General features: G+C 60.1%; 47 protein-coding genes and 10 pseudogenes (2 of these 57 cut by a window edge). 19 read left to right on the top strand and 38 right to left on the bottom strand.

Going from position 1 to position 57,098, the window contains the following annotated elements; genetic code table 11:
* The 3 genes in view from ACFSOZ_RS04010 to ACFSOZ_RS04000 are tightly spaced (each overlapping or abutting the next) and all read right to left on the bottom strand, a layout consistent with a single transcriptional unit that may run on beyond the window.
* On the bottom strand, positions 1 to 936 hold the 5' portion of the coding sequence (locus tag ACFSOZ_RS04010) for a tyrosine-type recombinase/integrase (protein ID WP_378925857.1). The gene continues 60 nt to the left of window position 1, outside the view; the window shows 936 of its 996 coding nt (coding positions 1-936); its start codon is at positions 934 to 936; its stop codon lies off the left edge, out of view.
* Positions 929 to 1,879: a tyrosine-type recombinase/integrase gene (locus tag ACFSOZ_RS04005; RefSeq protein ID WP_378925860.1), complete on the bottom strand. Its 951-nt coding sequence runs from the start codon at positions 1,877 to 1,879 to the stop codon at positions 929 to 931. The genes ACFSOZ_RS04010 and ACFSOZ_RS04005 overlap by 8 nt, the downstream gene beginning before the upstream one ends.
* Positions 1,876 to 3,108 carry a tyrosine-type recombinase/integrase gene (locus tag ACFSOZ_RS04000; RefSeq protein WP_172235141.1) on the bottom strand — a complete coding sequence of 411 codons (1,233 nt, stop codon included), beginning with the start codon at positions 3,106 to 3,108 and terminating at the stop codon, positions 1,876 to 1,878. The genes ACFSOZ_RS04005 and ACFSOZ_RS04000 overlap by 4 nt, the downstream gene beginning before the upstream one ends.
* Before the next feature lie 44 nt (positions 3,109 to 3,152).
* Between ACFSOZ_RS04000 and tnpC the strand changes: the two are divergent.
* The 6 genes and pseudogenes from tnpC to ACFSOZ_RS03970 form a co-directional block, all read left to right on the top strand.
* A pseudogene (gene tnpC / locus ACFSOZ_RS03995) lies at positions 3,153 to 4,028 on the top strand (IS66 family transposase); the annotation flags it as partial.
* A gap of 24 nt (positions 4,029 to 4,052) precedes the next feature.
* Complete coding sequence (locus tag ACFSOZ_RS03990) at positions 4,053 to 4,337, top strand: transposase domain-containing protein (protein ID WP_417568609.1); 285 nt, start codon at positions 4,053 to 4,055, stop codon at positions 4,335 to 4,337.
* Positions 4,338 to 4,652: 315 nt separating this feature from the next.
* A complete protein-coding gene (gene ltrA / locus ACFSOZ_RS03985; RefSeq protein WP_095090362.1) occupies positions 4,653 to 6,128 on the top strand; it encodes a group II intron reverse transcriptase/maturase in 1,476 nt (491 codons plus the stop codon).
* 16 nt (positions 6,129 to 6,144) lie between these two features.
* Complete coding sequence (locus tag ACFSOZ_RS03980) at positions 6,145 to 7,200, top strand: IS110 family RNA-guided transposase (RefSeq protein ID WP_378976656.1); 1,056 nt, start codon at positions 6,145 to 6,147, stop codon at positions 7,198 to 7,200.
* A gap of 250 nt (positions 7,201 to 7,450) precedes the next feature.
* Entirely contained in the window at positions 7,451 to 8,530 is a 1,080-nt protein-coding gene (locus ACFSOZ_RS03975) for an IS5 family transposase (RefSeq protein WP_379093720.1), read from the top strand.
* A 326-nt stretch (positions 8,531 to 8,856) separates the two neighbouring features.
* Positions 8,857 to 9,435, top strand: a complete 579-nt coding sequence (locus ACFSOZ_RS03970; protein ID WP_378926041.1) for a UPF0149 family protein — start codon at positions 8,857 to 8,859, stop codon at positions 9,433 to 9,435.
* Between the two features lie 90 nt (positions 9,436 to 9,525).
* Here the strand turns inward: ACFSOZ_RS03970 and ACFSOZ_RS03965 are convergent, their stop codons facing one another.
* The 9 genes from ACFSOZ_RS03965 to tssA form a co-directional block, all read right to left on the bottom strand.
* Positions 9,526 to 9,648: a hypothetical protein gene (locus ACFSOZ_RS03965; RefSeq protein ID WP_280952832.1), complete on the bottom strand. Its 123-nt coding sequence runs from the start codon at positions 9,646 to 9,648 to the stop codon at positions 9,526 to 9,528.
* Positions 9,649 to 9,839: 191 nt separating this feature from the next.
* Positions 9,840 to 11,786, bottom strand: coding sequence for a type VI secretion system Vgr family protein (locus tag ACFSOZ_RS03960; RefSeq protein ID WP_245331258.1), 1,947 nt, complete (start codon positions 11,784 to 11,786; stop codon positions 9,840 to 9,842).
* 119 nt (positions 11,787 to 11,905) lie between these two features.
* Entirely contained in the window at positions 11,906 to 12,979 is a 1,074-nt protein-coding gene (tssG, locus tag ACFSOZ_RS03955; protein ID WP_095090505.1) for a type VI secretion system baseplate subunit TssG, read from the bottom strand.
* Positions 12,943 to 14,829 (bottom strand): type VI secretion system baseplate subunit TssF, encoded by a 1,887-nt coding sequence (gene tssF / locus ACFSOZ_RS03950; protein ID WP_095090148.1) that lies wholly within the window; start codon positions 14,827 to 14,829, stop codon positions 12,943 to 12,945. The genes tssG and tssF overlap by 37 nt, the downstream gene beginning before the upstream one ends.
* On the bottom strand, positions 14,829 to 15,332 hold the full coding sequence (gene tssE, locus ACFSOZ_RS03945) for a type VI secretion system baseplate subunit TssE (protein ID WP_378926036.1): 504 nt from the start codon (positions 15,330 to 15,332) through the stop codon (positions 14,829 to 14,831). The genes tssF and tssE overlap by 1 nt, the downstream gene beginning before the upstream one ends.
* A gap of 54 nt (positions 15,333 to 15,386) precedes the next feature.
* On the bottom strand, positions 15,387 to 15,923 hold the full coding sequence (locus tag ACFSOZ_RS03940; RefSeq protein WP_095090145.1) for a type VI secretion system tube protein Hcp: 537 nt from the start codon (positions 15,921 to 15,923) through the stop codon (positions 15,387 to 15,389).
* A gap of 131 nt (positions 15,924 to 16,054) precedes the next feature.
* The gene (gene tssC / locus ACFSOZ_RS03935) at positions 16,055 to 17,557 is read right to left on the bottom strand and encodes a type VI secretion system contractile sheath large subunit (protein WP_095090143.1); all 1,503 of its coding nucleotides are present in this window, start codon (positions 17,555 to 17,557) and stop codon (positions 16,055 to 16,057) included.
* Positions 17,558 to 17,565: 8 nt separating this feature from the next.
* Positions 17,566 to 18,099, bottom strand: a complete 534-nt coding sequence (tssB, locus tag ACFSOZ_RS03930; protein ID WP_095090504.1) for a type VI secretion system contractile sheath small subunit — start codon at positions 18,097 to 18,099, stop codon at positions 17,566 to 17,568.
* Between the two features lie 39 nt (positions 18,100 to 18,138).
* Complete coding sequence (tssA, locus tag ACFSOZ_RS03925; RefSeq protein ID WP_095090142.1) at positions 18,139 to 19,128, bottom strand: type VI secretion system protein TssA; 990 nt, start codon at positions 19,126 to 19,128, stop codon at positions 18,139 to 18,141.
* 701 nt (positions 19,129 to 19,829) lie between these two features.
* On the opposite strand from tssA, the gene xopAG reads away from it, so the two are divergent.
* The 9 genes and pseudogenes from xopAG to ACFSOZ_RS03880 all read left to right on the top strand — a co-directional run bounded on the left by xopAG (position 19,830) and on the right by ACFSOZ_RS03880 (position 32,497).
* Positions 19,830 to 21,404: a XopAG/AvrGf1 family type III secretion system effector gene (xopAG, locus tag ACFSOZ_RS03920; RefSeq protein WP_378926033.1), complete on the top strand. Its 1,575-nt coding sequence runs from the start codon at positions 19,830 to 19,832 to the stop codon at positions 21,402 to 21,404.
* Positions 21,405 to 21,641: 237 nt separating this feature from the next.
* Positions 21,642 to 22,340, top strand: a pseudogene (locus ACFSOZ_RS03915) (IS5 family transposase); the annotation flags it as partial.
* A gap of 380 nt (positions 22,341 to 22,720) precedes the next feature.
* Positions 22,721 to 23,866: pseudogene (locus ACFSOZ_RS03910) on the top strand (recombinase family protein); the annotation flags it as partial.
* Positions 23,867 to 24,377: 511 nt separating this feature from the next.
* Positions 24,378 to 24,515, top strand: a pseudogene (locus ACFSOZ_RS03905) (IS5/IS1182 family transposase); the annotation flags it as partial.
* Between the two features lie 458 nt (positions 24,516 to 24,973).
* Complete coding sequence (gene tssK, locus ACFSOZ_RS03900; RefSeq protein WP_095090140.1) at positions 24,974 to 26,311, top strand: type VI secretion system baseplate subunit TssK; 1,338 nt, start codon at positions 24,974 to 24,976, stop codon at positions 26,309 to 26,311.
* Positions 26,312 to 26,337: 26 nt separating this feature from the next.
* On the top strand, positions 26,338 to 26,628 hold the full coding sequence (locus ACFSOZ_RS03895) for a type VI secretion system-associated FHA domain protein (protein WP_378920624.1): 291 nt from the start codon (positions 26,338 to 26,340) through the stop codon (positions 26,626 to 26,628).
* Positions 26,618 to 27,904, top strand: coding sequence for a type IVB secretion system protein IcmH/DotU (gene icmH, locus ACFSOZ_RS03890; RefSeq protein ID WP_378920626.1), 1,287 nt, complete (start codon positions 26,618 to 26,620; stop codon positions 27,902 to 27,904). Before ACFSOZ_RS03895 ends, icmH begins: the two co-directional genes overlap by 11 nt.
* Before the next feature lie 57 nt (positions 27,905 to 27,961).
* Positions 27,962 to 30,775, top strand: coding sequence for a type VI secretion system membrane subunit TssM (tssM, locus tag ACFSOZ_RS03885; protein WP_378920628.1), 2,814 nt, complete (start codon positions 27,962 to 27,964; stop codon positions 30,773 to 30,775).
* 108 nt (positions 30,776 to 30,883) lie between these two features.
* Complete coding sequence (locus tag ACFSOZ_RS03880) at positions 30,884 to 32,497, top strand: hypothetical protein (RefSeq protein WP_379093717.1); 1,614 nt, start codon at positions 30,884 to 30,886, stop codon at positions 32,495 to 32,497.
* Positions 32,498 to 32,568: 71 nt separating this feature from the next.
* Here the strand turns inward: ACFSOZ_RS03880 and ACFSOZ_RS03875 are convergent, their stop codons facing one another.
* On the bottom strand, positions 32,569 to 33,549 hold the full coding sequence (locus tag ACFSOZ_RS03875; protein WP_095090136.1) for a LysR family transcriptional regulator: 981 nt from the start codon (positions 33,547 to 33,549) through the stop codon (positions 32,569 to 32,571).
* 1,488 nt (positions 33,550 to 35,037) lie between these two features.
* Between ACFSOZ_RS03875 and ACFSOZ_RS03870 the strand changes: the two are divergent.
* Positions 35,038 to 35,249, top strand: a pseudogene (locus ACFSOZ_RS03870) (SMC-Scp complex subunit ScpB); the annotation flags it as partial.
* Positions 35,250 to 35,254: 5 nt separating this feature from the next.
* Here ACFSOZ_RS03870 and ACFSOZ_RS03865 read toward each other — a convergent pair.
* The 3 genes and pseudogenes from ACFSOZ_RS03865 to ACFSOZ_RS03855 form a co-directional block, all read right to left on the bottom strand.
* Positions 35,255 to 35,713 carry a hypothetical protein gene (locus ACFSOZ_RS03865; protein ID WP_206073790.1) on the bottom strand — a complete coding sequence of 153 codons (459 nt, stop codon included), beginning with the start codon at positions 35,711 to 35,713 and terminating at the stop codon, positions 35,255 to 35,257.
* A 296-nt stretch (positions 35,714 to 36,009) separates the two neighbouring features.
* Positions 36,010 to 36,621, bottom strand: coding sequence for a PAN domain-containing protein (locus ACFSOZ_RS03860; RefSeq protein ID WP_378920633.1), 612 nt, complete (start codon positions 36,619 to 36,621; stop codon positions 36,010 to 36,012).
* Between the two features lie 143 nt (positions 36,622 to 36,764).
* Positions 36,765 to 37,175: pseudogene (locus tag ACFSOZ_RS03855) on the bottom strand (S1 family peptidase); the annotation flags it as partial.
* 113 nt (positions 37,176 to 37,288) lie between these two features.
* On the opposite strand from ACFSOZ_RS03855, the pseudogene ACFSOZ_RS03850 reads away from it, so the two are divergent.
* Together ACFSOZ_RS03850 and ACFSOZ_RS03845 are read left to right on the top strand one after the other, a co-directional pair.
* Positions 37,289 to 37,504: pseudogene (locus ACFSOZ_RS03850) on the top strand (hypothetical protein); the annotation flags it as partial.
* A 64-nt stretch (positions 37,505 to 37,568) separates the two neighbouring features.
* Positions 37,569 to 37,907 carry a glycine cleavage T C-terminal barrel domain-containing protein gene (locus ACFSOZ_RS03845; protein ID WP_245331254.1) on the top strand — a complete coding sequence of 113 codons (339 nt, stop codon included), beginning with the start codon at positions 37,569 to 37,571 and terminating at the stop codon, positions 37,905 to 37,907.
* Between the two features lie 655 nt (positions 37,908 to 38,562).
* Here the strand turns inward: ACFSOZ_RS03845 and ACFSOZ_RS03840 are convergent.
* The 20 genes and pseudogenes from ACFSOZ_RS03840 to ACFSOZ_RS03745 all read right to left on the bottom strand — a co-directional run.
* On the bottom strand, positions 38,563 to 39,570 hold the full coding sequence (locus ACFSOZ_RS03840; protein ID WP_378920660.1) for a HoxN/HupN/NixA family nickel/cobalt transporter: 1,008 nt from the start codon (positions 39,568 to 39,570) through the stop codon (positions 38,563 to 38,565).
* Positions 39,571 to 39,744: 174 nt separating this feature from the next.
* Positions 39,745 to 40,866, bottom strand: coding sequence for a hydrogenase nickel incorporation protein HypB (hypB, locus tag ACFSOZ_RS03835; RefSeq protein WP_378920637.1), 1,122 nt, complete (start codon positions 40,864 to 40,866; stop codon positions 39,745 to 39,747).
* Positions 40,866 to 41,204: a hydrogenase maturation nickel metallochaperone HypA/HybF gene (locus tag ACFSOZ_RS03830; RefSeq protein WP_095090130.1), complete on the bottom strand. Its 339-nt coding sequence runs from the start codon at positions 41,202 to 41,204 to the stop codon at positions 40,866 to 40,868. The genes hypB and ACFSOZ_RS03830 overlap by 1 nt, the downstream gene beginning before the upstream one ends.
* Positions 41,204 to 42,271, bottom strand: a complete 1,068-nt coding sequence (hypE, locus tag ACFSOZ_RS03825; RefSeq protein WP_095090128.1) for a hydrogenase expression/formation protein HypE — start codon at positions 42,269 to 42,271, stop codon at positions 41,204 to 41,206. Before hypE ends, ACFSOZ_RS03830 begins: the two co-directional genes overlap by 1 nt.
* Positions 42,268 to 43,425 (bottom strand): hydrogenase formation protein HypD, encoded by a 1,158-nt coding sequence (gene hypD, locus ACFSOZ_RS03820; RefSeq protein WP_378920640.1) that lies wholly within the window; start codon positions 43,423 to 43,425, stop codon positions 42,268 to 42,270. Before hypD ends, hypE begins: the two co-directional genes overlap by 4 nt.
* Complete coding sequence (locus tag ACFSOZ_RS03815; RefSeq protein WP_379093714.1) at positions 43,422 to 44,114, bottom strand: D-sedoheptulose-7-phosphate isomerase; 693 nt, start codon at positions 44,112 to 44,114, stop codon at positions 43,422 to 43,424. The genes hypD and ACFSOZ_RS03815 overlap by 4 nt, the downstream gene beginning before the upstream one ends.
* A gap of 96 nt (positions 44,115 to 44,210) precedes the next feature.
* Positions 44,211 to 44,492, bottom strand: coding sequence for a HypC/HybG/HupF family hydrogenase formation chaperone (locus tag ACFSOZ_RS03810; protein WP_095090125.1), 282 nt, complete (start codon positions 44,490 to 44,492; stop codon positions 44,211 to 44,213).
* Positions 44,493 to 44,494: 2 nt separating this feature from the next.
* The gene (gene hypF / locus ACFSOZ_RS03805) at positions 44,495 to 46,921 is read right to left on the bottom strand and encodes a carbamoyltransferase HypF (RefSeq protein WP_095090123.1); all 2,427 of its coding nucleotides are present in this window, start codon (positions 46,919 to 46,921) and stop codon (positions 44,495 to 44,497) included.
* Positions 46,918 to 48,111: an NHL repeat-containing protein gene (locus tag ACFSOZ_RS03800; protein WP_378920643.1), complete on the bottom strand. Its 1,194-nt coding sequence runs from the start codon at positions 48,109 to 48,111 to the stop codon at positions 46,918 to 46,920. Before ACFSOZ_RS03800 ends, hypF begins: the two co-directional genes overlap by 4 nt.
* Entirely contained in the window at positions 48,111 to 48,983 is an 873-nt protein-coding gene (locus ACFSOZ_RS03795) for a NifU family protein (RefSeq protein ID WP_378920645.1), read from the bottom strand. Before ACFSOZ_RS03795 ends, ACFSOZ_RS03800 begins: the two co-directional genes overlap by 1 nt.
* 1 nt (position 48,984) lies before the next feature.
* Positions 48,985 to 49,209 (bottom strand): hypothetical protein, encoded by a 225-nt coding sequence (locus ACFSOZ_RS03790; RefSeq protein WP_095090114.1) that lies wholly within the window; start codon positions 49,207 to 49,209, stop codon positions 48,985 to 48,987.
* A gap of 9 nt (positions 49,210 to 49,218) precedes the next feature.
* A complete protein-coding gene (locus ACFSOZ_RS03785) occupies positions 49,219 to 49,431 on the bottom strand; it encodes a hypothetical protein (protein WP_095090111.1) in 213 nt (70 codons plus the stop codon).
* Positions 49,432 to 49,468: 37 nt separating this feature from the next.
* Entirely contained in the window at positions 49,469 to 50,479 is a 1,011-nt protein-coding gene (locus ACFSOZ_RS03780) for a tetratricopeptide repeat protein (protein WP_095090109.1), read from the bottom strand.
* Positions 50,480 to 50,581: 102 nt separating this feature from the next.
* Positions 50,582 to 50,908, bottom strand: a complete 327-nt coding sequence (locus ACFSOZ_RS03775) for a hypothetical protein (protein ID WP_378920649.1) — start codon at positions 50,906 to 50,908, stop codon at positions 50,582 to 50,584.
* Entirely contained in the window at positions 50,893 to 51,414 is a 522-nt protein-coding gene (locus ACFSOZ_RS03770) for a hydrogenase maturation protease (protein WP_245331252.1), read from the bottom strand. Before ACFSOZ_RS03770 ends, ACFSOZ_RS03775 begins: the two co-directional genes overlap by 16 nt.
* A complete protein-coding gene (locus ACFSOZ_RS03765) occupies positions 51,393 to 51,716 on the bottom strand; it encodes a hypothetical protein (protein WP_095090105.1) in 324 nt (107 codons plus the stop codon). Before ACFSOZ_RS03765 ends, ACFSOZ_RS03770 begins: the two co-directional genes overlap by 22 nt.
* An 18-nt stretch (positions 51,717 to 51,734) precedes the next feature.
* A complete protein-coding gene (locus ACFSOZ_RS03760; RefSeq protein ID WP_095090103.1) occupies positions 51,735 to 52,049 on the bottom strand; it encodes a hypothetical protein in 315 nt (104 codons plus the stop codon).
* 98 nt (positions 52,050 to 52,147) lie between these two features.
* A complete protein-coding gene (locus ACFSOZ_RS03755) occupies positions 52,148 to 53,746 on the bottom strand; it encodes a nickel-dependent hydrogenase large subunit (RefSeq protein ID WP_095090101.1) in 1,599 nt (532 codons plus the stop codon).
* A 58-nt stretch (positions 53,747 to 53,804) separates the two neighbouring features.
* Complete coding sequence (locus ACFSOZ_RS03750) at positions 53,805 to 54,767, bottom strand: NADH-quinone oxidoreductase subunit B family protein (RefSeq protein ID WP_378920652.1); 963 nt, start codon at positions 54,765 to 54,767, stop codon at positions 53,805 to 53,807.
* A 383-nt stretch (positions 54,768 to 55,150) separates the two neighbouring features.
* Positions 55,151 to 55,354 (bottom strand): annotated as a pseudogene (locus ACFSOZ_RS03745) (IS256 family transposase); the annotation flags it as partial.
* Here ACFSOZ_RS03745 and ACFSOZ_RS03740 point away from each other — a divergent pair.
* Positions 55,325 to 55,761: pseudogene (locus tag ACFSOZ_RS03740) on the top strand (transposase); the annotation flags it as partial. The pseudogenes ACFSOZ_RS03745 and ACFSOZ_RS03740 overlap by 30 nt on opposite strands.
* Here the strand turns inward: ACFSOZ_RS03740 and ACFSOZ_RS38675 are convergent.
* Together ACFSOZ_RS38675 and ACFSOZ_RS03725 are read right to left on the bottom strand one after the other, a co-directional pair.
* Positions 55,760 to 56,429 (bottom strand): annotated as a pseudogene (locus tag ACFSOZ_RS38675) (transposase); the annotation flags it as partial. The pseudogenes ACFSOZ_RS03740 and ACFSOZ_RS38675 overlap by 2 nt on opposite strands.
* A gap of 214 nt (positions 56,430 to 56,643) precedes the next feature.
* Positions 56,644 to 57,098: the 3' end of a sigma-54 dependent transcriptional regulator gene (locus ACFSOZ_RS03725; RefSeq protein ID WP_379093711.1), read on the bottom strand. The gene runs 859 nt beyond the window's last position; only the last 455 of its 1,314 coding nucleotides appear in the window; its start codon lies beyond the right edge, outside the window; it ends in the stop codon at positions 56,644 to 56,646.

The raw sequence follows: 57,098 nt of genomic DNA, 5'->3' as shown, positions 1-57,098 counted from the left end.
CGGAGCGGCGGCGCTGCAGAGTGCCATCGCTTTCGCTTTCATCTCGAGATCGATCTCGGCGTAGATGTTGGTGGTCTCAAGGCTTACATGTCCGAGCCATGCACGGATGGTGTTAAGGTCGACACCCGCCTGCAGCAGATGGCAGGCGCATGTATGGCGGATCACGTGGGGTGTGATCGGCCTTGCAGCGAGCGATGGCACCTGTGCCGCACATCGCTCGACAAGCCGATAAACTCCGAACCGCGTATATCGTTTGCGATGGCGGCTGAGGAAGACGGGCTCGCAGGTTTCCCGTCCCTGAATGAGCTCGCCGAGCGTATCCTCTGTGCGCGCCCACAGTGGGCATTGGCGGATTTTGTTGCCTTTGCCGTGAAGAGTGACGAGCGCATGATTATCGCCGCGCCGACTGATCTGAAGATCGCCGACCTCTAATCTCGTGGCTTCCGAGACCCGCGCTCCCGTGTTGTAGAGGAAGAGCAACAGGGCATGCTCGGCCCGGCCGCGTAGGGTTTGGCGGTCGGGAACCGTTACAAGCGCTTCCATTTCGTCCCTGCTCATCCACGAGACCGGCTGCGGCGCGGCCTTCTTTGTCGTGATGGCACGGATCTGCGCGCACCAGGCAAGATGAGCTGGGTCACGGCTGGCGACAAAGCGCGCGAAGGATCGGATCGCCGTCAGACGTTGGTTTCGGGTCTGTACCGAGCAACTGCGGCTCTCCTCAAGATGAGCAAGGAACTGCAGTATGAGTGCCGGAGTAATATCTTCGACATTCAGACGATCCGCTGATTTGCGGATCTTTGTACTGATAAATGGCAGCAGCAGCGTGAAGCTGTCGCGATAGCTCATTTGCGTATTGCGGGCGAGACGGCGTTCAGTGACGATGTAATCAGCCAGAAAGCGCCGAAGCCAAGGGCCGAGTGTACGAAGATCACGCATGGTGTCCTCCGTTGACGTAGCGGTCGAAGCAGGCCGATGCTTCGTGTAACAGTTCCGGTGTCATCGACAGGTAGACGCTTGTGCCGTCCAGGTCGGCGTGACCGAGATATGTCGAGAGTGCTGGTAGCAGCCGTTGCACATCTGCGCCGTCGCGATACCAGGACGTCAGCCGATGGACGGCTGCAGTATGCCTCAGGGCGTGGAGACACGGGGCGCGTCGGCCATCATCCTTATGGTCGATTCCGACATGCTTGAGTAGCCGTTTGAATGCATGATCGACATTGTGTTTCCTTACCTGCGTTCCGTCGCGGTTTGCGAGAAAGGCGGACGCCATTCCTTCTGGCAGGGGGCGATCGGCACGGAGTTCGGCATAACGTCTAAGGGCACCGGCAAGTTGAGGCGCTACAGGAACGAGACGGCTCTTGTAGAATTTGGTGTTCCTCACCGTCAGGATGGCGTCCGCAAGCTCGACATCCTTCATGGTCAGATGGAGCGCTTCGCTGGTTCGCAGCCCCGCGCCATACAGGATCAAGAGCAACATATGGAAGGTCTCGGCGTCGAGCCGGATACTGCGCTTGCGGCTAATGCCAATGCTTCCAAACAGACGCTGCAGTTCCTCACGGGAGTAGATGTAAGAGGGCGCTGATTGCGGCTCCCGCGGCTCTTCGTCCGCCGGCGGCAACGGCGAGGCGACAGCATAACCGCGACTGATCGCATAACGGTAAAAACCGGCGAGAGTGCCATATTTGTTCGCGCGCCAACGCGTGAGCGGACCGGTTCCAGCGAGAAAGCGGCGCGCATCGCTTTCGGTAACCGCATCGCAGCACGCGTGCTCGGGGAAGTTCTTGCAAAATTGGTACAATGTCCTTGCGCTGGTGATAAATCGCGCGCCATGGGCGCGCCGCCATACGACATAGTGGTCGACCGCTTCACGAAGAATCATAGGAGGCCTCCCAGATCGATCTCCGCAACCTCGCGAAGAACATTGAGATTGACCTTGGCGTAGATCGCGGTGGCCCTCGTGCTTCGATGACCGAGATAGTCTCCGACCGCCTTCATCGATAAACCTTGATCCAGGAGATGTTGGGCCGCGGCATGGCGTAACGCATGTGGGCCGCGGCGCTTGCCTGTGATTCCGAGATCATTGAGACGAGTAAAGACGATCCCCTTAATTACCCCGCGGGTAAGCGGCCTAATCGGGGCTTTCATCGTCAGGAACAGTGTCCGTTCAGGGTGCGCGGGTCGAACCTCGCGCAAGTAACGCAGGATCGCTTGCCCCACATCTGGTGACAGCGGATAGAGATGGGTGCGTCCGGGCTTGGGGCAGCGTACCCGCAACATCTCCTGCTGCCAGTCCAAGTCTCCCAGCTGCAGGCCGCTGACTTCTCCGGCACGCAGACCGTAGGTGATCAGCAGCATCAGGATAGCGCGGGCGCGTATCTCGTGGGGATGGTTTCCTTCTGTGGTAGCGAGTAGACGGGTGACCTCGTCTCGGTTCAATCCCTTCGGAATTGTCTCGCCCGGATAGCGCCGTGGCGGCATGATCCCGTCGGCCAATCCCGGTCTGCACCAAGCCTGCTGCTCGGCGAACCGGATGAACCTACGAAGTTGTTGAGCATAGAGATGGGCGGTTGAACGATTAAAACCGCGCGCATGATAACGCGCGATAAACTGATCGAAGTAGGATATCCCTGCCGACGATAGATCGACGCCTGTTTCATCCAGCCAAACGAAAAAGCTGTCGACCGTTCGACAACAATCATCGATCGTCTTCTTCGCCCATCCGCGTTCGGAGGCCATGCGCGTGGCAAAGATAGCAACCTCGCGCGTATGGGAGTGGAACATAGCCCGCGGCTCAAACCAGCCCATAAAGCGCATCCACCGCTCAGCGTGCCCGAAGAAGCGCCGACCTGCGCGAGATCGTGACTTGCGTTCCGCGGGTGAGGACCACCGCCGGAGCGCGTTCTCGATCTTGGACAAGTTCGAACTGTCGTTGTCGTGCAAATCGAGAATGCGCACCAAATCCCACTGGTGGTATGCGATCTTCCGCAATGTCTCGATCTTAATGCCGAGACGCTCGCAATGCGAAAGATACTGAAGCCGCTCCTTCTGCAATGGGGCGGAACGATAGCGCGCGATCGTGCGCGGTTGTCCAAATAGAATTTCAAACATGATCCGAGTCTCCTTGTTGTTGGAGCCCTGATCATGCCACCGGCTTGGCTTCAGAAAATTATGTTGCGGAGATTACTTCAAATTGTCTGAAATCTGGGAGGAAATGGAGCCTCCGCAGCATAATCCTCTGCGCAACATCTTACCGTCAGGCACAGATGATGGCCGCCAAAGGCGTCGATGTCGAACGATCCACCCTTGCGCGCAGCGCCGGCTACGCCGCCGCCTTGCTCGATCCGATCTACAATCGCATCCGCGAGATCGGCCGTACCCGCACCAAGATTAACACCGACGACACGCGGCTTCCGATCCTGGCGCCCGGCACCGGCAAGACGCACAAAGGCGCGCTCTGGGTTTACGTTGCCGACGACCGCAACTCGGGTTCGCAGGAACCGCCTATCGCCTGGTATCGCGCCACCATGGGACGCGCCGGCGAGAGCGTGATGACCGAGCTCGCCGGATTTGCCGGCACGCTCCAGGCCGACGGTTTCAGCGGCTATAACCAGATCTACAAGGGCGGCGCCATTCGAGAAGCTGCCTGTCTGGCCCATCTGCGTCGCAAGATATTCGACGTTCACGACAGCCAGCCGACCGAACTCAGCACGACGGCGATGGCCGGTATCCAGGCGATCTACCGGATCGAGGAAGAGATACGGGGGCTCCCGCCCGCCGAGCGATTGGCCGCACGACGAAGCCGGACCCGACCCCTGGTCCGGGCGCTGCGACGACAGCTCATGAAGCAGGGCAACGGTTTGTCGCGCCATGCCGATATCGCGAAGGCCTTCGCCTATGGCGCCAGGCGATAGCGCGCGTTCAACCGCTTCCTCCACGATGGCCAGCTCGAGCCCGACAACCTGATCGCGGAGCGGGCGATTCGTGGATTTACGGTCGGCAGGCGCAATTGGCTTTTCTCGGGCAGCCTCGCCGCGGCAGAGCGGTCAGCGGTCGTGCTCAGCATCATCGAGACCTGCAAGCTCTGCGGCGTCGATGCCGAAGCCTACATGGCCGATGTCACCGAGCGCATCCAGAACGACTGGCCAGCCTCGTGCTGGGACGAACTGATGCCATGTTGGGGTGGACGGCTCCCAACGGCATCGCAATGTGCCAGAATGAGTTCGTTGAAAGCTCAATCGAGGGAGACCGTCCGTGGAAGAGATTATCAGAATTGGCATGGATACGTCAGTGCGCCGGGAGACTGGCAAGGAGTAGGAGGTGAAAGTCCACCACGATGAAGGGCTAGCAACCCATATCGGCCCCAAGCCGTGCGCAGGCAACCGTGAGGATGTCGGCGAAGCGTCGGTAGGGGAGCGTGCAGGCCAGCCATTGAGCCGCGAAAGTCCAAAATCCCGGGTGCCGACGGCGTTGACGTTCCGGAAGGCAATACGATTGAGCGCGTTACGCGAGCGCTCAGCCGACCCGGCGTGGTCTGAGACCCTGGCATGCACGGAAGCTCCTTGTACGGGAACCGGGAGATCTCTGGATTGGCCACCCAACCCGTCCTGCGGGTGGATGGTCCGCAGTGGGAAGGCGAGGAGTCGTAGCCGCTGATGAACGATCCAGAGAAGTCTGACTTCGGCATAGTAGCTGTGAAGCCGACGAACAAAGCCGGGCGACCGGTGGCGGAGTTGGTGGAGCGAAGGCCGGGGACCAAGGGGAACGCGGAACAGCAACGCATGCACCGGACACAGGGCCGGGATCGCATGTCCCAGTCGCTGGATCGCGTACGGAAAGCCGCAAGGCTGAGGAAGAAGGACAGGTTCACCGCGCTCTTCCACCATATCACTGTCGACGCACTCCGGACGGCGTTCTACGCGCTCAGGCGCAAGGCCGCCCCCGGGGTGGATGGCATGACATGGCAGGACTACGAGGCAGAGCTTGAGCCCCGGCTCATCGATCTGCACGCCCGGGTCCAACGGGGAGCGTACCGCCCGCAACCGTCACGCCGGACGTTTATACCGAAGGCAGATGGGAAGCAGCGGCCGCTGGCAATCGCAGCTCTGGAAGACAAGATTGTCCAAGGGGCGACCGTCATGGTGCTCAACGCCATCTATGAAGGCGACTTCTGCGGCTTCTCCTACGGGTTTCGACCGGGGAGAGGGCCGCACGATGCGCTGGATGCGCTGTGCGTCGCGATCGACCATCGGAAAGTGAGCTGGATAATTGACGCCGACATCCAAAACTTTTTCGGGGCGGTCAGTCAGAAATGGCTGGTTCGCTTCCTGGAGCATCGGGTCGGCGATAAGCGCATCATCCGCCTGATCCAGGAATGGTTGAAGGCAGGTATTCTCGAAGACGGGGTCGTGACCGTAGACGACAAGGGGACGGGTCAAGGCTCGGTGATCTCACCGCTCCTCGGCAATATCTACCTGCACTACGTACTCGATCTGTGGGCGAAACGCTGGCGACAGCACGACGCCGCCGGCGACATGGTCATCGTGCGCTATGCCGATGACCTGGTGGTCGGCTTCGAGCGCGAGGACGACGCCCGTCGATTCCTCGATGCGATGCGCGCGAGGCTTGAGGAGTTCGAACTGTCGCTCCATCCGGACAAGACCCGCCTGATTGAGTTTGGTCGCTTCGCGGCGGCTAATCGCAAGCGGCGCGGCCTCGGGAAGCCGGAGACCTTTATGTTTCTCGGGTTCACGTTCATCTGCGGCAAATCGCGCAGCGGGCGCTTCCAGCTTCAACGGAAGACCCGCGGCGACCGCATGCGGACGAAGCTCAGGAACATAAAGGAGGAGCTGTGGCGTCGGATGCACTGGCCCATACCCGAACAGGGGAAATGGCTAAGGCAGATCGTGAGCGGGCATTTCGCCTACTTCGCGGTGCCGACAAACGCGCGCGCTTTAGCCGCGTTTCGGCACCATGTGGAAGAACTCTGGAGGCGCACGCTTCGGCGGCGTAGCCAGAAGGACGGATTCACATGGGGCCGGACCACAAAAGTGACAGAACACTGGCTCCCGAAGCCACGCATCCTTCATCCATGGCCCGACGTGCGCTTCGCCGTCACACACCCAAGGTAGGAGCCCGGTGCCTTAATTGGGCTCGCCGGGATCTGAGCGGGGGGCGCCCGGTAACGGGCGTCCCTACCGCGAAAAGAGCGTTTTCCAATTGCATGGCGTGAACGCAGGCGAGCAACCAGTCCTTCGCAAGAAGCTTTCGCGTAGGGAGATGGTGAAATTCTTCGAGAAAACGCCGCCGACTACTATCGCACTCGAAGCCTGTGGAGGCTCTCATCATTGGGCGAGGCTGTTAAGTTCGTTCGGTCATGAGGTGAAATTGATAGCGCCTCAGTTGGCGAAACCTTATGTGAAACGCGGCAAGAACGACGCGGCGGACGCGGAAGCTTTGTGTGAGGCGATGAGCCGACCGACGATGCGCTTCGTGCCGGTGAAGACCGCGGACCAGCAGGCGGCGTTGATGCTGGTCGGTGTGCGAGAGAGACTCATTCGCAATCGAACGCAGCTCGCCAATGCCATACGCGGGTTTGCCATGGAGTTCGGCATCGTCGCGGCCAAGGGCATGTGCCGAATCGAACCGTTGCTGGAGCGGATTGCGGCGGATCAATCCCTGCCTGAATTGGCCCGCGAGCTTTTTGCCATGCATGGCGTTGAGTATCGCGACTTGCTTACCGAAACGAAAGCCGTCGAGGAAAAACTGACCGCGTTGCATCGCTCCGATGAATGCAGCAGGCGCCTGGCCGAAATTCCGGGTGTCGGGCCGGTCGGCGCATCGCTTTTGATGATGAAGACCCCAGATCCCCGAACGTTCAAGTCGGGTCGCGATTTTGCCGCTTGGATAGGCCTCACGCCCAAAGACCATTCGACTGCAGGCAAGGTCAGACTGGGGGTGATCACACGTGCTGGCGACGAAATGCTGAGGAGCATATTGGTGGTTGGCGCGACTGCTCTTCTTCAGCACGTCAGAGCAGGTCGAAGCAGGCATGCTTCCCGATGGCTCACCGAACTACTGCAAAGGAAGAAACCGAAGCTGGTTGCGGTGGCGCTCGCCAACAAGATTGCCCGTGTCGCCTGGAAGCTCATGGTGAGCGGCGAGGCGTATCGGCGGACAGAGGAGCAAACGCAAGCAACATAGGAATTGGCCATCACGGTGAGCAGAATAGAATGCTACCGTGTTGAGCTGATGCTGTGAACTTGCAAGAGAAAAGCAGATGGTGCGATCGATCGATCCAAGACGCGTGATACTCCGTCAGTTCCATTGGCCTTTCAAGGTCGTTGCCGTGTTAGGAACATGCGTTGCGGAAACCATCTGGAGGTCTCGAAAAACCTCCCCATTTTGACCGGTTTGTGATTCACTGCCGTTGCGATTTGGAAGGAGGGATTGGATGCGGGGACAGGCCGGGTTCTGGGATATCGATGAGCGCTATGCTCGGCTAAGCGAAGCCGGCGATCCCCTGGAGAAGTTGAACGCCGTTGTGCCGTGGGAGGTTTTCCGCAAGCCTTTGGCCAAGGTGCTGAAGCGCTCGGACGGCGCCAGGGGCGGTCGTCCTGCCTACGACCCGGTGATGATGTTCAAGATCATGGTGCTGCAGGCGCTCTACGGGCTGTCCGACGACCAGGCCGAGTTCCAGATCCAGGACCGGCTGTCCTTCATGCGCTTCCTCGGACTGGGGCTCGGCGACAGAGTGCCAGACGCCAAGATGATTTGGCTGTTTCGCGAGCATCTGACGCAGGCCTGCGCGGTGGAGAACCTGTTTGCCCGCTTCGACAAGCACCTCGCCAAGGCCGGCTATCTGGCGATGGGCGGGCAGATCGTCGACGCCACCATCGTGGCGGCGCCGAAGCAGCGCAACACCGACGCCGAGAAGGCCGACATCAAGGCGGGCAAGGTGCCGGACGCATGGAAGGAGAAGCCGGCCAAGCTGCGCCAGAAGGATCGCGATGCCCGCTGGACGGTGAAGTTCTCCAAGGCCAAGGTCGCCGAGGAGGGAAAGGCGCAGCAGCGCGACATCGCCATTCCCGCTTTCGGCTACAAGAACCATGCCGCCATCGACCGCCGGCACGGCTTCATCCGCGGCTGGAACGTCACGAGCGCATCCGCCTATGACGGCGCGCAGCTTCGCAACGTGCTCAACCGCGCCAACACCGGGTCTACGGTCTGGGCCGACACCGCCTATCGCTCGAAGAAGAACGAGGAGTGGCTCGACCGGAACGGATATGTCTCCGAAATCCACCACAAGAAGCCGAAGGGCCGGCCTATGAGCGAAGCGACGTCGCGGGCCAACGGCCGGCGCTCAAAGACCCGAGCCTTCGTCGAGCACGTCTTCGCCCGTCAGAAGGCGCAGATGAAACTCTTCATCCGCACGATCGGCATCGCCCGCGCCAGGACCAAGATCGGCATGACGAACCTCGCCTACAATCTGATGCGCTACGTCTGGCACCAGGGGCGAACTGCGCCTGCATGACGCCAAAAGCGGCGGAAAACGCCGCCGCGACGCCAAACTCGGCACCCAGCATCAACCTCAACGACCAAAACCGAAGCCACTTCCCGCCATCAGCCCGGGCCGAACCGCTTTGCCGCCCCACAGGTCTCGGAAATGCCGTAGTTCGAGGTGCCCATCTTGGCCAGTGGTCATGTGCGACCACACACAAAGGCCGCACATATGGAAGCAAGCGATCCGATCAAAAATATCTGTAAAAAACACTTGCAAGTGGGAGCCGTCCACATATGGAACTGGGGGCGCCGCGAAGAGATGCCGCTCTCCTTGGCGGCATGAGCGCGATCGATGACATGGCGCTGTCGGACGAGGCGCTCGAAGCCTGGATGGCCGCCAAGACCGCCCGCCGCCCGTTGGTGCGGACCATGTCGGCGCTGGATGGCTTCGTAACGGCGGCGGTCACCGGGCCGCGGTTCGCGGACCCGCAAGACTGGATGTGCCCGCTCATGGGGTTGCCGCGCGACGTCTTGGCCAAAGGCTCTGCAACCGATCATGCCGTGTTTGCCAGCCTCGCCAGGATTCACAACCGGCTCAACGAGACGCTGTTCGACAGACCGCAGGATTATGCGCCCCGATTCGCCACCAAGCCCAGCGGCGGCATCGACCCCCGGCCGTGGTGCCAAGGGTTCTACGCGGCCATGAATCTCAACATCAAACGCTGGAAACGGCTGCTCGACCTCGACAACCCCAACCACGGCCTGCTGCTGCCGATCCTGATCTACTGCATCGACAAAAAGGGCAGGCCCGCCCTTGGCAAGCCCCGACCGGGGCCCGAGACCGCGCATTTCATCGAGCACGAGGCCTACAAAGACATCGCCCTCGTCATCCCAGCCCTCCGCGAACTCCACTACGTCACCCACTACCATCAGTGATCGGCGCCGGCGCGCCGGCCAACGAGCGACCTACCATAGACGAGCCACAAGACGATTTTGGGCAAGGTGCCTTGGTGCATCGCTTACCGCTCAGTTGACCATTATCTTGATGGTCGCGACCGCCGGCGGCGTATCAAATGCCATCGCGTGAACCTTTTCCTTGCGCCATATCTTCACCTTGGTTTGCTGCCTGCGTTCCCGGCTCGCCGCCATGGTTCTTCGTCAAACCAGCCAAGCAACTCCTCGGTAACTCCTGCAAATGGATCAGGTCGCCGCCGTTCTCGCTTTTGTTTTGATTTCAGCCACGCGGTGGGACGGGTTTCGTCGCCCCCTTCCAGGCAGTTCGCACTCCTGAGAGGAACCTACCGAGCGCGGGCTCCGTCACGGGTGCCGCATGGCCTTCATCATCGCTGGCGTGGGCGGGCCTGGTGTCGTCGGTGGGATGGAAACGGTGGCTCCGAGCCTGGGAGTCGTTGCCAAAAGCCGATCGTCGCACCGGCGATGCTGATACCCTTGCCGCTGATTTCGATCGCCTGCTGACCGGTTTTGCCCATTGCCACAAGGCGGATCTTATCGGGCGTCACCTCGATGCAGTTGCCGGCTGAAGTCAGGAGGTACTGACCCTTGACATCGATGCAATAGGAATTACCAACCTCCACGGTATGGTCCCTTTCTGCCTTCAGATAGACCTCTTCGCAACCTTGTTTGTCCTCGAAGCGCAGCTCGTTGTAGGCATTGACGGCGCCCTGATCGGTGTGCGTTCGGAAAGTCGAGCAGGTCTTGTCCAGCGGCAGGGTTTCAGGAGGCAGGTTAGAGCCGTTGTAGACGACACCGGTCACCAGGGGCCAATCTGGATTGCCGTGAATAAAGTTCACGACAACCTCCTGGCCGATCCGGGGAATGATGACGTGGCCGAAGCCCTTACCCGCCGAGCTCTGGGCAACCCTGATCCAACAGGAGCTGGTGTCGTCCTTATTGCCTTCGCGGTCCCAGAAGAACTGCACCTTGATGCGGCCGAACTGGTCCGTCGCGATCGTATCTCCCTTTGGGCCCACGACGACCGCCGTATGCGGTCCCCGAATCTCCGGCTCGGGCGTGCGGCGCGGCGGGCGATACTGGGTGGTCGCGGGGATAATCTCCACCGTGCTACGATATACGACTTCTCTCTCCCGACCCGCGGCGTCCGCTTCGGTGCGAATGTCCCCCAACTCTGCGACCAAAGTGAAATCACTCGCGACCGCCAAAAACCGATCACTGGGCGTTGGGCGCGCACCCACATCGCCATAGTAAAAGGGATTCGCAGCCTTGAAGATCAACCCTGTTCTAATCTGGCGTGCCGTACATTCGACCCGCGCACGATAAGCGTTGCAGGCGAGCTCTTCGGCGCGGATGCAAGCATAGAAATCCCCGTCCGCTTTTTCGGTGTAGCGTCCCGGATAGACGAAGGTCTCCCGAATTGCCGTGGAGCCGCCGCCAAAGGCTGTTGAGGTATTGACTGGCCTGAAGCGCCCGGCCTCGGGAGATCGGATGAAGGTGCCTTCCACAGGCTTGCAAGCTGGAATGCCTCCGATCTTCACGGAAGGAACTTGCGCGACGGCCGTGAGCTCTGCCCTCGGCTTCTCATGGTTGTAGTCCTTGAGAACGACCTTGTTCGGCTGGAGCGACACGACCTCCTCCCAACGCAGGATGACGTCGTCCCGATGTAGATTTGGCGCAGGCCTGAGGTTGTGGTGCGTCTCCACGATCTCGGGCGCGCAGGCGATGTGGCTCGCGGCGTTGTCGACCAGCACTAGGTCGTGTTGGTCCTCCGCATGTTCAAAATAGTAGTAGATGCCGTCCTGCTCCATCAGTCGGCTGACAAAGGCCAGATCCGTCTCATCGTACTGGACGCAGTAGGAGCGCTGTGGGAATCGTCCGGTGGTCTGGTTCTTAAAATTTCCTTTGTGTTCCCGAAAAATCGTGGTGATGATCTCTATGCTGGTCTTGTTTTGAAAGATCCGACTGTTGGAGCGATAATCGAGAAGCGAAAGCCAAGGTCGCATCTGCGCCACGTAGTTCAGGTTTGCTCCGTCATCGTGCCCCAAGTATTGGAACTCCGTAACGATGCCGTGGAAGAAGCGCATTGCAGAGCCCTTGAGTTTAAGGCCTACCGCCAAGCTTTGCCCGGGAATCGTAGCAAAGTTCTGGATCGGATGGCGGCTGACGAGCCTCACCTCGTAGTGGAAGAGTTGCCCCAGCCGCTCGGTGCCTGTGAGCCGTCGGAGAAAAACATCATCGGGGTCGAACGCGGCCAAGGTGACCGCAGCAGAACAATTGCGCTTCAGGAGATTGTCGATTTTTGATCGGACCATCATTGTGTTCCTTGGTTTCGCTGCGATCTGGCGTAAGTGGAAAAGACCCAACCGAAGACCCGCTAGCAAAATGTGATGGAAAGCGTCGTCGAACCGGTGTGGGCGCCACGCTCAAGCAGTTACGGCGGAATTGGACACAATTGCTCCAGCCGCTGATCAGGCGGGGTAGTCGTTAGGTCATCGGCGTCCCGCCGCATCTCCCGCTTGCCTATCCAACTCGTCCAGCCGAGCCTGCCGCGGCGACCCAGCCGCACTTCCGGCATCTCCTCGCGGCGGAGGACAAGATTGACCTCCCAGTCCAGTTCATCTCCAATATAATTGCGGATGATCTGAGCCATGGTCCTAAGACCGAGAGCCCCGGGCAAAAGCGACTCGTACTGAACCAGGCTGAGCGGACCGACAATGAGACGAAAGCGGTGGTGGTGCACTCTGATCCTCCTACCGGCAGTAGCCGTGCAGCCCAGCCTGCCCGTGCGCGGGTCGAGGCCCAGGAGGCAGAGCGAGACGCGGGGCAGTTTGACCCATTGCGGGACAAACTCACGTGTATCGACCGGCGCCTCGAAGAAGCTCGCGACGATGGCGGCAAGCCCCTCGGGATTGCGGGTGTGTGAGGCGAGACGGCCGGTGAAGTGGAGTTTGGCCAGATCGGGCATAGCATCTCGTGCAAGCAGGGCGGTCATGCCAAAGCCGGCGAGGGAGGCGAGCTGAAGCGCGAAGCGATCTTCGTGTGGCCTGTCGTGGCTTACGGTCGGCTCACTCTCCGCCCAGGCACGAAAGAAGAACGAGGCCATACGGTGATGGAAGATATCGGCAAACCTGACCAGCGTCTCATCCGCGGCGTTTTGCTGTCTGAGAAGAGCATACTCCGTCAAATGCAACGGGAGAGGACCGTTGGATCCGAACAATCCGAAGAGGTAAGTGGAGATTCGCGCAAAATCAGTCTCCCCTCCATCCGTCACGCCCGCGATCGGTCGCGTCGGAAAGGCGAGCGAGGGCTCTTGGCCGATCCGCACCCGATCCAGGCTCGGCCGGCCCGATTCCCCCAGTCGAGGTCGATCTGAGCAGATCGCGTCGACCCGCCGCAGAGCCTCGAAGAAGTCGTAACCATGCGGTTCGGCTGCAACGGCGCTGAGGAATTGGCCGAGAGCGTCCGCAATCAGAGGATCGCCCGGCGGCCGGTCATCGTCGGCCATCGCATGATCTCCCCTCGTTGCAACGTCGAGACGACCGTCTCCGTGAAGCTGTTGATCGAAACGTATTTTGCGAAGAACTGGTTGAGTACCGAGGCGAGCGGAAAGATGCCGACGCCTTCGAAAGCCGCTTCGTCCAGGGTGATGCCAACCTCGATTCCACGTGCCACGGCGGCTTGTCCACCGCCAGGCAGCCGCCGGATCGCAGGTTGTGACCGGATCTCCCGGATGCCGTCGATCTGCCGTGAGGCGCACGCATTGTCCGGATCGATGTAGAGGCGCAGGAGTTCGCGCAGCGCCTCTGCGCCTTGGTGACCACCCCTGTCGGAATTACTGACTGAAAGGTAGTTCAGCGAAAGGTGGCTGATCAGTTTCCAGGTGAAATCGCCGTTGGCGAAGGAGTGGCCTGGTCGGCTCGGTGGCGATATGCACCGGGTGGCGGTAACCGGAGCGCCGATTTCCAGGGTGAAGTCGGTCTCGTCTCGGCCGATCGGTAACAGCAGCGGCAAATCCCGGTTCGAGCACAGGCAGCGCACCGACAACTGCTGAGGTCCCGCCGAATAGGGACCCGCCCGGCGATCGACCAGAGAGACGAAGGTCTCGCTGCCGATATAGCCAGTTCGCGCCCCATTCGATCGTTGGTGCTCCGACATCTGCCGCTGCTCCCGCCGGAGCATGTAGTACCTGGAGTGCTGCTCCTCCCGGCCGTGCGCGCTGATGCTGTAGAAGGGGAGGAACTCGGCGGGGGCTGCTCCGTTGCTCTCTCCGTAGCCACTCATTGCGAGGATGGAGTGAACCTCAAAGTCGAGGGGCCTCATCCTGTCTACGATTACATTATGCTCATGGTCTTTTTCCCTCACGTGAATTCGATCAGCTTGGCGTTCGAACAAATTGATCGCAGGGGTCGCGAAGAGAGCGATGTTCTCAGGTCCGAGATGACGTTCCAGCCGTGGTTCGACTCGGCCAAGCGCGAACACGATCTCGAGGCTTTCCGTCGTTGACAGGGACACGGCGTCGGCAAGCCCACTCACCTCGACGAACAACGTCCGCTCCGCGATGGCGAAATACTCCTGCAGGAGACGGTAACCGTCGAAGGAGCGTGGGACCTCGGGCAGGAGCGCGCAGTTCGGCTCGAGACCACGCTGCCGCAGCATATTGAGCGGGATTCTCTCCTGCCAAGTGATTGGCCGGCCGACGGGACGGGCAACGATGGCGCGTGTGTCGGCGATCAGCTGCTCGGCAAGCGCCGCACCGATGCCACCGGGCCCGAGAAGGTGTAGTGTCAGGGCCTTAAGTGAGAGTCGATTGAATGGCATGCCGTTGGTGGTACGAAGCCGCAGTCGAAAGGCAGCCTTCACCTGTTGCCGGGCCGGAAGATCCAGGGAGGAGATCTGCCCGGGCGTCGCGAAGTAGTCGGCGGCGCTCACCATGATCGGCCATAGATGGACGTCGTGAGCCGTGCGGAACTCGCAATGGGTGACGGCGCCCGGAGCGAGTCGGCCGAAAAGTTTGGTTCCGCGCGGCACGACGTATGCATTCTCGATCGGTCCGGCTTCCGCATCCGGTTCGAAGCGCACGATCGTCATCGACGGTATCGGCGGTAGAAAGTGCGGATACACCATCTCCAACAGGTGCTGCGTGAAATTCGGGAAACGTGACTGCAGCTTCAGCTGCACCCGCGCGGCCATGAAGGCGAAGCCTTCCAGCAGCCGCTCGACATAAGGATCGGCGACCTCTTCTGCTTCCATCCCGAGCCGTCCGGCAACCTTCGGGAAGGAGCGAGCAAATTCGGCCCCCATCTCGCGCATGTAGGCCAGCTCATCGTTGTACAATCCGAGAAGCCGGGGATCCATCAGCTTGTCTCCGGATCCAAACCAACACGGACAACTTGGAGTTCGGGATCCACCTCCGTGCGCATTGTCATCGGCAGCGGAGCAGGCAGCGCCCACAGATCGGCCGCAATCTTAAAGCGAAAGGAGCTGCAGTCCTGTCCGTCGTTGAGGACCATCACCTTAATACTGCGCGGTAAGAGCCGCGGCTCGAATCGCTGCAGGCTCTCGGCGATTTCGTCTCCCAAGGCGCTCGAATCGATGCCTTCGCGGATGTGCCCGCTGAGAGGCCGGACCCCGTAGTTGAGTGTGCTGGCCGCGACGAGGGGGTATGCGTGGAGTGCCACGCTTGAAGCCAATTGATTCGTGTTCAACAGCCAGGACACGTCGCGTAGAATCACCTCTTGTAGTTGGCGAATTGAGAAACTGCGCTTGTCCTGCGTTTCGCACGCGCTGTTCGGCTCATCGTCAGTGAGCCTGTCGAGGAGGGAAGGCTGCACCAGATCCCGCCTAAGATGCCTGGTCATGTTCGATCTCCAGAATCGCAATTTTCGACGAGGCGACTGCCAATTTCGCCACCGTCAGCTGACAACCAGCTTATTGAACTCGGCGCTGTTCGAGACCTGGTTCCAGATCCCTTCGCCTGCCTTGGTTAGAGCGCCATGCATATCCTGCTTGTAATAGATCATCTTGCAGGCGCCGAACCGGCAGGTGATCGTCTCCTCCGGAGCGTCTTCCGCATAGGCCCACTCGACCTTCTCGATCGCGAGCATGTTGAAACTCCAGTGCAAGAATAGGTTGGAATCAGCTGTGAGAAGTCCGCTGCCTGTCGACTTGAAGAGCTTTAAGTCAACGTCGTTAAAATGCGCGCCTCGACCGCAGGCCACGTACAGCGCGGATGAGGCGCTATCCACCTGCTTCTTAATAGTGAAAACCTCGAATTCAGCCTTGCCTGTCCCAGCGCCGACAGTGTGAGGCCCGATGTTGAGCTTGTTTTCGATTGAGAAGCTCCATTCGTCGGCAAGCGTAAAACCATCCTTCAGGATAAGAGATTCCCCTTTGGGCTGAATGCCATCCTTGGACACTGTGTTGAACTTCATGACTGCGTCGAACGCCATGACGAATTCTCCTTCGGTATCGTGACACTGGGGCCGGGCGGTTTTGTCATATAGAGCTGCCGGGTGCGGCGAACGGCCCTCTGCGGACCAAATTTGCCTTCGCCACTTCCTTTATGGAAGGACGTACCCTCTCAGCCTTTTCGGGCAGACGGCAGGCGCGACACCAGCCTCAGAGAGATGGTCAAGCCTTCAAGCTGGTAATGCGGCCGCAGATAGAATCTGGCAGTGTAATAACCAGGATTGTCTTCAGCCTCGTCCACCTCGACCTTGGCTGAGGAGAGCGGCTGTTGTGCCTTGCTTTCTTCGCTCCCCAGCTCGGGCGAGGGGTGGACGTAACGCTGGATCCATTGGTTGAGCCACTCCTCGACCTCATGGCGCTCTTTAAACGTGCCAATCTTGTCCCGAACCAGGCACTTCAAATAATGGGCAAAGCGGCAGATTGCGAAAATGTAGGGTAGCCTAGCGCTGAGCTCAGCATTCGCTGACGCGTCCAAGTCTTCGTACTTGATCGGTTTGTTGACGGTCTGAGCGCCAATAAATACGCCAAGATCGGTATTCTTGCGGTGCAGCAGCGGCAGAAGGCCGTTCTTGGAGAGCTCGGCCTCGCGGCGGTCGCTGATCGCGGTCTCAGTGGGGCATTTTAGATCAACGCCGCCGTCGTCGCTTCGGAAGGTATGCACCGGCAGGCCTTCGACGAGGCCACCGGATTCTACACCGCGTATTCTGGAGAGCCAGCCGTAGAGCTTAAACGAGCGTGTGATGTTTACCCCCATGGCATAGGCTGCGTTCGTCCAGAGGTACCTTTGGCTATCGCCGCCGTCCGTCTCCTCCTCGAAGGCGAATTCGTCGACCGGGTTGGTCTTGGTCCCGTAGGGCAACCGCCCGAGGGTGCGCGGCAGCGTCAGCGCCACGTATCGCGAGTTTTCGCTCTCGCGAAATGCTCGCCAAGTGGCGTGCTCGGGCGTTAGGAAAATCTTCGTGATGTCGCGTGGGTTCGAGAGCTCGCGCCAAGAGTCCATCTGCAGCAGATGCGGGGAGACAGCAGAAATGAGAGGGGAGTGGCTTGCCGCAGCAATTTGCGCGAGTCCCGATAGCAATTCTATGTCTGGCGGGGTATGGTCGAAATAGTAGTCGGCAATCAGGCAGCCATAGGGTTCACCGCCGATCTGCCCATATTCTTCTTCGTAGATTTTCTTGAATAGCGGGCTCTGATCCCAGGAGACGCCCTTGTATTTTTTCAGGGCACGAGAAAGCTCCTTCTTGGAGACGGGAAGAAAGCGAATCTTTAGCGTCTCGTCTGTCTCGGTGTTCACCGTAAGGTGATGCAAGCCCCGCCAGGCTGATTCCAGATTTTGGAAATCCTCGTGATGGAGGATCTCGTTGACTTGTGTGGACAGCTTGTCATCGATGGACGCAATAATCGACTGGATAGTAGCCACGATGTCGTCGCTGATCAGGGACGTGTTACCAAGCGCCTGCTCGGCCAGTGTTCTGACTGCGCTATCCACGGCATCACGGGCTTGGTCCGAGTAGATCCTTAACTCGCATTGTAGCAAGCTGCTGAAACCGTCCGGATCAAACGTAGCAACAGTGGCGTCTTGCAACACGGCGGAGATTGTATCTGTGGACGTCATGATCAATTCTACTTCGTCTCTGTGGGTGGCAACTGAGGCGCTTTATGTTCAGCCTCGGGCACGCCGCTCAGGGCGCTGAGCAGGGACCGGTCGGCGAGCAAATTGGCGATCAACCGCTCGGCACCGTTCTTGCCGTCCATGTAGGCTAGAAGATTAGAAAGCTGCGTTCGCGCCTCAAGCAGCTTGTTCAAACTGTCGACCTTACGCGCCACGGCCGCAGGCGAGAAATCGTGCATTCGCTCGAAACTCAATTCGATGGCAAGCTGGCCTTCGCCCGTCAACAGGTTCGCTACCCGCATCGCCACCCTGGGCTTCAGCGATTTGAGCCGATCATCGAAGTTGTCAATGTCGATCTCCATCATCTTGCGCTCGGCAAGCGGAGGCAACGGCGCGGCAGGATCGCCTACGAGATCAGACATGACGCCGACCACGAAGGGAAGCTGCACCTTCTTTTGCGAGCCGTAGGTCTCGACGTCGTATTCGATTTGGACGCGAGGAGGGCGATTTCGCGAAATGAACTTTTGACTGCTCTCCTTTGCCATGTGTTCCATTCTCCTTGTCGGCTATGAAGTTGCGATGCCTCAAGTACCCTCGTCGGCAATCAGGCCGGCTATGGAGCGGTAGTGCGCAGCACCCTCCGGCGCCAGCTCTGCCACTAGAGCCATGAAGTCCTTCGACACGAGACGCTTCGCCCGCTCGAGCAGCGCTGGTACGGGGCTGGCCGGCTCGTTAACTTGATACCAGCGGCAAACGCGGCCGAGGATATTGACGACGTCATCTCGGTCGCGGATCTCTCCCGGATATGGGGCGTCGCCAGAATCCTCCGACAGGGGCATTGCGGCCACGGGCTCGGAGCGTCTATGGGCATCGACCAGTTCCTTGCCTTGGCGAAGCAGCGCTGTTAGAGGTTGGAAACGGACGGCTTCGGCCATGTCGACGCGCCGCTTAACGCTACCATCCAAATCGATGACCGCCGAGAGGCTGGCGTCGAGATCACCGCTTGTTTGGTCGAACTGGCCAGGATCGGTGTCGCCAAAGGCGAGTTTGATGGTCGTGGTATCAACTTCACATGGCTGAGACTGCTGCGCTGACATCCAGTCACCGAGCGCAAATGCTCCGAACCGCCTGGAAGCGGTGAGAGGAACGCGGCGGATGTCCGCCATAAGCCCGGAGGGATCGCACAGATTTGCCAAAGCATTGAGACGCACGGTCTGGTCGCCGCCGTCGTCTGCATCCGGCCGCGGATGTAGCTCCGGCCAGTAAATCTCGACATAAGCGACGAGAAGCTCAAGGCTCTTGGCCAGTCCAGAGAAGCCGAACTGGCTGACAGCGGAGCGTGTCAGCAAGACGCCGATGCGAAGGTCTTTGGTACGCGTAGCAAGGTCGAGGCCGAGCCGCCACACCTCTTCCCAATTGGGAGCCTCTTCCGCCTTGAGAGAGCCGCCGATATGCTGGGCAGGCCTCCCCTGCGACGCCATCTCAAATTCCAGGAAGCTTAAGTCGTAATCGAGAGCGTCCCCGCACGCGTTGCCCTCGCTGACCGGCCTCAATAGATATTCTGCATCGAGCATGACAACCCTGGACGTCGTGACTTTTACTGGGTCCGTGCTACCCCGATCCCGGAGTGCCTTGGGCCCTTTCGCTCATTTTAATGATGATCCCGGGATATTTCGCATGCGTGATTGATATGCAGGTATGCTGAAGCGCGGAGTCCACGCTTCATCCTGTGGCTGATATCGGCTGCGCATGTAGAGGAGCAGTGAATGCCTGGGGTGAGCGGTTGTGTGCGTCAAATTCTGCAAAAAGGGGCGGCCACGAGGCTGCTTGGTCGTCGAGCCTGACCGAGAGCAACTCTGTCGCCGTGCATCATGGAATATTGATTGTGCATGGCAAGGGGCGGCTGCCAGGCACTAGCATGGGACGCTCACTATCCTGGTATGGAGTGGCGGCAGTGACCACGGAATGGTGGATCGAAGGCATGACCCAAGGGGAAGCGGAGCTGGACCACGTCCTGGACGCATGGGTTGCAAAAGAGGATCAAAGAGAAAATGAGAATCGGGAAGAGGCAACAAGACGCCTGCAGCGATGACTGGCCAGAGCAGGTTTGACCGGTGCCGGCGACGCTGACGCCGAGCGGGAGCTCGGATTCACATCCGTAACGAGATCGCCCGCGAAATTAAGGGCGAGCTGACGCGCCAGGTGTTTGGTAACCGCGACATCGATCTGTGCGGCAGATTAAAAAGCGGCGAAGCGGAGGCGTCGTAAGGGCGACATGAGGGGTGGAAATAGAGAACCTAAAGGCGCATTAACGGTGACCCAGCGGCTTCTTGACGGAGTGGCTGGGGATCCGAGTGCGAGGAGTGTATTTTACGCTTGGGTTCGTGCACTCACCGAGGTTGGTTCCCAGAGCACGGCGCCACCCCCTGCAAGGCATTCTGCACTGCTGAATCCGGAGGGAGAGCTCGGCAGGAAAGGAGCGGGGAAAGGCGGAACGGGGCAAGGATCGAGCCTTTCCGCGCGCGCGGTTAAGTACGGCTTGTTCCTCGCGGGTGCGGGCTACGCCTACAACGAAGTCGCCAACAACTTCTTCCTGTCCACCACGGCGTTGCATGACGGGAAAATGGGCTTCACCAGCAACGAGCGGCTCAGGACCGCTCACGCGAAAGCGAGGGAGTATTATGACAGCTATCACGCCGCCGGCGCCGAAACCCAGCGTTCGAGTGAGCGCACCGCGGATCGAATCCGTACCTGTGGCAACAATCAATTTGCAACGTTGATTGATTACCGGGCGGCGACCCGCGTGCACGTCGCGCGCCTCGTGGACGATGAGCAGGCGCGCGCGTCACTCATTCTGAACCTGGCGTGCATGAAGGGTCATCTTGTTAAAAATGAGTGCGTGACCAAGTACAGGCCGCCGCAAGTCCCCAAGGATCCGGACCTTACAAAGAGCCAGCTGTACGATCAGAAGAACAAGTACGCTTTGACAGGCGTACTCAACGAGAAGACCGGTGCCTACGGCTACACGTCAAGGTCAATCACTCATCCCTTCGTGAACAAGGGTGCCCGGCACTTCCACGATACCATCCGCAGCGAGAAGGGCGTAACTCTCAAGCGATGCAACGAGACACTCGAAGCACTCCTCGACAAGGACTGCGGGCTTGGCGAGGAAGCTCAGTTCGCGGCCGGCCAAGCCATTCTTAATTTTAGACAGGTCTATGCTGCGCACTGGGGCCATGCCGAAAAGGTCGTGATGAAGACTCTGGTTGAGCACGGCTTCCTGTCACCGGTGGAGACTGAGAAGCTCGATTCGACTCTGATGTTCGAGAAACCCGACAAGAACAAGCTGCAGCGCAACACTAGCTTGGTGGGTCCGTGGCTGCACAATTTCGAAACCCGGCTCCAGGAGATCCGATCGGGTCAGGAGCCCGCAGTGGTCGCGGATCTGAACCATCCGCAAATCGCGGACATGAAATACCTGCCCATCGCGCATTTCAAGTTGAACGAGCAGGGTAATGGTTTCGAGGACTGCTCTGGACTGGGCGATTCATTCACATGCGCCAATGCCGTCGCCTGCATCAACCACGCTCGTTTAATGAGTGGTCGGCAGCGGCTCTCGAAGGAAGAGGTCATGGTAATCATTGCGTGCGTCAACGCAGTGTACGATGACACGGGTTCAATGCGGCATACGCTTCACGAGATAGCGCGCGGCTGTTTCGCGGGCGCTGGCTACACCATCGAGGATGCGGATGAGTTCTACACGGTTGTCTGCCGAAAGGCAGCGGAAGAGTTTTATGGTGGAAGGAACCTCTCGAAGCGTATTGGTGATAGTGTCGGGCCTTCTACGTAGACAGGCCCGCGCTTTAACCGATACCATTGGGAAGGACCGGCCTCGACGGCATTCGATGTTGCTTGGCGATCATTCGCAGGTGGTTCGATGCGTGCAGCGTCGGATTCCGCTGCTTCGCCGTTGATCCAGAAGGCATTTGGTGGACCGCCGCGGCTCTAAGTATCTGCTCCAAAAAGAAGTGAGTGATTTCAGCGGGTTGTGATTCAGTCGGATTGCTGAGATTCGACGGAGATCACGATGCCCTGGACCGAAACCACTCGCCCTCACTATGAACGGCGCTGCCCGCGCTACGCAAGCGACCTGACGAACGCGGAGTGGGCGCTGATCGAGCCGCTGATGCCGGCGCCGAACCGGATCGGCCGCCCCCGCAAGACGGACCTGCGCGAGGTTGTGAACGCGCTGCTTTACATGGCTTCGTCGGGCGGAGCATGGCGGCTTCTGCCCAAGGACTTCCCCCCGTTCTCGACGGTGCAGAAATACTTCTGGCGCTGGCGTGACGAAGGACTGCTGCGCACCATCAACAATGAACTCGTCATGGCGGCGCGCGAACGCGAAGGCAGGGAAGCAAGCCCGTCTGCCGGCGTCATCGACAGCCAGACGGTCAAGGCCACCGAAAGCGGCGGAATACGAGGCTTCGACGCTGGCAAGAAGATCATGGGCCGCAAGCGCCACATCGTCGTCGACACGCTGGGCCTGATGGTCGGCGTGGTCGTTCACGCCGCCGACATTCAAGACCGCGACGGCGCGCCGGCCGTCCTGAAATCCATCCTCAAGCGCTGGCCGTGGCTGCGCCATGTCTTTGCCGATGGCGGCTATGCGGGGCCGAAACTGCGCGGCGCCCTGCAAAAGCTCGGAACGTTCACGATGGAGATCGTCAAGCGGTCGGACAGCGCCAACGGCTTCGAAGTCCTGCCGCGCCGATGGGTCGTGGTCCGCTGTACAATGTTGCCAAGTTTGGTTTCGAGTGGTCGGTGCGCATTGAGCGTCCACGCCGTATGCGGTCGCTTGTTGAGGTTCGCCGCGGTTGGGATGCGAGTCGATTTGTCGCGGCCGAATCAGAGCCAACTGGGGATTTAATGCGCCATCGACGGCCGAGCTGCGAGCCGGCCGATGGAGGCGCACATGGTCCGGCGCAAGGATCGCCCTGTGCTGCGCATGCAGGTATCGTTCGAAGCGACAAGAACCGGCCCCCAACATCTGCTCGAGGCCTACGCCCATCTTGTGCCGACGATACGGCGCACGAAGCAACGGCAGAAGCGTCGAGCGGACCCCTCATCGAAGGTGACGAAAGCGATGACGAGATCGGGAGGTGAGCAATGACCGAGACGCAATGTGCGCTCTATGCGCGGGTGTCGAGCGAGGCGCAGGCGCGCGATAACACGATTGCAAGTCAGGTGATTGCGTTGCAGGAACGCATTGCCACCGACGGCTTCATGCTTGAGCCAGGTTACAGCTACGTGGATGACGGCTACAGTGGTTCGACATTGCTTCGACCGGCGCTGGAACGGCTGAGGGATGCGGTTGCCGGTGGCCAAGTCGACCGTCTCTATGTCCACGCCCCCGATCGGCTCGCCCGCCGCTATGCCCATCAGGCGCTGCTGATCGACGAGTTTCGTCGTACCGGTGTGGAGATCGTGTTCCTCAACCGCCCCATTGGTGGCACGGCCGAGGATGATCTATTGCTTCAGGTTCAGGGTGTGATCGCCGAATATGAACGGGCCAAAATCCTCGAGCGGAGCCGGCGTGGTCGCCGTCACGCGGCACGCTCCGGCTCCGTCAGCGCGCTGACGGGTGCTCCCTTCGGCTACCGTTATGTGAGCCGCGACCAGAGTGGCGGCCTGGCACGCTTTGAGGTCGTGGAGGAGGAGGCACACATTGTTCGACTGATCTTCGCATGGGTCGGCCTGGATCGCATGAGCTTGCGAGGGGTATGCCGCCGGCTCGAGCAGATCGGCTGCCGGACGCGGACAGGAACGACGCATTGGTACGCCTCCACGATCCGCGGCATGCTCGCCAATCCCGCCTATATCGGACGGGCCGCTTTCGGGCGAGCCCGCTACGTGCCGCCACGACCGCGGTTGCGGCCGATCCGCGGCCACTCACAACCCTCGCCGCACGCCACTTCGCGCGTTCCCGTACCGCCTGAAGAGTGGATCGAAATTCCTGTTCCCCCGCTCGTCGATCCGACCGAATTCGAGGCGGTCCATGCTCAGCTTGAGGAGAACCGGAAGCGCAAGCGCCAACGCACGCCGAGCTCGGACTGGCTGCTGCAGGGCCTCGCGGTGTGCCGGCATTGCGGCTACGCCTATTATGGCAAGCGCGCACCTCGCGCCCGCAAATACGACCCGACGGACACGCTGCGCTACTATCGCTGTATCGGTATGGACGGTTATCGCTTCAGCGGCCACCCCGTTTGCGACAACCCGCAGGTGCGCGGCGATCACCTGGAAGAAGCGGTGTGGGATCAAGTCAAAGGTCTCCTGGAGGATCCGCGCCGCATGGCCGAGGAATACCGTCGCCGCCTCCTTGCGGCCCGTGACGAAGTCCGTGAGCCGGAGGAGATCGCCCGCCTCGAACGACAAATGGCCACCTTGCGTCGCGGCATCGGTCGGCTGATCGACAGCTATGCCGAGGGCATCATCGACAAGGCGGAATTCGAACCGCGGATCGCGGGTCTGAAACAACGCCTTTCTCAGCTTCAGGTGCGGCACCAGGCAGCGGTCGACGTGGCCGAGAACGAACACGAGCTCTCACTCCTGATCAACCGTCTGGAAGATTTCTCAGCCAAGGTGAAAGCAGGGCTCGCCGGCCTTGACAGGATCGGAACGCAGCAGATCATCCGTACCGTGGTCCGCCGGGTCGAAATCGACAACACGCAGGTAGAGATCGTCTTCAGGGTTCCGCCACTCGATGGCTCAGCCGGCCAGAAACCGCCAAGCCGGACAACCAGTTCCACGCAACATTGTACAGCGGATCGTCGAGCGGACCTTCGCATGGCTGGGCAGATGCCGAAGGCTGGCAAAGGACTTCGAGCGGTCCATCGAATCCGCACAGGCCTGGGTTCTCATCGCAAACATCCGCATGCTCACCCGACGGCTCGCAAGAGCCTGAAAACACCGCGGTCGTTCTGATTCAGACACTTAGATACGTGATCTTGTTCGCACCCGTCAGCGTCCGCCGGCGCTAATACACTGAAGATCAGCTCGCTGGCCGTCACGTGGACGCGTAAGCACCAACACGCAGTTGGGCGGTTTCGGTTGCCGCTCCGGCCCACCACTCGCGGCACGCCAGAAGGGCTAGATCGACGCTTGCCCGCCCCCGAATTCAGCAATCCGCACGCGGCATCAGATTGGAATTGGCGATGTCGCATTAGAAACGGCATCCGTTATCTCAATCCGAGAGCCCTGTATGGCAAATCGCGGCAGCCAGCAGCCTCTTTTGGCGACCCCAGACACTGCATTCGGGCCGCGAATGGTTGCATATCGGCTACGCATGTTAGGGAGCAGTAGAAGCCTGCTAAATTGCCGCTGCGGTTGAATCATCGGTGCGTCAGACGCGGGGCAGTTAAGGTGTCTTTAGAAAACAGGGTGGTGTGGTCGGAAGGCCTGTTTCTTCGACCGCAGCACTTTCAGCAGAACGACCGTTACGTGGAAAAGTTGCTGCGCGGCAGGACTGCCGCTCTACATGGCTATGGCTGGGGCATCACTGAGCTCCGCATCAATCGCGAACTACTCGCTCTCGGCAAGATCGCTGTCGAAACGGCATGTGGCGTCTTGGAGGATGGCACGCCGTTCAGCATCCCCGATGACGCCGACCAGCCAACTCCATACGATGTTCCGGAGTACCTTCGGGATTCGCTCATCCATTTGGCGGTACCGCTTCATCGAAGCGGGGCCGTTGAAACCGACGTGCGAGCGGAAGCTGACGTGCCGATCCGCTTCGCGGGCGTAAGTCAGGATATCATCGACACAAATGCCGGCGAAAGGGGCAGCGCCTCCATTGAGGTGGCGCAGCTGCGGTTTCAGCTCTTGCCGGACGCGGCGGATCGGTCAGCCTTCACTTGCCTCCCGATCGCCCGTATCATGCAAGTCCGGGCCGACCGGCAAGTCATTCTCGATGAGGCGCACGTCGCGCCAACTCCCGACTGTGCCAGCTCCCACGTCCTCTCGAACTACATCACCGAGATCACTGGCCTGCTTCACCATCGTGGTGAGGCTTTGGCCGCGCGAGTTTCGCACTCGGGGACGCATGGGATCGCGGAAATCGCCGATTTCCTTCTGCTACAGGCGATCAATCGTTACGAGCCCTACTTCTCCCACCTTTCCAAGGCAGCGGTCGTAAACCCGGAATCACTGTATGGCGTCATGCTCCAACTGGCGGGCGAACTAGCCACCTTTGCCCTGGTTGAGAAACGTACTCAGACCTTCGGTGACTACAAGCACCACGCTCTCGCGCATACTTTTTTGCCTGTGATCCAGTCTATCCGGTCGTCACTAAACGCCATACCCGAACAGACGGCGGAGCCGGTGCCGCTACGGCCGCACAAATATGGGTTCCATATCGCCGAGGTGACCGATCGGTCGCTGTTTACGACCGCAAGCTTCGTGCTGGCCGCTCGGGCCGATGTCGAGATCGAGCGACTCCGACGCGAGTTCCCGCGCTATGTCAAGATCGGGCCGGCCGAGAAGATCGAAGAACTCGTCAAAGTCGCATTGCCGGGCATCACCATCAATCCCATATCGGTCGCGCCGCGTCAGATTCCGTTCCATGCTGGATTCACCTACTTCGAGGTCGATCCGCACAGCCGCTGCTGGATGGACTTGCCTCGCTCCGCCGCGTTGACCCTGCACGTCGCCGGCGACTTCCCCAAGCTCGAAATGGCACTGTGGGCCATTCGGGCCTGTTAGCAAAACAGTTTCCTGGGGCGCCCACTATGCAGAAGGCTCTGTTCTGTGTCCGTGAACGTCTCTCCCCATCAGCGATCGAAAGGGCGCTGGGGCGGACCCGTTCAATCTGGCCCAGCAAACATAAGGCGGCAAGCTGGGATGCGTTCGGCCGTGTCCTAGATGAAGTCGTCTCAAGCATCGAAACTGATAAGCTCCGAAGCTTCGACGCCCACTTCGAATCCGCGTATCGCGAGGGCGTCGGCGACCTGCACCCGGCACAGGGCCGTGACGAGAGCGCCCGTTCCGAGAGGCATGAGCTGGGGGGTGATGTTGATTGAAAAAACGATCCCAATTTACCAGCCACCGGCCCGTTTGCCAGCCGAGAAGCCGCTGGAAATCCCTCCGCCGCCGGCGGCGGCACCAAACGAGTCTTTCTGGGAGACGCTTGCGCTCCATCAACCTAATCCGCTGATCGCGGCCGCGGCGGCGCTGCTGGGCCTTTGCGCTCAACTCAAGCGCGGTGGCAGCCATTCCGACGTTGAGGGATTGCGCCTGAAAGTGTTGCAAGAGATTGGTGCCTTTGAGCGTCGTATCATGCCGCTTGGACTGTCCTCCCCAGCGATCAAGATCTGCAAATACGCCCTTTGCGCGACAATCGATGACGTTGTTCTCAACACACGCTGGGGCAGCCACAGCGTCTGGATGACACGGAGCATGGTCGGATCACTGTTTGGCGATACCTTCGGTGGCGACCGTTTTTTCGACGTGATGGCGCACCTGAGAAAAAAACCGCGCGCCAATCTCGAACTCCTAGAACTGCTCTACTACTGCATAAGGTTGGGCTTTAAGGGCCGACACCGGGTCACTATGCGCGGAGCCGCCGAGCTCAGCGTACTTTGCGAAGACGTTTACCGTCTGATCCGCCGAGGCCGCGGTGATTTGGAGCGCGACCTGTCCCTGCACTGGCGCGGGGACTGTGAAGATCGGAAACTGCGCCGCAAATTCGTTCCGATCTGGGTCGTCGTAGCGCTCTTGGCAGGTGTCCTCCTGTCGATCTATACCGGGCTCCTGTTTGCACTAAATGCCCGCGCTGACACAGTCCTCAACGATCTCGCGAAATTGCCGCCGAACGGCACAGGGAGCGTGGTGAGGATCGTACCGCAACCAGCCGTTGCATTGCGCGGCGATCGACTGCGTCACTTTCTCGAGCCCGAAATCCGTGATCGACTCGTCACTGTGAGCGAGGACGCGCAGCAGGTCGTCGTCACCATCCACGCCGCAGGGATGTTCGATTCTGCGAGTCCGAAGGTGAAAAAAACATTCGTGCCGCTTCTTCTGCGGATCGGCCAATCTCTTAATGATGAGGCAGGAACGGTCGTCCTGATCGGGCACACCGATGCCATGCCCATCCAATCGCTCGTCTTTCCTTCAAACCACTACCTCTCGCTTGCCCGTGCCAAGGCGGCTGGCGAGATTATCAAATCCATGATGAGCGACGCAGGGCGAGTGCGAGAGGAAGGCAAAGGCCGCGCGGAGCCGATCGCGCCGAACAATACGCCCGAAGGCCGCGCGCAGAACCGTCGCATCGAAATCATCATCAGGAAGACACGCTGAGAGGCAGCCATGAAGTCAATCCGAAAGACGCTTCGGTCGCTATGGGTGCGTGTCAGCTTGGCGGGCATCGCCTGTGCTTTAATCTTCATCCTCGGACCGCACATCTCGGTCGGTGAATCTACGCCACTCGACGACCTCGGCAGTCAAATTGCGGCGTCGATGGTGATTCTCGGATATGCCGTGGGCGTCGCGCTTCAGTCTAAACTCGACGGGGTTCGGGCTTATTTCGAAGACCTCGTCCAATCACAAGTGTCCGACGCGCTGGACGGGACTGGGGCAGAGCGAAAGAAGGCGAATCCCGCGAGTTCCGACCCCGACGTGGTCCGAGCTGGCACGGCTGCTGAAAAGGAGCTGCAGACGACACTCCTTCGTCTCCGCGAGACCCTTACTATCCTCAAGGGGCGCCGCTTGGCCGGAATCGTCGGCAAGAGCTGGCTCTATCAGCGGCCATGGTATCTGGTCATCGGCCCCCCCGGATCGGGCAAGACCACCGCAATCGTCAATTGCGGGCTCAGCTTTCCGCTGGCGGACAGGTCCAGCCGGAGAGCCCTCGGGCGAACGCGCAGCTGCGAATGGTGGATTGCCGACGAAGCGGTGCTGATCGACGCCGCCGGCCGCTACACGATTCATGAAAGCGATTCAGAGCGGGACAAAGCGGCTTGGCGCGGCTTGCTTCGGCTGCTCCGTCGCTATCGGCCGCGCCAGCCGCTGAACGGGGTCTTGGTAACCATCGCAATCAGCGACCTGAACTCGACATCCGACGACGTGAGCGTCGACCAAGCCAGTTGCATCCGTCAGCGGCTCCTTGAACTAAACAGGGAGCTCCGCCTGCAGCTGCCGGTCTATGTTCTATTCACCAAGAGTGATCTGGCGGCGGGATTTGTCGAGTTCTTCGGTGAACTTGGTGGCGAGGGGACGGAGGCCGTGTGCGGATTCACATTCGCGAGAGAGCCTTCGGAGGGCGACGGCGATCCGATGGAGTCTTACATACCAGCATACGATGCGCTGGTTGGCCGCCTGAACGAAAGGCTGCTTGAACGAATGCAGCAAGAAAGTAACCCCCAAGGTCGCGCACTCATATTCGACTTTCCACAGCAGGTTGCTAGCCTGAAGTATGTGACCGAGCAGTTCTTGCAGGAGGCATTCGCCCGGAATCCGTTTCAGGAGCCGATTATGCTCCGCGGCGTCTACTTCGTAAGCGGGACGCAAGTCGGCACGCGGTTTGATCGTGTTGCGGAGGCCAGATCTCAGATATTCGAGGTCGCTAGGCCGCCTTGTCCTGGGCTCCCTGGCCCGCGGCGCAGTTATTTCATCGGCCGGCTGCTCCGCGATGTCGTTTTCGCCGAAGCTGAGCTCGTCGATGCCGATCCCCGCTTCCTCCGGCGTCAGCGGCGGGTCCGATATGGCGTCTATGCGATCGGTGCGGCGGCCATGATCGCCGCTGGCGTCTTCTGGACGGTCACCTATGTTCGAAACGTCACGCTGATCGAGAGCGTTCGTCTAACAGCTGACAGCTATGCCGCAGAGGCCAAGAAGCTGAACCTCGACCGGGTTGATAACAGCGAGCTTCGACCCATCCTGCCATTGCTCCAGCGGCTACGCAATATCAGGGGCGGCAATGCCGACGGCGACACGGCGGGCGATCGCCTCGCGGGATTGGGTCTCGACCAAAGCAAGAAAATCTCGCTTCAAGCGCGCGCGGCGTACCACCGCGCTCTCAATACTGTCCTGCTGCCACGGCTGATCTCCCGCTTGGAAACATTACTTGCGGAAACACACGATCCTTTGTTTCTCTACGAGGTACTGAATGTCTACCTGATGCTGGGTAAGCAGGCTCCGCTCCAGCGCGAGGTCGTCAAGAACTGGATGGCTGTTGACTGGCGCGTGATGTTTCCGGCCGAAGCGGACGCCGATCTTCGGCACGCGCTCGCTGATCACCTCGACGCCCTCCTGGACCCGCCACTACCTCATGTAGCGCTTAATAGTGAACTGATCGAGAAGAGCCGCGCGAAACTGCAGGCCGTCTCGATGCCCCGCGGCGTGTTCGACATCATCGCGACCAGTCCCGCGGCCTCGCAGCCGCCCACTTCGAGTCTGGACGACCATGCCGCGCCGTTAGCGGAAACCGTCCTGGTCCGTAAATCGGGACAGCCGCTCAGTGCTAAAATTCCTGGCCTTTATACACGAATGGGTTTCTACGGGACTTTCCTGCACTTGCTGCCGCAGGTGGCTGACGCTGTCGCTGCAGAAAGCTGGGTGCTCGATGCACAGGCAGTCGCGCCGGCCGCGGCCGGTGACGTGAGCCAGCAGCTGCGGCGCCCGGCGGCAGACCTCCACCCCCGGGAGTTCGCGTTCCGCCGGGACCAGCTCATTGGCGATGTGTCTCTGCGCCCAATTGGCACCATGGATGACGCGCTGCGAACCTTGGATACGCCGTCCGCGCCGACGTCGCCGATGCTGCGGTTCCTTGTCGCGACGGCGCAAAAGTTAAGGCTCGAGCAGCGACCGGCCCCCGAGGACGGAATGACGAAAGGTAACGGCGTCGCAAAGAGCGAGGCACCACCAACTTACGTTGCGGAACTGATCCGCTCGCGAGCGGTCGCGGACAAGCCTGAAGCTTACGTCCGGCTCTATATGGACGATCATCTTAGGTGGCTGCACCAACGCGTCGACATACTGCCGAATAGTCAGGTGAGCGCGCAGGCGCCGATCGACAGTGCGCTCCAGAATCTCGGCGAACTGTATCGTTCGCTCAGCCAGACCCAAGGGCTGACGGGTTCGGACTGCTTGGAAAAAGACGATCAGGCGGGCGTTGCGATCCGCCAAATTGAGTCGGGAGCCACCAATCTGCCCGAGCCTATCAAACAATGAACTCAGAGGCGAGCTGAAGACGCCAGTTACTTTGATGGGTGAGCGGATCCTGTCCCACCCTTCACCCGACACACCATAATCAAGGACAGGATGAACTGGAGACAAACAATGGCTAAGGCCCATAACAGGCAAAGAGCACTGACGTTCCTGAACCTGATCGAACAGACCAAAGGCAAAGCCGATGTGGAGTTCTGTTTTGCCGTTGGCACAATCGGGGATCCGGAGGAGAAAGCTGTCGTGCTGGTGAAGAAGAGCGGGCTCAATAGTCTGGTCGGAATCCTGAAAAAAATGCCTTATGAAACCGGTGAGGATGGTAAAGCAGACGGCTTTGCGCTTCTGCAGCGCGGCACAGGCAAGATGAACGAAGACGGCGTTATCCTTCTGCGACTTGCCCGCGGAGGCAAAGCCGGATTCCAGCAGGTGAAAAGGAGGATGAAAGAGTATTTCAGGGGCTTCGGCCTGAGGCTACCCGACATGGAAGAAGCTGGAGTGTTAACGGAACAAGACGTTCGGTTATTTGAAGGCACTGTCATGACGAACTCTCAATATCTCCCGGCAGACGACGATGAACAACCGACGAACACCGTCAAGAACGCCGAGGATACCCTTTCGGAACGTGTCGAAAACGGGGAGGGGATAGACCGGAGCGAAGCGGAAGGGCATTCGCAGCGGCCTCTTTCGGACGTGCTGAAGCAGGGCGTTGCCAGCGCGGCGGCAACAATTTCCAATCACGTTCTAAGTCTGAGCGAGCAAATCGGCGCGGGCCAGACCGCCGAGTTGGCCCGATTGACTAAGAAAGTTACCGATTGGCTTGGGCCGATGCTGGCTGCGACGCCCCCGGACGAGCAGGAGGCAAAGCTGCACAACTCGACCAGCCGGTTAATGCTGATGTTGGCATGTCCTGAGAATCTGCGAAATCTCCAATACGTGGACGAGACGGCCGACGGCGTGGTCCAGGACGAGACACACGGCTCCGGCGCGGAAGAGATCGCGGTAAACGGCATAGATCTTAACAGAGTCCCGACCAACTCCCTCAAACAGGACGAGGTGATAGAGACCTTGTTTCGCCTGGCCAAGGCCAAGGCTCAAGAGCGACAGCTTTCCTTTGCCCTGGCGGAGGCGAATTCTGAAAAAATCGCGATGATAGTGTCGTCGCAATGGCCCAAGGAAGAAGGCGATGCAGCCCGCAGGCGCGAGATTGTCGAGCGTCTGATCGCCGTGGTGGAGCAGCGGCTTGGCAACGATGATCACCTCGTTGATCTGCTTGGCGTCAAAGTGACCGACCATCAGAAAGGCAAGAAGGTCATCGTGAATTTGGTCGAAAACATCAAGGACACATGGGAGGCGTGTCTCGGCACTGCGTTGACACTGAGGGACGACGTAAAGAGCAGGATCAACCGGCTGATCGATGTGGAAACCCGTGGCGGAAGCTGGAGGCGTGTCGACGACATCTTCCTGCAGTTCAATGATGAGCTCTCGGATCAACTCACCGCCCTCATCGAGGAAGAAGGCGAGGCAATGCCAGGCGCGATTGAGCGCCTCGAAGCCACAGTCCATAGCAAGCTCAGCTATCTCGACAGCAACGCGACTGTTGCATTGCTCGATAATCCTCCAATGGACCTCGGCCCGGGCACCATCGGGCAGACGCTGCGGGCGGGGCTCGCCGACATCATCAACGGCCTAAAGCGCATCAAATCCTCGCACGCAACATCCGCGCCCTAGAGAACGACGGCTTTATCAATCTGCAACCGAACGCGCCATCCTGGCCCTGACTGGCATGCCCGACTTCAACGCTATTGCGATGTGACGAAACATTCGGCCGTCGGGCCTCGGTTTGTTTCGACGGTTTTGTTGTGGGGGCTCAGCGCGGCGGCGATCTCGCGGCGCAGCCAACTATTGCCCGGGTCGTGATGGCAACGCTCGTGCCAAATCAACCCAATCTCATAGGTCGGCAGTTGCACAGGCGGGTCGACGACCGTCAGCGGCAGCATGGCGGCGAGTCGCGCAGCAACGAGCTGCGGTACGATTAGCACCATGTCGGTTGTCGAGATCACTAGGGCAGCCGTCAGCACGTCGGAAACCAGCATTGGGTCTTGGTCCGGCAAGCTTAACCTAGCCAGGCTATCATAGATCAGGCCGAAACCGCCGTTGAAGTTCGAGGAGATGGCCGCGTGGCGGAGCGACGCAAGATTCTCCCTGGTCCATCCCCGTGTCACGGCTGGGTGTTCGTGGCGTACCAGGCAAGCAAAGCGGTCGGTGTACAGGCTGCGCCGCATGTAGCCAGGGGGAGCGGCGTCAATCTGCCCGATCGCCAGGTCGATCTCACCCTGCTCAAGCCGGCTCGCGGCATCGCTGAGGAGCCGATCGGTGGCAATGTCGAGATGAATGCCGCGCTCGTACAGCCGCGGCAGCAAGAGCAGCGCTTGATGGTCGGGTAACATGATCGTTGCCTTCCACCGCCTTTCCGGGGAGGCGGAGCGGCTCGTTACGATCTCACTGATCGAATCTAACGCTGCCGGCAGCATTTCGGCGAGGCGATCGCCGAGCGGCGTCGGAGTCAATCCGGTTGAGGCGCGAACCAGGAGATCGTCATCGAACAGGCCGCGCAGCCTTGCCAACGCCCGGCTGGTTGCCGGTTGGCTTCGGCCAACGTGGTGGGCCGCACGAGTTACGTTACGGTACTCCAGCAGCGCCTCAAGCACGATCAGCAGGTTCAGGTCGATCGATGCAAGGTTCGGCATCTGCCGTTGCCGCGCGGCGTTACGACGTTTCATTAGCTGCGATCCCACGTACTCTTTTGCCTTCTTCCAGCCGCAAGCAGGCTCAGCCGTTTGTCTCTCCTCTTGGGAGGGTAGTGTTCTGCGAGCTTCCTCGCGGGCATCGGCTCTGCATGTCGGTGCCACTGAGGCTCTTGGGAGAAACCGGGGTCAACACAGCACAATCCGCGTTTCGGCGAAGCCGGAATTGCAAACCGATTCGTTTGGCCGCAGTTGCCTTTGGTCGAATCCTCACCCCTCCGATCAACCGGGCCGTGCGTGGTCACCGGGACGGCGAGACGGCAATTCATGAGCTTGGCCTTGTTCCGACAATTCTCGCTCGCGGCCGCAAGTAACGATTGCAGCAGCCAATTCGCCTCCGCTTGACGAGGCAGTGGTCCTCATCTGAAATCTCAGCGAAAGTCACAGACTTAGTTCCGAATAGAGCGGTCTCGTCTGAGTGCCTGGATGAGTGAGTGGATCTATCGTCTCTGCTTGCGCGTCGCATAATAAATGCCGCCGTCCTTAGGCGATTGACAGTGTCATTGGTAATAATCATGAATGATAAAAAGAAAGGCAACTTGGTTAGACACCTTTTCTATTTGGCTTCACGGCTTTTACATTTGACAATTATTTGATAGACGTATCATTATATTAAGTATGATATATACGCTCCTTTACAGAGGTGAGCATCCTTCTTGACGTCCTGTTTAAAGTGACTTGCCGCGTTCGGCGGCCGGAGACTACATGGCACAATGGCGTTGACCCGCTGACCTAAGATGTTGCGATAGGTCTACCCTGCCCAGCCGTTTGGAATTGCTAAGAGTCTATGAATTTTTTTGAAGGAGATGTTGCGACTGACGCGTATTGGCGAGTGCTGATCAGGAAGGGGAGCATGAAAAAGCTGGGGGTCGTCAGGCGGCCAGCTTGGGTGCATTTTCTGGTCTCAGCCGTTTCTCGCCAGCGCTTGAAGTCGCTGTCGAGCGTGCCGTCGAGGATGCGCGTTCGCAGTTGGACGCCACGCGGCGTCCATTGTATTTGTTGCTTCTTGGGCAAACCGCTTGGCGATTGCCTGATTGATGGTTGACTCAACGAAGGGCTTGAACGACCTCCCGAGAACGGTGGCGTTCAGCGAAGTTCGGGATGAGATCGGCAGCTGAACTTCTCCAAATATCGCCGCAGCTTGCGTGCCTCTGGCAGCGGACGCCGATTAAAGCGCGTGTCGCGCTTAATCGGCCTCATATCCGGCAGCCTTGAAGAAGTTTCGACACTGTGTCGGGTCAAAAAGGTGGCAGATTTCGCCGAGAGCGTCGGAGAGGGCGTTGAAGGTTCTGGCCGCCTTCTTGCGCAGCAGCGCCTTGAGCTTCTCCCGGCGTCGTATTGCGCCATAGTCGGGATGTTATCGTCCCTAGCAGAGGAGCCATCTATGTCCGAGCTTGCCACAGTTGGTATCGACCTCGCAAAGAGTTGGCCCACTCTGTCTCCATACCCGTCGCCGCAATAGCGGTCGACCTGATCGGCCATCTGCGCGGTGCCGGTCTGATCGCCTCCGGTCCGCGCAGCCCAACACCCGGCGCGCCCTACACCTACGTCACCACCAAAGAATTCCTGCTGGAGTTCGGGCTTGAGACGCTGCGCGACTGCCGGATTTCGAGGCGCTCGAGGATGCCGGGCTGCTGTCAAAGGAGAAGCTGTTGCGTTTCATGCTTGCGGGCTGACGATATCAATCCATTGTGCGATCGCCGATGGTACCGAGCGGCCCGTCTGCCTCAGATCGTACAGGCACTGTTCGCCCACTTGCACACGGCAGACCGTGAAGGCCAACCCCTCCTCGACTGTTGTCTACGTACACCGATGCATCGGCAATCATTGACGCTGCCCCGATGGCTCTTTGGGTTTTCGGGAACCGGCGCAGCAGCCGCTCCGTCTCAACGTCATGCCCATGTTCCGCGACACGAGTCTGAACGCGCAGGATTGAAAGTTCGACATTGGCGAGGCCGACGAATAGCAGCAGAACAAAATAGCCTGCTGCCTGCATGTCACGGATGAGATCGAGCTTGGAATGAACGATGCCATCCGGAAGCTCTTCCCAATACGAAAAGACCGTCTCCATAGCGAAGGGAACTTTGGACTGCATCGCATGGCCGACGAAAGCTTGAACGCCATCCTGCGCCACCTTCATCCAGCTTCTATCGGTATCCCTGAGAGATTGTGCCCGGGAACAAGAGCCCCATCGCTGCCCGTTTCAGGCAGAATCGACAGCATCATCCGGTCAGCATTGATGAGTGGAATTTGCAGACGATCCGACAGGACTTTCCGCCACATCGTGGACTTTCCTGAACCGTTGTGGCCTGCGAGGACGATAGCGAGCGGCTTTTTCGAAGAGGGTCGCGATCGTCACGACAAGGAAGGCACGAATCATCGTCTAGCTCCGGGTCTTTGACGAGGCGGAAGGCGCGCGCCGCGAGCGAGGCGGGTTCACCTGACGCCGAGATCGACGCCCAGCTCTGCCGAAAGCGACCCCAACCGATCCTTCAGCCAGCACGTAGGCTTCTTCTTCACGAACGCAAAGGCGCGGCATTGCAGATTGGCCTCACACACAATGTAGCATCCCACGAAATCTGTCTTTATGCGCGCGTAGTCGCCGCCCACCATGTCACGACCAGAAGCGACGGCGAACGTGGACACCAGCACGCTAGAACTCAGTTCTTCGGCCACGCTGGCCGACGCATCCGGGTTCTTCACGAGCAACTTGGCGTCGCTCTTCAGAAAGCAAAATCGAGCCAGCTTGTTGTAGGTCGAAGCTCGGCAAGAACGATCGGCATTGCAGGCTGCGTGGCATTGAGCCTCGGAAACGTTTCGCAGCGTCGCGTAGTCAAAACCGATCACGTCGTAATCGTCAACGCTGCGGAAGGGTCGCGACGCCACGTAGGGCTCGGGGGCGGGGCTGCTCGTAGCGGGCGCCGCGTCGGTGACAGCAGCACTCTCACGACTATGGCAGAGGACCAGCACCACAGCTGGTGCGACTTTCTCTGCGAGATCCGCCGTCTCCAGGTGCGGCCCGATGGCATCGACGGCATCGAATGCCACGCCTCGGCTCTGAAGGAACGATCGAACCGCACTTCCCCTGACGGCGAAGTTGACGTTCTGGGGCACATTATGCCGGTCGCGCGGTCGTTTAGGACCGCCGTCGTGATACCGAGGACCGCACCGCTTCGATCTACGAGGGGACCGCCGGAATTGCCTGGTTGAATTGGCGTAGAAATCTGCAGGTAGCGGGAGTCGTCACCGATTCCGAGTAGCGAGTTCACGTTGCCGGTCGTGATCTTCACTGAACTCGACAGGGCGGTCGTTAGCGGGTAGCCGAACGCCGCGACGTCTTCTCCCAGCCGCGGCTCAGAATTCCTCAACTTGAGGACAGCCGGTACGGCGCCAGCACTCTTGTCAACAGCCAAGTCCTTTTGAACGTCGACCTTAAGGTCGGTGACCTCACCTCGGCCGACCACCGTTACGCTCTTGCAACCGTCGACGACGTGCGCGTTAGTGACCAGCCATCCGTCGGCGCTGACGAAAAACGCCGTGCCCGATGATGAGACATCCGATGATTGCGACCAAGCTGGATGGATGGCGCAAATCGACGCCATCACTGCAGCACTGACGGCGATACATCGCTTCGAGAAACGAAACACAGTAAAACAGACCACAGCCTAGTCGAAGCTTTTAATCTTGTCAGGCACGAGCACAAGTGGATTGCTTAATGGCGCGCACGCAGACAAGGAGAGCATGGGTTATCGCCAACCGGCTGACGTACATCGGAGAACTGGGCTGGGAGCTCCATATTCCCACTGAGATGGCTCAGCACGTTTTTGATGTCTTGTGGGAAGCCGGTGGCGAGCACGGGTTACGTCCGGCAGGCTATCACGCCCTGGAGCACCTCCGCTCCGAGCGAGCATACCGTGAGTACGAGCTTGACCTAACCCCGGTCGACACACTGCTCGAGGCCGGACTTGGGTTTACGATCGACTGGTCAAAGGCCTGTGGTTTCCAAGGCAAGGCCGCCACAGAGGCCCAGAAGGCGGCAGGCACGCCGCGCAAGCCGCTTCTGTCGTTTAAGCTGCGGGATCCAAAGCCCCCTACTCTTTCGCGAGGAGCTAATCCGCTACGATGGTGGCATTGTCGGCTACATCTCCTCTGGGGTCCGGAACTTTACCCTGGGGTCATCGATAGGACTCGGCTACGTCAACCACGCTGGTGGAGTCAGTCGCGGGTGGATCGACTCGGGAAGCTGGCAGATCGAAATAGACGGCGAGCTGTTCGACGCCGACGCATCCCTGCAGGCTTTCTTCGATCCCAAAGGCCTCAGGACGAAGATCTAGCCCCGCAGGCTGCAAGGTCCGAACGTACTCGGCCCTGTCCAGCCCCGTTCCTCCGCATTTCATCGCCCTCCGCCCGGATTAAAGCGCCAGGTGAACAAAATCCGATTTCAAAGGCGAAGTATTTCGAAATAATGTTGTGGCTGCTTATTACTGCGCCCAACGCCGACCGAAACCGCTCGCTCCTTGATGCCCGCGATTGTCACGACCGACAGATTATATTAGCGTGACCGCGCGGCCAGCACGCGCGTTTGCGAAGGATCGAGAAGGTTATCAGCGCGTGCGCAATGAGAAAGTACTGGAAAATGTCTTCAACAGTTCGTCTAGAGTTAGTCAAATTAGCTTTTAGGCTTTGGGCTAATTGTCCTTCATGATCATGGATACTTGGATCCTGATGATACGACGAGGCCTTGCGAGGCGTCGCGTGGGTTCGGATGTGCGCGACGAGGACGCAGGCAGTCGCGCTCTCGTCAGAAGATCGGCGGGCGCTCTGGCCTCAACGCCGTGCTGACCCCAAATCGGCTTGGCTCGGGCGGGCAAGACGCATGGAAGACCATGGAGGTCTTCCTGTGGCTCCAGGGCCTTCCCCGGCCATCCGCCGGCGCAATGCCTGCCTATATGCCGACGAACCTCACATCATGGATCAACTTGTTGCAAGTCATCGATCCAATCGGGCTTGCCGAACCGACAAGCTGTCATAGCCCTTCGCCTTGTATACCGCAGTGGATATCAGCCAACTGGCGAGGAAGATGCCGACAACCGCGAAACCGAAATTGGCGAGGTTGTCGTTCATCGCGCCGACGAAGCCCCAGATCCCACCTTCGAGGCCGAGCTTGTCGGCAATCAGGCCAAGCGCCTCGATGCCGCCGATGAAGATCGCCACGGCCACGGACGCCGCCGTGATGGTAAGATTGTACCACAGCTTGCGGATCGGATTCACGAAAGCCCAGCCATAGGCGCCGGTCACCAGGACGCTGTCGGTCGTGTCCATCAGCGACATCCCAGCGGTGAAGAGTGCTGGAAAGACAAGGATCGACCAGAACGACATTCCTTGCGCCTCCTGGGTTGCCGAAATGCCGAGCAGGCCGATTTCAGTGGCGGTGTCGAAGCCGAGGCCGAACAGGAAGCCGATCGGATACATGTGCCATGAGCGCGAGACGATGCCGAACAGCGGGCCGAAGATGCGGGCGATGAAGCCGCGACCGGCAAGCAACGCATCGAGGTCTTCGTCGACGACCTTTTCGCCGCGCCGCGCGCGAGAGAACGCCGCCCAGATGCCTCTCAGGATAAACAGGTTGGCAATGCCGATCACCAGCAGGAACAGCGCTGACACGCCGGTGCCGATGACGCCGCCTATGCTATGAAATTCGTCCAGCCTGGACTGCATCATTGTCGCTGCTGCGGCGATGGCGATGGAGGCCACGATGACAATGCTCGAGTGCCCGAGCGAGAAGAAGAGGCCGACCGAGTAGGGCGCCTTGCCTTCCTGCGTCAGCTTGCGCACGACATTGTCAATCGCCGCGATATGGTCGGCGTCGAAGGCATGGCGCAGGCCGAACATATAGGCGAGCAGTGCGGTGCCGAGCAGCGCTGGCCGATCGGCAAAGGCGATCCACGCCCATACCCATGCCGTGATGTTGGCGGCGATGAGCAGGACGTAGGTCATCGCCGCCCTGGTTCTCACCCGAGTTGGCCGATCGTCGAAGGGATTGGGAAGTCCATGACCCGCCGGCGCATGTTGTGTCGGCGGCAAAGCGGATACGATCGTGTCCTTCATGACTTCGTCCTCTCGATCCGATGATGTGATGGCAAGCCTCGTGTCGAGGCATTGTGATATCGCTTAACCTGCAAGCCGCGCTTGAGCCGCCTCACCCTGCAGCCAGTCGTACCAGCTGGCGAGCCCGTCGCCGGTTTTCGCCGAGACCTGGATCGCCCTGATCTGCGGATTGACCGTTTGCGCATTGGCGATGGCCTCCTCGACATTAAAATCGACATGCGGCAACAGGTCCGTCTTGTTGATGACCATGATCTCCGCCGCTCGAAACATATGCGGGTATTTCAGCGGCTTGTCGTCGCCTTCGGTCACCGACAGGATGACGACCTTGGCGCGCTCGCCGAGATCGAACATTGCCGGACAGACGAGGTTGCCGACATTCTCGACCATGACCACAGAGCCGACTGCCGGCTTCAACTCGGCAAGGCCCTTGGCAATCATATCGGCTTCGAGATGGCAGCCGGCGCCGGTGTTGACCTGGACAGCGGCGGCACCGGCGGCGCGGATGCGCTCGCCGTCATTGGCAGTCGCCTGGTCGCCTTCGATGACCGAGATCGGCATCCTGTCCTTAAGGTCGCGGATGGTGCGCTCGAGTAGCGTCGTCTTGCCGGAGCCGGGCGAGGAGACCAGATTCAGCGCCAGGATTTCGCGGCCGGCGAACCAACCCCGATTCTTCGCGGCGAGCATATCGTTCTTGGCAAGTATCTGCGCCTCAAGCTCGACCACCAGATTGTGGCCTTGGTTGTGGCTGTGACCATGGTCACGGTCACGGTCACGGTCATGGTCATGGCCATGATCATGCGAGTGATCGTGATGGCCATCGGCGTAGTCGTGATGACCGTGGGAATGATCGTGACCGGCTTCATGCAATTCCGCATCGCCATGCGCATTATCGTGATGATGGTGATGCTCATGCACGTGGTCCGACCGGTGGTCGTGGCCTTGCTCATGGCCGTGGCTATGCGCATGAGAGTGGCAGTGCGGATGTTCGTGATCATGGATGTGACCGTCGTCGTGGTCGTGCGGGTGAGTGTGGCTGTGCTCATGACCGTGGTCGTGCCGATGCTGCATGCCGTCGTCATGCGGACGGGCATGATCATGCGCGTTGCCCAGCGCCGTTTCCTTGCCGGTCTGGAGGTCGAGGATTCGCGTTTCGTCCTTCGAGCCGCAACCACAGGTTCCGCACATCAGGGAGCCTCCTCGATTTCCATTTCCCGGATTTTCAGCTCTTCACCCGCCAGCCGGTCGATGGCGCGGGAGCCGCAGGCGCAGGCCTGGTAGAGCGTGGTGGTGTCGAAGGCCCCGCCGCAACTCCGGCAACGCGCCCGCCCCGCTATCTTCTGGATGTCGAGAAGCGCGCCATCGAGCAGCGTGCCCTTGGCGACGATGTCGAAACAGAACAGGATAGCGTCGGGCATCACGCCGGAGAATTGCCCGACGTCGAGCGTCACCCGTTTGACACGGCGGCCCTTCGCCGCTTCCTCGACGATTGAGACGATGTTGCGGGTGATGCCGAGCTCGTGCATCAGCAAATCCGCGGCAATTGTTCGCCGACCAGCATGTCGACGATGCGCCGGCCGCCGAATACCGTCTGCATGGTGACGCGCCCTGCCTCGCCGCGCACGGCATGGCCGATGATCGATGACCCCTGGCCCAGCGCATGGCCGGAGAGAGCGGCAAGTGCCGCCGCACTTTCCTCAGGTGGCACGACGACGACGATCTTGCCTTCGTTGGCGAGATAGAGCGGGTCGAGACCGAGGATCTCGCAGAAGCCGCGCACTTCCTCGCGTAGCGGCGTCAAAGCTTCGTCGATCTCGATCGACACACCGGAGGCGTCGGCGATCTCGTTGAGGACCGTGGCGACACCGCCGCGCGTCGCATCGCGGATGCAACGCGTGCCGGGTGCGGCTGCCAGCAGCACCTCGATCAACCCGTGCAAGGCCGCGCAATCGCTTTCGATCGAGGTTTCCAGCTCCATGTCGCCGCGTGCGCACAGGATCGCCGCGCCGTGGTCGCCGAGCAGCCCATTGACCAGGATGGCATCGCCCGGCTTCACGTGATCAATGCCGAGTTCGAGGCCTGGCCTGATCACACCGATGCCGGTGGTGGTGATGAAGATCTTGTCGCATGCGCCGCGCTGCACGACCTTGGTGTCGCCGGTAACGATGCTGACGCCGGCCTCGCGCACGGCCTCGGCCATCGACAGCGCTATGCGGCGCAGCGTCTCGACCTGCATGCCTTCTTCGATGACGACGGCGCAGGACAAATAGAGCGGCTTTGCGCCGCCGACGGCGAGGTCGTTGACGGTGCCGTAGACGGCAAGCTTGCCGATGTCGCCGCCCGGAAAGAACAGCGGATCCACCACGAAAGAGTCTGTCGTGAAGGCGAGGCGGTCGCCATGAGTCGCCAGCATTGTCAGATCGAAACGGGCCTGGTCCTCCAGAACCTCAGGTGCCGCGCCGGCAAAGGCGCTGATGAACACGTCGTCGATCAGATCCTTCATCGCTTTGCCGCCGCCGCCATGGGCAAGCGTCACGGTCGGGATGAAAACGCCCCCCAGCACGCGCTTGGGTGGCGGTGGCCGCACGTTCATGACACGGCCGCCACGCTGGCATCGGGCCGGGCCGCCGTGTGCTTCTTGACGCCGCCATACTGGTAGTAGGCGGCGCAAGCGCCTTCGGACGAAACCATCAGCGCGCCGAGCGGCATTTCCGGCGTGCAGGCGATGCCGAACACCTTGCACTGCCATGGCTTGATGACGCCCTTCAGCACCTCGCCGCATTGGCAGGATTTCGGGTCCGCGATCTTGACCCCGGGAATGGCGAATTTGCGCTCGGCATCGAAGCGGGCGTAGTCGTCGCGCACCTTGACGCCGGAATGGTCGATGGAGCCAAGCCCTCGCCATTCGAAGAATTCACGCAGTTCATAGACCTTGCCGACCGCGGCAAGTGCCGCGTTGTTGCCGGCCTCAGGCACGATGCGGGCATACTGGTTTTCGATCTCGGCGCGACCATCCTTGATCTGCTTCAGCACCATCCAGATCGACTGCAGCACGTCGAGCGGCTCGAAGCCGGCGACGACCATCGGCCGCTTGTAGAAGTCGGCGATGAATTCGTAGGGCGCGGTGCCGATGACCATCGAGACATGGCCTGGGCCGAGGAAGCCGTCGAGATGCAGGTCGGGGCTGTCGAGGATCGCCTTGATCGTCGGCACGATGGTGATGTGATTGCAGAACACCGAGAAGTTTTCGATGCCATCGGCTTCAGCTTGCAGCACGGTCAGCGCGGTGGACGGCATGGTGGTCTCGAAACCGAGGCCGAAGAACACAACCTCACGATCCGGGTTCTTCCTGGCCAGCGTCAGCGCATCCATCGGCGAATAGACCATGCGCACATCGGCGCCGTCGGCCTTGGCCTGCTGCAGGCTCTTCTTCGAACCCGGCACGCGCATGGCGTCGCCAAAGGTTGTGAAGATCACCTCGGGCCGTTCGGCGATCGATACGCAGTCGTCGACGCGGCCCATCGGCAAGACGCAGACCGGGCAGCCGGGCCCATGCACCAGTTCGATGGCGTCGGGCAGCATGCCTTCAAGCCCATAGCGGAAGATCGAATGTGTGTGACCGCCGCACACTTCCATGATGTTGATTGGACGCGTCCTAGCGATCTCGATCGTGGCGGCGAGCTTGTTGATTTCCTTGATCAGGATTTTTGCTTTTTCGCGGTCGCGGAATTCGTCGGTGTATTTCATTGGACGCTTCCTTTTCCGGCGGCGGAACCACGTTCGTCGGCGAGCAGCGTGTGCACGAGGTCCCACAGGATGTGGTAGGCAGCGACGTGGCATTCCTGGATGCGGTGGATCGAGGTCGACGGCACGACCAGCAGATGATCGAGGGTGCCGGATAATTTCATGCGACCGCCGTCGCCACCGGCGAGACCGATCGTGTGAACGCCCATCTCCCTGACCTTGGCGAAGGCCGACACCAGGTTCTGCGAATTGCCGCTGGTCGAAATGCCGATGACGGCGTCGCCCTTGCGGGCGTGCGCCAGCAGCTGGCGCACGAAGACATGGTCGAAACCGAGGTCGTTGCCGACGGCTGAGATCATGGCGAGGTCGGCGACGAGATTGGTGGCGGCGAGCGCCGGCCGGCTGGCGGTGACCGGATGGACGAACTCGACGGCGACATGCGAAGCATCGCAGCTCGAGCCACCATTGCCCATCGAAAAGAGTTGGCCATGGTTGCGGTAGACATCCGCCAGCGTGTGCGCGGCCGCGACCAGGATTTCGGCCTGGCCGCCGAAGAAGCTCTCATTGGTTTCGCGGGTGTCGCGCGCTTTCTCGGCAACGGAATGCAGCAAAGCCGCATTCATCTTTTCCGGGTCCTGCGCCTTGCCGTGCAGGAACGGATAGAGCGCTTTCAGTTCGCTTTCGCTGGACATTCTGGCGTCCTCCTCTTGCATGCCGCCCAAAAGTGCGGAGCGGTTTTGGGACAACGACGTGCATAAAAACAGAACTTGAAGCGCGCCGACGGCGGTCTAATGCACCGACGACAGCCTCATCGACTCCATTTCGGCTTGTACTTCGCCGAGTTCGGTAAGAATTTTCAGGGTCTCGGCGGCCTCATGCTCGTCGATGCGGCTCATGGCGAAGCCGACATGGATCAGCACCCAGTCGCCGACGCAGTCGTCGACGGAATGGGTTTCGTTGACGATGCAGGCAATGTTGACCTGCCGCCTGACGCCGCTGACATCGACCGTCGCCAGCTTCTTCAGGTGGTCATCGATCTTGACGATCCGTCCTGGGATTCCGAGGCACATGGTCAGCTCGCTTTCTGCCGGACTTGCCCGGCGTCGATGAGGTGAGCGGCGGCTACGGTCGCCTGGCCGAACGCGATGCCGCCATCATTGGCAGGGACTTTCGCGTGCGTCAGAACCTTGAAATCCACGGCCTCAACCCTGCTGAGAACCTGCTCGAACAGCACCTTGTTCTGGAAGCATCCGCCCGACAGCACGACCGTGTCAAAACGCGGCGGGGCATCGTCCTCATCACCTCGTGCCAGCTTCAGCGCCATAGCGGCGATCGACTTCGCCAGGCCCTTGTGAAAACGGGCCGAAATGACCGAGGCCGGGGTTTTCAGGATGAGGTCGCCTAGGATGGCATTCCACATGCCGAGCGGTTCGATATAAGGAAGCCCAGAGCCTTTCAGGTTCGGGATCGGCAAGGGATAGGCGAGATGATCGCCTTCCTCGACAAAGGTTTTGTGGCAGACAACGGCTTCGAGGCGAGCCGCGGCCTCGCCCTCATAGGCCTGCCGGTCGAAGCACAATCCGGCAGCGGCTGCGACCGCATCGAAGAGTCGGCCGCAGGACGATGCCTTGGGTGAATTGAGCGAAGCCTTGAGCATGGCGCCGATGGTTGCAAGCGGCTTGGCAGAAAGGGCGGCGAACAGGTCGAGATCCTCGAAATTCATCTTGAAGGCGGCGAAGCCCATTTCGGTCATCAGGTGGGCATAGAGGTTGCGCCATGGCTCGCGCACGGCTTGCGCGCCGCCGGGCATGGCGACCGGTTTGAAGGTGCACAGCCGCTCGAAGCGGCGATAGTCGGCCAGCAGGAATTCTCCGCCCCAGATGCCGCCATCCGAGCCATAGCCGAGCCCATCGAGCACGACAGCCAGAACAGGTGCAGCATCGAGCGCGCGGCCGTTTTCGGCGAGGCAGGCGGCAGCGTGAGCGTGATGGTGCTGAATTTCCAGCAGTGGCAGGTTTTCAGCGGCAGCTGTCGCTCGCGCCAGTTTTGCCGAGAGATATTCCGGGTGCAGATCCGCCGCCAGCGCCACCGGCCGATGGTCGAACAGATCCCGGTAGAGCCCAAGGTTATTGCGGTAGTCGTCGTAGGTCAGCGCGTCTTCGAGATCTCCCTGGTGCTGCGACAACACCGCGCGTCCGTCTTTGACCAGACAGAAGGTCGATTTCAGTTCCGCACCATAGGCGAGGATTTCCGGCGCCTGTTCAAAACCATACGGCAGCGCGATCGAGGCCGGTGCATAGCCACGCGCGCGGCGCAGCACCCGCAGTTTTCCACCCATGCGGCGCACAACGGAATCGTCGATGCGATTTGCGATGTCGCGGTTGTGGATCAAGGCGTAGGCAGCGATTTCAGACAGTTTCTTTGCCGCTTCGGCATCGTCGATAACCTGCGGTTCGTCCGATAGGTTGCCGCTGGTCATGACGACCGGGCGGGTCATCCTGCGAAGCAGGAGCAGATGCAGTGGCGTCGACGGCAGCATGAAGCCGAGCGTGCCGAGACCTGGCGCGATTGCCTCCGGCAGTTTCTCCGGCCCGTCGGCGGCAAGCAGCACGATCGGCGCCTCGCGGCTTGTCAGCGCGGCAGCCTCCTCGTCGCTGACCGTGGCATAGCGTCTGATCACATCCAGATCGCGCGCCATCAGCGCGAAGGGTTTTGCATCGCGGCGCTTGCGCTTGCGCAGCATGGCGACAGCCTCCGGCCGGGTGGCGTCACAAGCCAGCTGGTAGCCGCCAAGTGCCTTGATGGCGACGATCTCGCCCTTCTGGATCAGGCCGAGTGCGGCATCAACGTCGTCGAGCATCGAATATTGTTCAAAGGAGAGCGCGCGGCCGTCGAAACGGATCAGCCGGGCTTTCGGCCCGCAGACATGACAGGCGGTCGCCTCGGCGTGAAAGCGGCGGTCGGCGGGGTCGCGGTATTCCGTACCACAAGCTTCGCAGAGCGGGAAGGGCGCCATGGTCGTCGTGGCGCGGTCATAGGGCACGGCGCGCACGATGCTCAGCCTTGGACCACAGTGGGTGCAGTTGGTGAAGGGGTAGCGGAAGCGGCTCAGGAACGGGTCGGCGATCTCGGCCGCGCATGCGTCGCATATGGCGGCGTCGGGTGAGATTTCGGTGCGTGCCGCACCGACCACGCTGTCGACGATGACGAAACCCGGCTCGATTGTGCCACCGTAGCCACGCGTCTCGATAGCGGTGATTTCGGCCAACGGCGGTGGCAATGTTCGTAACTCGTCGATCAGCGCGGAAACGGCGGACACGGCGCCACGCAGGCGAATGAGCACACCCTCGCTGTCGTTGAGAACGTCGCCATCGAGACCGAGCTTGCGGGCGATCCGCCACACGGTCGGCCTGAAGCCGACGCCCTGCACGCGACCGCGCAGCCTGATCTCGACCGTTTCGGCCGGATCGGTGCGCGGCACGCAAAGCAGCGTGTTCATGCGGCCACCTCCCACAACAGCACGCGGTTGTTGCCGGTGTCGGCAACCGCCAGCGTTGTACCTGACGCCGACAGCGCGAACGGCCAGCAGACGCTATCGCGTGCGGCGAAACGCCAGCGATTGTCGCCCTTGTCGCAGAAGCTGGTTTGGGCGGCGAGGCCGGAAGCGGCGCGGTCCATCCCGAGATCATCAAGGGAATAGCTGACCAGACGGGAATTGGCGGTGTCGGCACAAAAAACGAGGCCGTCGTGAACGACCGTCCCGTAAGGCATGTTGAGCGAGCGATAGTTGGGATGGTAACCGGCACGGTTGTGGTCGTTGCCGTCGAAGCTCGATTGGCCCAGCACGAAGCTGCATGGCGCGCCGTCGACATTGGGCATCGAGTTCCAGACCATGATGCGGTTGTTGCCGGCATCCGCCACCAGGATCCGGCTGTCATCGACAGCCACGCTGTGCGGCCACCGCATGCCGACCGCGGCGCCCGAGCCCGACGCGTTGTCGTCGCGCGTTACCATATCCGTCTGGCCCAGCACCAGATCAGCGGCCTGGCCGTTGCGTTGAGGAAGCGAGTTCCAGACCAGCACACGACGATTTCCGGTGTCTGCGACAAACAGCCGTCCGTCGGCGACGGTGACACCATAGCACCAGTTCAGCGTGTCGGCGGCCGCAACGGCATCGCCACGGTTGGCAACGCCGCTCAAAAAATCCGCCTGCCCCAGCACCAGGTCCGCCGGTTGGTTCGAATGCTCGGGCAGAGTGCGCCAGATCAGCACACGGTGGTTCCATGCGTCGGCGACGGCGAGTATCGTGCCGTCGGTCGAAATGCCGGTCGGCATGTTCAAGGTCGCCGCACCGACCACGCCGCGCGCGTTGCGGCCTTCGGAAAAGAAGTCGGGCTGGCCGATCAAAAGGTCGGCAGGTGCATTGTCTTGATCCGGCACCTTGTTCCAGACCATCAAGCGATGATGGCCGGTGTCGGCAACGAAGCACGGCCCTTCGTGCGGCGCGAAGCAGACGCCCCGCGGCCCGAATAGCGTATGCGGTTTCGGCGCGACCGAGTCAGGCAGCCCGTCGGCATCCACTTGGTTGCCAAGTACGACGCGCGCGCCGGCTGGGTCGAGCATCGGCGGCAGTGCCATGCCAACTGGCGGCAGGGCTCGGCGATAGTCAGGCGAGAGCGAGATGCGCATCACGATGATAGCCTCACCTCGACGCGATTGCCGATAACGCGCACGGCGTGTGACTGCAGCGCCACTTCCGGAGCTGTCAGGCATTCGCCGCTGGAAAGGTCGTATTGGAAGCCGTGATGCGGGCAAGTGATGATGCCCTGTTCGACATCGCCGCTATCGAGCGGAATGCCGAGATGAGCACAGGCATTCTGAAAGCAGGACACGATCGCATCCTGTCGCGACAGGATCACGTCCTGCCCGCCGACGACGAGGGTGCTTATGCCGCCGAGCGGGATTTCGTCGAGGCGGCAGACCAGGTGCCAGCCGCCGACGGCGCCGAGCGCGAACGGGCTGACGAAGCGGACGCTGTCATTGTCGGCCGCATTGCTCATGCTCTTGATCTGGATGATGTCGGAGATCTCCGGACAGGCCTCCTCGATGGCCTTTTTGACGCCGGCATGAAAGGTCAGGGCCGAAGCCGGGCATCCATCGCAGGCGCCGACAAAGCGCACCTCGATCGCCGGCGGCCTCACGCTGACCAGTTCGACATCGCCGCCATGCGAGGCGAGCATCGGGCGCACGCCATCAAGTGCTGCCCCCACCCGTTCGCTAAGGCTGGGTTTCAAGATGTTGTGACGGCGAAGCACGGCGTAGACGACCTCGTCGGTCACCGCTTGCTTCATGGCCGCGAGCGCGGCAGGCTCTTCTTTCAGCGCCTGCACCAGCCGGCGTAGCGCCTCGCCGTTCAGGTCTTCGATGGCGCGCCGGTAGGCTTCGACGGCGCTACGCTGGGTCTCGTCCCAAATGGCGAAGATCGCCTCGACCCGCAGGATGTCGCCGGCAAGACCGGCGAGATCGTCGCGTTTAGTCGGGATGAGGTCGACGGCGTTCATCTCACCGATACCGCAGATCTTTGAAGAGATATGGCTGCAACGCACCCCCGATCAAGCCGGCGATCGCAGTCGCTGCGGCTACAGGCAGGCCGAGCTTGGCCAGCACTACGACCAGCACAGCTGTTGTGACGGCGCCTATCGCCGATTGGCGATAGACCTTGGACGGTTCGGAAAACAGTTTCCCGCGCAAAAACAGGAGGATGGAGCTCTTGGCCATTTCCCACATGGCGCCGCCTCAGCCGACAAGAGCCAGGATGACGATACCAGCAAGCACGCCGGAGAATCCGCCAACCGGGCCATAGAAGGAGCCCAACATAGCGGCCAGCTCGTTGCCGAGAGCCTTGCCACCGGTCGCCACGCCGCCGATGGCTCCGCCGATACCCGAGGCCACGAGCCCTGTTGCAAGCGCCAATGCGACGCTGCCTATTGTGAGTACTACTGCCGTCACTTGCCATTCTCCTTTCGTATGCTTGATGAAATAACCATCACCCGGTTTGCGCGTGCGCGCCGGTTCCGTTCGTGGGCGCCACGGCAAGCAATTCGCGGCCGATCTGGTCGCAGGCCTCGGCAACGAAGCGAGATTTTTCTGCTTCGCCGCTACGGCTGAAAATAGTACGACATTCCTGGTAATACTGTTGCGCGAGAAGCAGGTTAACTCGATTGCCACGTTCGGGATGCTCTGGATCGTCCGGCAGGTTCCATACACAGTTCGCCTTGTTGGCGATCGTATTGGCAAATTCGAGGGGCATCGTTTCACGCGATCGGACTTTCAGGGCCTCATCGTAAGCGTCAAGCGCGCGCAAATTATTTTCCAGCGTACGACTCGATGAAGCATATTGCAGTGCGTTGCCGAGATTGTTCTGCAGCATGGCGTACTCGGTCGGATGATCGATCAGATTGACAACCTTCAGGCCTTCCTCGAACGCCTGCACGGCCAGCGCCTCCCGCATTTTGGCTCTGGAGTCGGTGAACGGCATCGACAGGAAAGCCGTCGCCACATTGTTCTGCACGATGGCAAATTCCTTGGGGAACCGCAGCTTGTCGAAGGTGCGCAAAGCACGCTGATAGGCCGAGATCGCGTCGGTGATGCGGGCCTTGTGCTGACCGGCGAGATTCTGGATGGCAAGACCAAGGTTCATCTCTGTCTCGGCCAGTTCCTCCGGACGTCCGAAATCGGTGAAATGCGGGATGGCGGCCTCGAAAGCCTCGCGGGCCTGCTGCAGCGCCAGCGTGCCGCCTTCCGGCAGGACGAGAAGCGCCGTGCCCTTGCGCGCCATGATACGCGCGTCAAGCAGGCGCTGGTCCTCGGGGCAGAGCGCCAAGGCGCGGTCGTAGAGAAAAACGGCGGCGGCGATCTGCTCGGGATTTTTCGGACGCTGCTGCAGCCCCATGGCGATTTCCATGAGCATTTCGGTTCGCTCCGAGGGACTTGCGCCCGCATCGTCCGCCACACTCAACGCTGCCCGCACTTCGTCGCCAACGCGATCGCCGTTCATTCTTGGGTTCCTCCACTGACCGCGTGAGATGCAGCTTACTTTATTGGCAAAAATGCTAACGCACTTTCCTCTACCTGTCTATATAAATTACGAATAGTAAACTTAGTATGCAAAATGCGTGCTAGCAAAACATTCGCTGGCAATTAGCGCTACCTGCTCGGCATCCCAGTCGGCCTCAAGTTTGCAGTCGGCATCATCGCTGATCCCATGTTCACGAAAAAAATCGGGGGCGAAGACAACGCGATCCCCAACTCCGTTGCGCCGCTTCAGCAAATAACCGCCCGCCGCCGGGTGACGCACAGGCAGCACAACCAGGTCGCTCTTTCGCCGCAGAAGGACCACGGTCTCCAGCCCCGCGAAGAAGCGCTCATAGACCTCGCAGGACAGATAGAGCCCGCCGCGCCTAAGCTCGATTAAGACACCGGACATGCTTGTTGCCCCGGTATAAGTGCTGCAACCAGGACTTCGATACGACCTACGACCTTTTCAGCCGAACACGCCACCACGTCGGAAAGACCAATGCCAAGGTCCAGTTCAGACGCCTCGATCAGCAACACGGTCACATCCTGCGGAAACGCATCGCGAAAAATCTGCCGGCCGGCGTAGAGGGCGGCGTCCCAGCGGAAATCGTGCAGGTTCAGCCCCGGTGAATAGGCCCGCTCCAGTTCCACCCCCGGCACCTCGTGGATGGTTCCTGGTTCGACTCCGGATTTGGAAGCGTCAACAACGATCAAAGTCGTGCAGCCCCGCGCAGCGAACATGACCGACATTCCATCTGTTCTGGCATCGAACAATTTGACGCCTAAGTGTTCTATTCCGCGCGCCTTCAGCCGGTCGATGACAACTGGGCCGACGCCATCGTCCCGCCTGTTAGGGTTGCCGCATCCGATGATTGCGATCATCTCGCCACCGTTCAGATCCGCCAGAGCCTGCATGACCATTCCGGTTCGACCGGAACAGCGAACTCAGGCAATTCGCAGAACTTGCGATGCAAGAGATAGTACATACAGGTCTCGCAAGGTTGCTCGATGCCGCCATGCTCGATCGTTTCGAGCGTGAAGCCGCCGATCACCAGCTTGGATTCCAGACTTCCATCGGATTCTCGCAGACGGGCGATGATCTGCGCAATCTCTTCGTGGGTGTCACCTCTCGGGAAAACCTCGGTCTTGAGGCCGCCTGCCAGCATCGAGCGGATCTGCTCGAGGACCTCAGCATCCGTTGCTGCCGTTTGCGCCATGGCATCCTCCCCACAATGTCAGATGCGCCAGAGCCGGCACCACCAGTCCGCATCAACGGGCACGGCAAGCTCTGGCAAGTCACACCATTCGCGATGCACCAGATAGTACAGGCACTCCATGCAGCGCTGCCGATCCGGCCCATAGGGACGATTGAAGAAACCGCTGATAACCATCTTGGCTTCCAGGTCGTCGGGATTGAGAGCGCGCAGTTCGTCAAGGATAGCTGCGAACTCCTTTTCCGTTTCCGGAAAAGGTTCGGTCTGCGTCTTCAGCCCATTATCCATGAAATGGGCCATCTTTCGCAGCATAGCTTTTTGCTGCTCATTATTCATTTCACTCGCCTTGTCTGGAGCTTCGCCATCCGGGATGGTCGGCGATCCTGATAAGCGGGACGCCGAGATACCGACTGTTGAAGGAGAACTTTTTCCAATCAAGCCGTTCTGAAACGCGCGAGTTCTTCGCCAGTGCTGGCGTCATGGGCATGCACCGTGCACACCAGACAGGAATCATATGACCGGCAGACGTGACCCACTTCGACCGGATCGGTCGGGTCGGCGATAGGCGCCCCGATCAGAGCCTCCTCCATCGGCCCTCTGTTGCCGTCCTGCGAGCGCGGACCGACGTTCCACGTCGTCGGCGCTATGATCTGGTAGTTCTTGATCTTGCCGCCCTGCACCTCGATCCAGTGACACAGCGCCCCACGTATTGCTTCTGTCGCACCCCAGCCGCGACCATCCTTCTCCGTCGGCTTGATGTACCAGGGATCGTTGAGTTTGAATTCGCGCAATGCGTGCTCGGCCTGGCGGTAAAGCGCCAATCCCTCATGCATCCGGGCAAAGTGGCGGAGCATGACGCTGGCGCCACCGAGTTTCTTGTACATATCAAGAACCAGTGGATCGTAATGCTGGAAGCTCTCGCCATGCCTACCACCAGCAATCAATTGACGCGACAGTGGCCCTGCCTCGAGGCGACCGTCCTCGTTGTGTCTCACGGCGGTCGCCCAAGAGTATTTTCCGGCCATGTCGACGGTGTTTTTTCGGGTCGGCTTGGTTGTACGGTCGAAGGGATGCACGCCGCCCGGTTCATCATACCAGGCGCGAAGCGTGTCTTCGCGGGTGAATTTCTGGTCCATCAGCTTGTGAGTGTCGGCGTGGCCGTCATAGACGCCGCTTTTCATGATCAACGCCGCGTTGCGGCCCTCGATTGTCGGCTTCTGATACTTGTCTTCGTGCGGCAGGTATCCCCAGCTGACATACTTCCCGACGCCGTTGCCGTATTTGTCGGCGCCGATGTCGAGGCTCATGCGCCAGAACATGCCGAGATCGGAATTGGCATGTTCTGGACGTTCATCGAGCCAGGCCATGAAATCATCGTAGGACTTTATTTCTTGGTAGCGTTCCAGCGTGCAGCCGAGCCACACGGCTTCGATCCAATTACGCTTGAAGTGCTCAAGAATACCACAGGCACGGGTGACATCCGTCAACGTGGGAGCACACACTACGCCACCTGGTACCATATAGCTCGAATGCGGCCATTGCCCGCCGAGCAGCGCATAAATCTCGACTGGCCGTCCCGAAATGGTCACGCCGATCTCATAATTGGTGCCCGTGAAAGGTGCCCAGCGCTTGACGGCCTCCTCATAAAACTTGGACTTGGCGTAATTCTTGTTGGTGTAGTCGATCATAAACAGACCGTAGTGATGGCGGGGCAAACTCTGCAGACTTTCGACGATCTGACCGAGATTGCGCGCCACAATAGCGTTCCGCGGAACTTCGGTCTTCCATGCTGTGTCGAGCGCCCAAGCGGCGCAGGTCAGATGCGACGCCCCGCAGATGCCGCAGGCTCGCGGTGTCACCACCAAGCCTGCCTGCGGATCCTTGTCACGCAAAATAACTTCGAAGCCGCGAAAGAGTTCAGCCTGTGTCCAGGCGTTGACGACAACACCGTCCTTGATGTCGACACGGACGTCGAGATCACCCTCGACGCGGCCAACAGGTGAAATATCAAGTGTCTGTATAGCAGCGGACATGGTCGATGACCTTTCTGAAATGAAGTTTGATCGCTAGCGAATTTGGGACAAAACTGGCTCAGACGACGAAGATGTCCTCTTCAGCCCAGCGCGGAGACGCCGCCTTGGCCGCGGCGGTCAGCTTGACGTAACCAATCTTGTCGACGCCACTGGGCATGTCCTTGGGGACGCCCATGACCGTCTGGGTCTTGAAAACAGTGCCAGGGGCCAGATCGAAGAACGGGAATTCCGGCTCGGTGCAACCCATGCACGGCATCCCAGCGCGTGTCTTGGACGACTGCCGATTCCACAGAATTCGGTTGCAGGGTGAATGCGTCATCGGCCCGCGGCAGCCCAGATCATAGAACAGGCAGCCCTTGCGTTGGCCGAACTCGGTCGCAGAAACCTTGTAGGCGAAGTGCATGTTGCGCGTGCAACCTGTCTGTGTGAAGGACGTGAAGAAGGTTTTTGGCCGCTGGAACTCGTCGAGCGTCAGATCGGCAGCACGCCCGGTGGCCACCGCCACCACGATCTGGGTGATCCAGTCGGGATGGGCCGGGCAACCAGGAATGTTGATGACCGGAAGGCCAGCCTTGGATTTGTAATCCTTGCCGAGAAAGCCGCCATGGGCGCGCTTGAGGAATTGCAACCCGTTGCTTTCGGACGGATTGGGGGCCGTCGCAGGGATACCGCCCCAAGTCGCACAGTCGCCAATCGCGACTGTGAAATTCGCCACCTTGGCGAGATCGGCAACCCAGTCCTTCATCGGCCGCCCGGCAAAGCGGTTCCATTCGCCCGTACCGTCTGGAGCGTTCACGACGGTGCCTTCGAAAACGAAAATATCGAGCGCCATCTGGCCGGAGGTCAGCGCCCTCAGCAGTTTCTTAAGGTTGTCGCCCAGCTCCATGCCCAGAGATGGGTGCCAAAGCACATTGATGCCGAAATCCGTCACCAGATCGCAGGCGCTTGGCTCCTCGGCATTGAGGAACGACATCGTGTTGCCGGAACAGGCTCCGCCCTGGAGCCATAGAAGATTGGCCATAGTTCCCTCATCCTGATCGACGCTGCATTTTGGCGCAGCCGTTCAAAAAGGAGAAAAGCAACCTTCGTGCCAATCTGTGGAAACGCAAAAAAGCCAGCAAAATCCGCCAACCAATATATTGCGCTGCGGCAATGAGGCTGTGCTTTGCGCATACTTCATTTTCATGTGCAAGGAAGGTTACCTCTCTGCCAAGGGCTTGCCGCGCCAGAAAGGCCCTCAGCCATGCCTGTTGCCGCAGACTGGGCAAGCGACCTCAAGCAGATAGCCGTACCAGATGCCTCGGCAGCGGCTGCACCAATGGCCGATGGTCTGCTCCTCGGGAGCGCCAAGAACTGTCGCCATCGGCCCAAGGAGCTATGCTGGAATTTGGATGACGAGGCTGATCAAGCGGCGCTCTGCGGCTTCGTTTCGATGACCTCGATTCCGTCCAGGAACCTGGCACCTGCGATGAGTTTCGGCAACTGATTTTGTCCTTTCAATCGTCGCCACGTCCTGGCTGCGGCCATGACCAGCTTGAAGACCATCAGCCTGGCGGTTTTCGAGGACAGCGAGCCCTTGGTACGCACCGTGCGGTGGCGAACGGGCGCGAGCTGCTGGTCGACGTCAAGCGTCGTGGCCTTAAGATCGCGCCCGATCTTGCCGTGGGCGACGGCGCGCTTGGCTTCTGGAAGGCGCTCGATGAGCTCCTTCCCGGCACCAAACACCAGCGATGCTGGGTGCACAAGACAGCCAACGTTCTCAACAAGCGTCGAAAAATATGACGCGAAATATGCCAAAGCGGTCGACTGCCTGACGAAAGATCAGAATGCCTTGCTGGCGTTCTACGATTTCCCCGGTGCCGAAATCGGTGCAGGCCGGCATGAAGGCAGACCTGCGCGAAATCTATCTCGCTCCCAACCGGGCCTCCGCCGAGACGGCAATTGCCGTCTTCGCCGAACACTGGGATCATCTGCGAACGTCGGTTACCAATCCCATCGAAAGCGTCTTTGCGACCAGCTTTGCGCACCCTCGCGAATACCGGTCTGGAAGCCGACAAGTTCCTTCTTGCCCTCGGGTGTGGCGCCGATCAGAACCAGCATGCATTCGGCATGGTCTTCCATCCGGGCCTGCAGATAGATCCCGTCCGCCCACACATAGACATAGTGGCGCGCCGAAAGATCGCGCTTTTGCCAACGATCGTATTCGGCGTTCCACTGTGCCGTCAGCCGCGTGATCACCGAGGGTGACAGGTTCGGCGCCTCCTTGCCCAAGAGGGCCGCCAGAGCGTCCTGAAAATCCCCCGTCGAAACGCCGCGCAGGTGGAGAACGGGAAGCAGCGCATCCAGACTGCGCGTCCGACGCGCCCATTTCGACAGGATCGATGAGGAAAAACCGGACCCGGTCCGCTTCGTCGGTCGCGCCGCGATCCCGGACCTTCACCCGGCTGACAGGCACCGGACCGATGCCCGTCTGGATGCTCCGCTCCGGGCCGTGACCATGCCGGACAAGCCGGTCACGGCCATCGCCAAGCTTGAGATCCCGCATCTCGGCAAGAAACGCGTCGGCTTCCATCTCCATCGCCTGCGCAAGCAATTTGCGCGCGCCGCTGCGAAGCACATCCGTCAGTGGATCATCAATTTCGTCGGGCTGACGAAGGCGAACAATGTTGATAGTCTTGTTCATGGCGTATCGCTCTCCTTGAGAGGTTCTGGCAGGCTTCGTCACCCGCCTCGATACGCCGCTCTCCTCAAACCGTCATCACCCAGTTTCCGCCATAGCTCCGGCCCAAGCCCTAGAATTTTGGCTGGCTTTTTTGCTCCGACTGGCGATACCCGCGATTGCGGAAACCGGCGATGACGACGGTTCGACTTACAGTGGTGCCGTACTGATCGACCACCTAATTGTGGTTAAGATTATATCGCTTAATCTTGTTGGCAAGACCGACGCGTGACAGGCCGAGCTCGTCGGCAGCACGGCTTTGGTTCCAGTGGTGACGTGTGAGCGCCCGGCGGACAATTTGCTTTTCGAGGCTTTCGACCTGATCCTTTAGCGTCACACCTTCCGGCTGGAAGATGCTTGCCCCATCCCCTTTGGGACGCGGCGCGGCGTTCAGCAATGCAGGCGACATATTTCGAGTCGTTAGATACTCGCCGTCCTTTGCCAGCGCCACCATACGACGGATTTCATTCTCGAGTTCGCGCACATTGCCGGGAAACTCTCCATTGGAGAGTTTGTCGATGACGCTGGCGCTGATGCCAAGGATTTTTCGGCTGAGTGCGTCCGCGTGCTTGGCAGCGAAAAATTCCGCGAGCGGCGCGATGTCATCGGGCCGCTCACGCAGCGCCGGCACTT

Origin of the sequence: Mesorhizobium newzealandense (assembly GCF_042682145.1) — a bacterium.
GTDB classification, from domain to species: Bacteria; Pseudomonadota; Alphaproteobacteria; order Rhizobiales; family Rhizobiaceae; genus Mesorhizobium; species Mesorhizobium newzealandense.
This window is presented reverse-complemented; position numbering and strand designations above follow the sequence as displayed.

Excerpts from the sequence above, each read along its gene's own strand:
- ACFSOZ_RS03770 (WP_245331252.1), bottom strand. The coding sequence starts at position 51,414 with ATGCAGGCTCTGGCGGATCTGAACGGTGGCGAGATGATCGCAATCATC.
- tssE (WP_378926036.1), bottom strand. The coding sequence starts at position 15,332 with ATGACCAGGCATCTTAGGCGGGATCTGGTGCAGCCTTCCCTCCTCGAC.
- hypE (WP_095090128.1), bottom strand. The coding sequence starts at position 42,271 with ATGAACGTGCGGCCACCGCCACCCAAGCGCGTGCTGGGGGGCGTTTTC.
- ACFSOZ_RS04000 (WP_172235141.1), bottom strand. The coding sequence starts at position 3,108 with ATGTTTGAAATTCTATTTGGACAACCGCGCACGATCGCGCGCTATCGT.
- ACFSOZ_RS03875 (WP_095090136.1), bottom strand. The coding sequence starts at position 33,549 with ATGAAACGTCGTAACGCCGCGCGGCAACGGCAGATGCCGAACCTTGCA.
- hypF (WP_095090123.1), bottom strand. The coding sequence starts at position 46,921 with ATGAACACGCTGCTTTGCGTGCCGCGCACCGATCCGGCCGAAACGGTC.
- ACFSOZ_RS03830 (WP_095090130.1), bottom strand. The coding sequence starts at position 41,204 with ATGCACGAGCTCGGCATCACCCGCAACATCGTCTCAATCGTCGAGGAA.
- ACFSOZ_RS03865 (WP_206073790.1), bottom strand. The coding sequence starts at position 35,713 with ATGAAGGTGGCGCAGGATGGCGTTCAAGCTTTCGTCGGCCATGCGATG.
- hypD (WP_378920640.1), bottom strand. The coding sequence starts at position 43,425 with ATGAAATACACCGACGAATTCCGCGACCGCGAAAAAGCAAAAATCCTG.
- ACFSOZ_RS03840 (WP_378920660.1), bottom strand. The coding sequence starts at position 39,570 with ATGACCTACGTCCTGCTCATCGCCGCCAACATCACGGCATGGGTATGG.
- ACFSOZ_RS03895 (WP_378920624.1), top strand. The coding sequence starts at position 26,338 with ATGCAGAAGGCTCTGTTCTGTGTCCGTGAACGTCTCTCCCCATCAGCG.
- ACFSOZ_RS03880 (WP_379093717.1), top strand. The coding sequence starts at position 30,884 with ATGGCTAAGGCCCATAACAGGCAAAGAGCACTGACGTTCCTGAACCTG.
- ACFSOZ_RS03800 (WP_378920643.1), bottom strand. The coding sequence starts at position 48,111 with ATGCGCATCTCGCTCTCGCCTGACTATCGCCGAGCCCTGCCGCCAGTT.
- ACFSOZ_RS03755 (WP_095090101.1), bottom strand. The coding sequence starts at position 53,746 with ATGTCCGCTGCTATACAGACACTTGATATTTCACCTGTTGGCCGCGTC.
- ACFSOZ_RS03965 (WP_280952832.1), bottom strand. The coding sequence starts at position 9,648 with ATGGCGGCGAGCCGGGAACGCAGGCAGCAAACCAAGGTGAAGATATGG.
- xopAG (WP_378926033.1), top strand. The coding sequence starts at position 19,830 with ATGAGGGGTGGAAATAGAGAACCTAAAGGCGCATTAACGGTGACCCAG.
- ACFSOZ_RS03960 (WP_245331258.1), bottom strand. The coding sequence starts at position 11,786 with ATGGTCCGATCAAAAATCGACAATCTCCTGAAGCGCAATTGTTCTGCT.
- ACFSOZ_RS03810 (WP_095090125.1), bottom strand. The coding sequence starts at position 44,492 with ATGTGCCTCGGAATCCCAGGACGGATCGTCAAGATCGATGACCACCTG.
- ACFSOZ_RS03780 (WP_095090109.1), bottom strand. The coding sequence starts at position 50,479 with ATGAACGGCGATCGCGTTGGCGACGAAGTGCGGGCAGCGTTGAGTGTG.
- tssF (WP_095090148.1), bottom strand. The coding sequence starts at position 14,829 with ATGGATCCCCGGCTTCTCGGATTGTACAACGATGAGCTGGCCTACATG.
- ACFSOZ_RS03750 (WP_378920652.1), bottom strand. The coding sequence starts at position 54,767 with ATGGCCAATCTTCTATGGCTCCAGGGCGGAGCCTGTTCCGGCAACACG.
- tssG (WP_095090505.1), bottom strand. The coding sequence starts at position 12,979 with ATGGCCGACGATGACCGGCCGCCGGGCGATCCTCTGATTGCGGACGCT.
- ACFSOZ_RS03815 (WP_379093714.1), bottom strand. The coding sequence starts at position 44,114 with ATGTCCAGCGAAAGCGAACTGAAAGCGCTCTATCCGTTCCTGCACGGC.
- ACFSOZ_RS03790 (WP_095090114.1), bottom strand. The coding sequence starts at position 49,209 with ATGTGGGAAATGGCCAAGAGCTCCATCCTCCTGTTTTTGCGCGGGAAA.
- ACFSOZ_RS03795 (WP_378920645.1), bottom strand. The coding sequence starts at position 48,983 with ATGAACGCCGTCGACCTCATCCCGACTAAACGCGACGATCTCGCCGGT.
- ACFSOZ_RS03775 (WP_378920649.1), bottom strand. The coding sequence starts at position 50,908 with ATGTCCGGTGTCTTAATCGAGCTTAGGCGCGGCGGGCTCTATCTGTCC.
- tssA (WP_095090142.1), bottom strand. The coding sequence starts at position 19,128 with ATGCTCGATGCAGAATATCTATTGAGGCCGGTCAGCGAGGGCAACGCG.
- ACFSOZ_RS03940 (WP_095090145.1), bottom strand. The coding sequence starts at position 15,923 with ATGGCGTTCGACGCAGTCATGAAGTTCAACACAGTGTCCAAGGATGGC.
- ACFSOZ_RS03975 (WP_379093720.1), top strand. The coding sequence starts at position 7,451 with ATGCGGGGACAGGCCGGGTTCTGGGATATCGATGAGCGCTATGCTCGG.
- tssC (WP_095090143.1), bottom strand. The coding sequence starts at position 17,557 with ATGACGTCCACAGATACAATCTCCGCCGTGTTGCAAGACGCCACTGTT.
- icmH (WP_378920626.1), top strand. The coding sequence starts at position 26,618 with ATGTTGATTGAAAAAACGATCCCAATTTACCAGCCACCGGCCCGTTTG.
- tssB (WP_095090504.1), bottom strand. The coding sequence starts at position 18,099 with ATGGCAAAGGAGAGCAGTCAAAAGTTCATTTCGCGAAATCGCCCTCCT.
- ACFSOZ_RS03970 (WP_378926041.1), top strand. The coding sequence starts at position 8,857 with ATGGCGCTGTCGGACGAGGCGCTCGAAGCCTGGATGGCCGCCAAGACC.
- ltrA (WP_095090362.1), top strand. The coding sequence starts at position 4,653 with ATGAACGATCCAGAGAAGTCTGACTTCGGCATAGTAGCTGTGAAGCCG.
- ACFSOZ_RS04005 (WP_378925860.1), bottom strand. The coding sequence starts at position 1,879 with ATGATTCTTCGTGAAGCGGTCGACCACTATGTCGTATGGCGGCGCGCC.
- ACFSOZ_RS03765 (WP_095090105.1), bottom strand. The coding sequence starts at position 51,716 with ATGGCGCAAACGGCAGCAACGGATGCTGAGGTCCTCGAGCAGATCCGC.
- hypB (WP_378920637.1), bottom strand. The coding sequence starts at position 40,866 with ATGTGCGGAACCTGTGGTTGCGGCTCGAAGGACGAAACGCGAATCCTC.
- ACFSOZ_RS03760 (WP_095090103.1), bottom strand. The coding sequence starts at position 52,049 with ATGAATAATGAGCAGCAAAAAGCTATGCTGCGAAAGATGGCCCATTTC.